Origin of the sequence: Chthonomonas sp. (assembly GCA_016788115.1) — a bacterium.
Taxonomy (GTDB): domain Bacteria; phylum Armatimonadota; class Fimbriimonadia; order Fimbriimonadales; family Fimbriimonadaceae; genus UBA2391.
On the sequence record JAEURR010000008.1, the window covers coordinates 173015 to 230685 of the forward strand.

The 57671-nt window shown below is 59.4% G+C and carries 54 protein-coding genes (2 of these 54 running past the window's edge); 19 read left to right on the plus strand and 35 right to left on the minus strand.

All coding sequences use genetic code 11. The features are described from left to right. Together JNM85_10240 and JNM85_10245 are read right to left on the minus strand one after the other, a co-directional pair. A protein-coding gene (locus JNM85_10240; GenBank protein MBL8088431.1) for an acyl-CoA dehydrogenase family protein crosses the window boundary here: on the minus strand, positions 1-131 show its 5' end (the start). The gene continues 1060 nt to the left of window position 1, outside the view; 131 of the gene's 1191 nt are visible here — the first part of the coding sequence; the start codon lies at positions 129-131; its stop codon lies off the left edge, out of view. Positions 132-192: 61 nt separating this feature from the next. Then, entirely contained in the window at positions 193-594 is a 402-nt protein-coding gene (locus JNM85_10245; GenBank protein MBL8088432.1) for a hypothetical protein, read from the minus strand. Between the two features lie 142 nt (positions 595-736). On the opposite strand from JNM85_10245, the gene JNM85_10250 reads away from it, so the two are divergent. Further along, the gene (locus JNM85_10250) at positions 737-1558 is read left to right on the plus strand and encodes a PEP-CTERM sorting domain-containing protein (GenBank protein ID MBL8088433.1); all 822 of its coding nucleotides are present in this window, start codon (positions 737-739) and stop codon (positions 1556-1558) included. Between the two features lie 58 nt (positions 1559-1616). Here the strand turns inward: JNM85_10250 and infB are convergent, their stop codons facing one another. From infB to nusA, 3 genes are read right to left on the minus strand one after another with little or no spacing between them, the layout of a single operon-like run. Beyond that, positions 1617-3545, minus strand: a complete 1929-nt coding sequence (infB, locus tag JNM85_10255) for a translation initiation factor IF-2 (GenBank protein MBL8088434.1) — start codon at positions 3543-3545, stop codon at positions 1617-1619. An 11-nt stretch (positions 3546-3556) separates the two neighbouring features. Then, positions 3557-3826: a YlxR family protein gene (locus JNM85_10260; protein MBL8088435.1), complete on the minus strand. Its 270-nt coding sequence runs from the start codon at positions 3824-3826 to the stop codon at positions 3557-3559. Next, the gene (nusA, locus tag JNM85_10265) at positions 3827-4894 is read right to left on the minus strand and encodes a transcription termination/antitermination protein NusA (GenBank protein ID MBL8088436.1); all 1068 of its coding nucleotides are present in this window, start codon (positions 4892-4894) and stop codon (positions 3827-3829) included. A gap of 143 nt (positions 4895-5037) precedes the next feature. On the opposite strand from nusA, the gene folB reads away from it, so the two are divergent. Continuing rightward, the gene (folB, locus tag JNM85_10270) at positions 5038-5400 is read left to right on the plus strand and encodes a dihydroneopterin aldolase (GenBank protein MBL8088437.1); all 363 of its coding nucleotides are present in this window, start codon (positions 5038-5040) and stop codon (positions 5398-5400) included. Here folB and ispH read toward each other — a convergent pair. Then, positions 5395-6342, minus strand: a complete 948-nt coding sequence (gene ispH, locus JNM85_10275; GenBank protein ID MBL8088438.1) for a 4-hydroxy-3-methylbut-2-enyl diphosphate reductase — start codon at positions 6340-6342, stop codon at positions 5395-5397. The two genes, folB and ispH, sit on opposite strands and share 6 nt — an antisense overlap. Positions 6343-6474: 132 nt before the next feature. Here ispH and JNM85_10280 point away from each other — a divergent pair, with 132 nt between their 5' ends. Then, positions 6475-6684 carry a hypothetical protein gene (locus JNM85_10280; protein ID MBL8088439.1) on the plus strand — a complete coding sequence of 70 codons (210 nt, stop codon included), beginning with the start codon at positions 6475-6477 and terminating at the stop codon, positions 6682-6684. Between the two features lie 23 nt (positions 6685-6707). Here the strand turns inward: JNM85_10280 and JNM85_10285 are convergent, their stop codons facing one another. Further along, positions 6708-8243, minus strand: a complete 1536-nt coding sequence (locus JNM85_10285) for an LPS-assembly protein LptD (GenBank protein ID MBL8088440.1) — start codon at positions 8241-8243, stop codon at positions 6708-6710. A gap of 115 nt (positions 8244-8358) precedes the next feature. Between JNM85_10285 and rpoZ the strand changes: the two genes are divergently transcribed. The 7 genes from rpoZ to leuB are packed head-to-tail and all read left to right on the plus strand — an operon-like array spanning position 8359 to position 13936. Next, entirely contained in the window at positions 8359-8871 is a 513-nt protein-coding gene (rpoZ, locus tag JNM85_10290) for a DNA-directed RNA polymerase subunit omega (GenBank protein MBL8088441.1), read from the plus strand. Between the two features lie 9 nt (positions 8872-8880). Further along, a complete protein-coding gene (gene dnaJ / locus JNM85_10295) occupies positions 8881-9996 on the plus strand; it encodes a molecular chaperone DnaJ (protein MBL8088442.1) in 1116 nt (371 codons plus the stop codon). Continuing rightward, the gene (gene prmA, locus JNM85_10300) at positions 9993-10826 is read left to right on the plus strand and encodes a 50S ribosomal protein L11 methyltransferase (protein ID MBL8088443.1); all 834 of its coding nucleotides are present in this window, start codon (positions 9993-9995) and stop codon (positions 10824-10826) included. The genes dnaJ and prmA overlap by 4 nt, the downstream gene beginning before the upstream one ends. Beyond that, positions 10799-11518, plus strand: coding sequence for a 16S rRNA (uracil(1498)-N(3))-methyltransferase (locus JNM85_10305; GenBank protein ID MBL8088444.1), 720 nt, complete (start codon positions 10799-10801; stop codon positions 11516-11518). Before prmA ends, JNM85_10305 begins: the two co-directional genes overlap by 28 nt. 9 nt (positions 11519-11527) lie before the next feature. After that, a complete protein-coding gene (gene rph, locus JNM85_10310) occupies positions 11528-12244 on the plus strand; it encodes a ribonuclease PH (protein MBL8088445.1) in 717 nt (238 codons plus the stop codon). Then, on the plus strand, positions 12241-12864 hold the full coding sequence (gene rdgB, locus JNM85_10315; GenBank protein MBL8088446.1) for an RdgB/HAM1 family non-canonical purine NTP pyrophosphatase: 624 nt from the start codon (positions 12241-12243) through the stop codon (positions 12862-12864). The genes rph and rdgB overlap by 4 nt, the downstream gene beginning before the upstream one ends. 7 nt (positions 12865-12871) lie before the next feature. After that, positions 12872-13936 carry a 3-isopropylmalate dehydrogenase gene (leuB, locus tag JNM85_10320; protein ID MBL8088447.1) on the plus strand — a complete coding sequence of 355 codons (1065 nt, stop codon included), beginning with the start codon at positions 12872-12874 and terminating at the stop codon, positions 13934-13936. Here the strand turns inward: leuB and JNM85_10325 are convergent. Next, positions 13929-15530: an NFACT family protein gene (locus tag JNM85_10325; GenBank protein MBL8088448.1), complete on the minus strand. Its 1602-nt coding sequence runs from the start codon at positions 15528-15530 to the stop codon at positions 13929-13931. The two genes, leuB and JNM85_10325, sit on opposite strands and share 8 nt — an antisense overlap. A gap of 38 nt (positions 15531-15568) precedes the next feature. Here JNM85_10325 and JNM85_10330 point away from each other — a divergent pair, with 38 nt between their 5' ends. After that, on the plus strand, positions 15569-15937 hold the full coding sequence (locus JNM85_10330; protein MBL8088449.1) for a hypothetical protein: 369 nt from the start codon (positions 15569-15571) through the stop codon (positions 15935-15937). On the opposite strand, the gene JNM85_10335 is transcribed toward JNM85_10330, so the two are convergent. From JNM85_10335 to purL, 6 genes are read right to left on the minus strand one after another with little or no spacing between them, the layout of a single operon-like run. Beyond that, positions 15907-16647: an ABC transporter ATP-binding protein gene (locus tag JNM85_10335; protein ID MBL8088450.1), complete on the minus strand. Its 741-nt coding sequence runs from the start codon at positions 16645-16647 to the stop codon at positions 15907-15909. The two genes, JNM85_10330 and JNM85_10335, sit on opposite strands and share 31 nt — an antisense overlap. After that, the gene (locus JNM85_10340; protein MBL8088451.1) at positions 16644-17504 is read right to left on the minus strand and encodes an ABC transporter permease; all 861 of its coding nucleotides are present in this window, start codon (positions 17502-17504) and stop codon (positions 16644-16646) included. Before JNM85_10340 ends, JNM85_10335 begins: the two co-directional genes overlap by 4 nt. An 18-nt stretch (positions 17505-17522) precedes the next feature. Continuing rightward, positions 17523-18263, minus strand: a complete 741-nt coding sequence (locus JNM85_10345; GenBank protein MBL8088452.1) for an ABC transporter ATP-binding protein — start codon at positions 18261-18263, stop codon at positions 17523-17525. Further along, on the minus strand, positions 18263-19123 hold the full coding sequence (locus tag JNM85_10350) for an NAD(+)/NADH kinase (protein MBL8088453.1): 861 nt from the start codon (positions 19121-19123) through the stop codon (positions 18263-18265). The genes JNM85_10345 and JNM85_10350 overlap by 1 nt, the downstream gene beginning before the upstream one ends. An 11-nt stretch (positions 19124-19134) precedes the next feature. Further along, on the minus strand, positions 19135-20580 hold the full coding sequence (locus JNM85_10355) for a tetratricopeptide repeat protein (GenBank protein MBL8088454.1): 1446 nt from the start codon (positions 20578-20580) through the stop codon (positions 19135-19137). Positions 20581-20616: 36 nt separating this feature from the next. Next, positions 20617-22881, minus strand: coding sequence for a phosphoribosylformylglycinamidine synthase subunit PurL (gene purL / locus JNM85_10360; GenBank protein MBL8088455.1), 2265 nt, complete (start codon positions 22879-22881; stop codon positions 20617-20619). On the opposite strand from purL, the gene JNM85_10365 reads away from it, so the two are divergent. Beyond that, a complete protein-coding gene (locus JNM85_10365; GenBank protein MBL8088456.1) occupies positions 22847-23269 on the plus strand; it encodes a hypothetical protein in 423 nt (140 codons plus the stop codon). The two genes, purL and JNM85_10365, sit on opposite strands and share 35 nt — an antisense overlap. 33 nt (positions 23270-23302) lie before the next feature. Here JNM85_10365 and JNM85_10370 read toward each other — a convergent pair whose 3' ends face one another. The 9 genes from JNM85_10370 to JNM85_10410 all read right to left on the minus strand — a co-directional run bounded on the left by JNM85_10370 (position 23303) and on the right by JNM85_10410 (position 31041). After that, positions 23303-23482, minus strand: a complete 180-nt coding sequence (locus JNM85_10370) for a hypothetical protein (protein MBL8088457.1) — start codon at positions 23480-23482, stop codon at positions 23303-23305. A 91-nt stretch (positions 23483-23573) separates the two neighbouring features. After that, positions 23574-24803, minus strand: coding sequence for a helix-turn-helix transcriptional regulator (locus JNM85_10375; GenBank protein ID MBL8088458.1), 1230 nt, complete (start codon positions 24801-24803; stop codon positions 23574-23576). Between the two features lie 3 nt (positions 24804-24806). After that, a complete protein-coding gene (locus JNM85_10380) occupies positions 24807-26414 on the minus strand; it encodes a peptide ABC transporter substrate-binding protein (protein ID MBL8088459.1) in 1608 nt (535 codons plus the stop codon). Between the two features lie 19 nt (positions 26415-26433). After that, positions 26434-27171, minus strand: coding sequence for a DNA repair protein RecO (recO, locus tag JNM85_10385; protein ID MBL8088460.1), 738 nt, complete (start codon positions 27169-27171; stop codon positions 26434-26436). Then, positions 27164-27919: a hypothetical protein gene (locus JNM85_10390; protein ID MBL8088461.1), complete on the minus strand. Its 756-nt coding sequence runs from the start codon at positions 27917-27919 to the stop codon at positions 27164-27166. Before JNM85_10390 ends, recO begins: the two co-directional genes overlap by 8 nt. After that, positions 27916-28887: a hypothetical protein gene (locus JNM85_10395; protein ID MBL8088462.1), complete on the minus strand. Its 972-nt coding sequence runs from the start codon at positions 28885-28887 to the stop codon at positions 27916-27918. Before JNM85_10395 ends, JNM85_10390 begins: the two co-directional genes overlap by 4 nt. A 2-nt stretch (positions 28888-28889) precedes the next feature. Beyond that, positions 28890-29795, minus strand: coding sequence for a hypothetical protein (locus tag JNM85_10400; protein MBL8088463.1), 906 nt, complete (start codon positions 29793-29795; stop codon positions 28890-28892). Continuing rightward, complete coding sequence (locus JNM85_10405; protein ID MBL8088464.1) at positions 29792-30736, minus strand: hypothetical protein; 945 nt, start codon at positions 30734-30736, stop codon at positions 29792-29794. The genes JNM85_10400 and JNM85_10405 overlap by 4 nt, the downstream gene beginning before the upstream one ends. Further along, positions 30736-31041, minus strand: coding sequence for a hypothetical protein (locus JNM85_10410; GenBank protein MBL8088465.1), 306 nt, complete (start codon positions 31039-31041; stop codon positions 30736-30738). The genes JNM85_10405 and JNM85_10410 overlap by 1 nt, the downstream gene beginning before the upstream one ends. A 278-nt stretch (positions 31042-31319) precedes the next feature. On the opposite strand from JNM85_10410, the gene JNM85_10415 reads away from it, so the two are divergent. Beyond that, complete coding sequence (locus JNM85_10415; GenBank protein MBL8088466.1) at positions 31320-31463, plus strand: hypothetical protein; 144 nt, start codon at positions 31320-31322, stop codon at positions 31461-31463. Here JNM85_10415 and JNM85_10420 read toward each other — a convergent pair. Both JNM85_10420 and glmU read right to left on the minus strand, forming a co-directional pair. Continuing rightward, complete coding sequence (locus JNM85_10420) at positions 31447-32397, minus strand: ribose-phosphate pyrophosphokinase (GenBank protein ID MBL8088467.1); 951 nt, start codon at positions 32395-32397, stop codon at positions 31447-31449. The two genes, JNM85_10415 and JNM85_10420, sit on opposite strands and share 17 nt — an antisense overlap. Positions 32398-32423: 26 nt before the next feature. Beyond that, positions 32424-33815 carry a bifunctional UDP-N-acetylglucosamine diphosphorylase/glucosamine-1-phosphate N-acetyltransferase GlmU gene (glmU, locus tag JNM85_10425; GenBank protein ID MBL8088468.1) on the minus strand — a complete coding sequence of 464 codons (1392 nt, stop codon included), beginning with the start codon at positions 33813-33815 and terminating at the stop codon, positions 32424-32426. Positions 33816-33869: 54 nt separating this feature from the next. Between glmU and upp the strand changes: the two genes are divergently transcribed. After that, positions 33870-34490, plus strand: coding sequence for a uracil phosphoribosyltransferase (upp, locus tag JNM85_10430; GenBank protein MBL8088469.1), 621 nt, complete (start codon positions 33870-33872; stop codon positions 34488-34490). A gap of 4 nt (positions 34491-34494) precedes the next feature. Here the strand turns inward: upp and smc are convergent, their stop codons facing one another. Continuing rightward, on the minus strand, positions 34495-37974 hold the full coding sequence (smc, locus tag JNM85_10435) for a chromosome segregation protein SMC (protein MBL8088470.1): 3480 nt from the start codon (positions 37972-37974) through the stop codon (positions 34495-34497). Between the two features lie 121 nt (positions 37975-38095). On the opposite strand from smc, the gene trmFO reads away from it, so the two are divergent. Further along, a complete protein-coding gene (gene trmFO / locus JNM85_10440) occupies positions 38096-39487 on the plus strand; it encodes a methylenetetrahydrofolate--tRNA-(uracil(54)-C(5))-methyltransferase (FADH(2)-oxidizing) TrmFO (GenBank protein ID MBL8088471.1) in 1392 nt (463 codons plus the stop codon). Here the strand turns inward: trmFO and JNM85_10445 are convergent. Beyond that, a complete protein-coding gene (locus JNM85_10445) occupies positions 39435-39977 on the minus strand; it encodes a hypothetical protein (GenBank protein MBL8088472.1) in 543 nt (180 codons plus the stop codon). The genes trmFO and JNM85_10445 overlap by 53 nt on opposite strands. A gap of 55 nt (positions 39978-40032) precedes the next feature. After that, positions 40033-42351: a hypothetical protein gene (locus tag JNM85_10450; GenBank protein MBL8088473.1), complete on the minus strand. Its 2319-nt coding sequence runs from the start codon at positions 42349-42351 to the stop codon at positions 40033-40035. Between the two features lie 90 nt (positions 42352-42441). On the opposite strand from JNM85_10450, the gene JNM85_10455 reads away from it, so the two are divergent. Then, positions 42442-43350, plus strand: a complete 909-nt coding sequence (locus tag JNM85_10455) for an RluA family pseudouridine synthase (protein ID MBL8088474.1) — start codon at positions 42442-42444, stop codon at positions 43348-43350. On the opposite strand, the gene JNM85_10460 is transcribed toward JNM85_10455, so the two are convergent. Beyond that, the gene (locus JNM85_10460) at positions 43336-44013 is read right to left on the minus strand and encodes a class I SAM-dependent methyltransferase (GenBank protein ID MBL8088475.1); all 678 of its coding nucleotides are present in this window, start codon (positions 44011-44013) and stop codon (positions 43336-43338) included. The genes JNM85_10455 and JNM85_10460 overlap by 15 nt on opposite strands. Here JNM85_10460 and JNM85_10465 point away from each other — a divergent pair. Further along, on the plus strand, positions 44012-44332 hold the full coding sequence (locus JNM85_10465) for a hypothetical protein (GenBank protein ID MBL8088476.1): 321 nt from the start codon (positions 44012-44014) through the stop codon (positions 44330-44332). The two genes, JNM85_10460 and JNM85_10465, sit on opposite strands and share 2 nt — an antisense overlap. Here the strand turns inward: JNM85_10465 and JNM85_10470 are convergent. The 4 genes from JNM85_10470 to JNM85_10485 all read right to left on the minus strand — a co-directional run bounded on the left by JNM85_10470 (position 44329) and on the right by JNM85_10485 (position 51308). After that, a complete protein-coding gene (locus JNM85_10470) occupies positions 44329-45216 on the minus strand; it encodes a tetratricopeptide repeat protein (GenBank protein MBL8088477.1) in 888 nt (295 codons plus the stop codon). The two genes, JNM85_10465 and JNM85_10470, sit on opposite strands and share 4 nt — an antisense overlap. A gap of 34 nt (positions 45217-45250) precedes the next feature. Beyond that, positions 45251-45979 carry a hypothetical protein gene (locus JNM85_10475; GenBank protein MBL8088478.1) on the minus strand — a complete coding sequence of 243 codons (729 nt, stop codon included), beginning with the start codon at positions 45977-45979 and terminating at the stop codon, positions 45251-45253. A 23-nt stretch (positions 45980-46002) separates the two neighbouring features. After that, a complete protein-coding gene (locus JNM85_10480; GenBank protein ID MBL8088479.1) occupies positions 46003-49089 on the minus strand; it encodes a hypothetical protein in 3087 nt (1028 codons plus the stop codon). Positions 49090-49187: 98 nt separating this feature from the next. Next, positions 49188-51308, minus strand: coding sequence for an enoyl-CoA hydratase/isomerase family protein (locus JNM85_10485; protein ID MBL8088480.1), 2121 nt, complete (start codon positions 51306-51308; stop codon positions 49188-49190). Between the two features lie 224 nt (positions 51309-51532). Between JNM85_10485 and JNM85_10490 the strand changes: the two genes are divergently transcribed. Next, the gene (locus JNM85_10490) at positions 51533-53425 is read left to right on the plus strand and encodes a hypothetical protein (protein ID MBL8088481.1); all 1893 of its coding nucleotides are present in this window, start codon (positions 51533-51535) and stop codon (positions 53423-53425) included. Positions 53426-53505: 80 nt separating this feature from the next. On the opposite strand, the gene JNM85_10495 is transcribed toward JNM85_10490, so the two are convergent. Further along, positions 53506-54231 carry an MBL fold metallo-hydrolase gene (locus tag JNM85_10495; GenBank protein ID MBL8088482.1) on the minus strand — a complete coding sequence of 242 codons (726 nt, stop codon included), beginning with the start codon at positions 54229-54231 and terminating at the stop codon, positions 53506-53508. Between the two features lie 117 nt (positions 54232-54348). Continuing rightward, on the minus strand, positions 54349-57024 hold the full coding sequence (locus JNM85_10500) for a hypothetical protein (GenBank protein MBL8088483.1): 2676 nt from the start codon (positions 57022-57024) through the stop codon (positions 54349-54351). Positions 57025-57097: 73 nt separating this feature from the next. Here JNM85_10500 and JNM85_10505 point away from each other — a divergent pair, with 73 nt between their 5' ends. Further along, positions 57098-57671: the start of a hypothetical protein gene (locus JNM85_10505; GenBank protein ID MBL8088484.1), read on the plus strand. Its footprint extends 1094 nt past the window's final position; only the first 574 of its 1668 coding nucleotides appear in the window; its start codon is at positions 57098-57100; its stop codon lies beyond the right edge, outside the window.

Consider the following 57671-nt stretch of genomic DNA (forward strand, 5'->3'; position numbering starts at 1 on the left):
TTCTTGAGCATGGAAGGGTCGCTTTCGTGCGCTCGGTCGCGCTCGGCGAGGCCGGGAAGGATCTCCTTCTGGCCAAACTCGTAGGCAGATTCTCTGATCAGCTCGTGCTCTTGCGTCAGGGCAAAGTCCATAAACTGGAGTTTACTCGTCGCGCCACGAGCCCCGCGAAACGGGATTAAAGGAGGGAAGTGGTCAATCCTCGATTTCGAGCATGCCTTCAGCGACCCAAGCGCGTGCGAGCTTCTTCAGGATGCGACCTTCGGGATCGGCTTGGATCCAGGTCGTGCCCCATAGATCACTGTGAAGCTGTACGGGAAAATGCTCCACCTCGACAACGGTGTACGCCTCGTCCATGGTGCGTCGGTGACGGAGCTCATGGGAACCTGGCCAGTCCAACAGCCATTCGCGCAACACGGGATATATGCTTCCGTTCGGATCTTCAAACTCCAACGTCTTCGAATAGCATGCGGCTTCAGACCAAGACGCCAACAAAGCGTCGTCAGACATCGGCGCATTCATCGGCGCGTACTCGTCCTCTTTACTGCTGGTCCCATTTAGTACTGTCCCCTCAATAGCGGACCAAACGGTCCTCACGCCAACATTCTATCGTTAGACGGCCGGATGAGCAAGAGCAGAGACGGGAAAATATGAAAAGACATAATATGTATTATCAGAAGTACGCAATTGTCACATTCCAGCCCTTCCCCCACGATACTTTTCCATGAGATGCAATTGTGTGAAGCTTAGTCTTGTCGCCGTCGCTGTGTCGATCGGATGGGTGGCGAATGCCTCGATTGTCACGTTGGGAACTGGTGACGTGCTCGTCGGCAATCGTCCGCTGAATCTTCTGGTCAACGGAAGTTTCGAAGCCGATGCGGGACTCTATCCAAACGGCTCGTACTGGGCGACTGGGACCAGCCTCACCCCGGGCATGTCGCTGACTGGCTGGAGCGCGAGTGGTCAGGTCGGATCGTACGCACGCTGGGGTAACGATGGCGGATCGACGCTAGCGGGGAGTGCACCGATTCCCCATGGCCAAAATGCGCTTTACTTCGGCGCAGGAATCATGGCGGGGGTCTCGCCCTATCCAAACATTGATGTGAACACCGGCTACGTGACCTTCTCTTCGGCTCCGTCCATCACTCCGAAGCCCACGAGCGGGCCGGTGACGCTCTCACAGACGCTTACTGGACTGGTGACCACGGACACCTATCTTCTGGACTTCTGGGCCTCCGGAGAGGACGCCAACACCCAGTCGTATCCAGAGCTGGGCTTCTTCGGCGTCGATCTGACAGGCGAATCGACGCTCTACTTCGCTGCGCCGAACGGTTCCGCTCCGCTTGGAAAGAAGCAACGCTACCAAGTCTACTTCAAGCCTAGCGCATCGACCGTCACACTGACGTTTACGAACTGGGGCCATTTCTTCAACGCTCAGGGGGCTTTCAGTACTGAATTGGTATTGGACGATGTGATTGTCAATCGTCAGCCCGTCCCCGAGCCAGCGACCCTGGCTGCTCTGGGGCTAGGGCTTGCCGTCCTCGTTTGCCGCCGAAAGTAACGGACAAAAACAAAGCCCCGCCCTCTCGATGAGAGGACGGGGCTTTCGCGTACCCAGATCAGTCGTTGATCCGAACCATTTCGTACGCCTCAATCATGTCTCCCTCAGCAAAGGCTGCCCACGTTTCGAACGTGATACCGCACTCCATTCCCATGGTGACTTCCTTGACGTCGTCCTTCAGGTGCTTGAGAGAACCGATGGTTCCCTCGTGGACAAGCTCCTTCCCTCGCGTTACGCGGCATTTTGCGTTTCGGACGACCTTGCCGTCCGTGACGTAGCAGCCAGCGATGATGCCTTTGCGACCGAACTGGAATCGGACGCGGATCTCAACCGTGCCGAGATAGTTCTCCTCGTACTTCGGTTCGAGCATGCCCTTGACTGCGCGCTCGATATCCTCAATGAGTTCGTAGATGATCCGGTACTGCCGGATTTCCACACCCTTCCTCTCGGCTTCGTTCTTGGCGTTCCCTTCCGGTTTGGAGTTGAATCCGATCACGATGGCATCGGCAGCCGAGGCGAGCAGGATGTCGCTTTCCGTGATCGAGCCGACGGCAGAGTGAATGACCTTCACTTGGACTTCATCGTTCTCGATCTTCTCGAGCATGCCACGGACAGCTTCAACACTTCCCTGCACGTCGGCCTTCACGACCAAGTTCAAGTCCTTGATTTCGCCGGTGACGAGCTGATTCTTGAGATCCTGGAACGTGCGGCGCTTGACTTGCCCGCTCAAACTCTTGCGACGTGCTTCGTCGGCTCGTTCAGTGGCGATTGCGCGCGCAGATCGCTCGTCCTCGGCGGGCTCAACTTTGTCACCCGCGGTGGGTACATCGTCGAGACCAAGGATCTCGGCGGGCATCGACGGACCGGCCTCTTTCAGCCGCTCGCCACGATGGTCTGTCATCGCCTTGATCTTTCCGTAGTTCTGGCCCACAACGACTGCATCGCCGATGCGCAAAGTCCCGTTCTTAACGAGTACGGTCGCAACCGGTCCTCGGCCACGGTCTACCTTCGCTTCGATGACGACCCCTTCGAGGTCCGCATGCGGGTCGGCCTTCAGCTCCATCACGTCCGCTTGGAGCAGGATCATTTCCAGGAGCTGGGGCACGCCTTCACCCGTAAGAGCGGAGACTGGGCAAACGATCGTTTGACCACCGTACGCTTCCGCAATCACCTGGTGCTCGGTGAGCTGTTGCAAAACCCGATCCGGATTCGCACCGGGCTTGTCAATTTTGTTCACGGCAACAATCATCGGCACGTCGGCGTTCTTGACGTGGCTGATCGCTTCGATGGTCTGCGGCATGATGCCGTCATCCGCCGCAACGACGAGGATGGCAATATCGGTGACCTGGGCACCCCGGGCGCGCATCGCGGTGAATGCGGCGTGGCCGGGAGTGTCAAGGAACGAAATCTTCCCTTCTGGCAGGCTGACCTGGTAGGCACCGATGTGTTGGGTGATGCCTCCGGCCTCCTTGGCGGCCACGTTTGCCTTGCGGATGTAATCCAAAAGCGAAGTCTTGCCATGGTCAACGTGCCCGAGGATCGTCACGACCGGCGGTCGCTTCTGGTCGCCCGCTGGCTTAGCTGGCTTCTTGACTGAGGGGACGTTTAGCTTGGGCTCTGGCTTGGCCACTTCCCCGCCCCACGACACGTTGAACCCGAATGCCTTGACCAGCTTCTCGACCACATCATCCTTGAGCGATGTCGTGAGCGTGGCCATGACCTTCAGGTCGCTGACAAGCTTCTTTTGAACCTCGCTTTGCGAGACGCCGAGCGCATGCGCCACATCGCGGAGGGTCGCCCCGGAAGTGAGATTGATTGTCTTGTTCGAGACCGCTTCGCGGACGGCCTCCGAAATCAGTTCAAGGGTCTCCTCGTCCGACTCGAACGCCCCGTCGGAAATCGCGACGCCCAGCTCGTCCAAGACGCGCTCGACTTGACCCGGCGTCGCCCCTAGGGTCTTGGCAAAACTCTCAATCTGTTGCTGCATTACCTGTACACTCACCTTAACTCGCTCCTTAACGCATCGACAATCCAGTCCTGATCCTCACGCGATACTTGCTTGCGCATAGCCCGGGCCAGTTGGCTGGACTTTGCCACCTTATCGATGCATTCGACGCTCGCACACACGTATGCCGAACGTCCGGACGACGCCTTACTAAACATAAGACGGGCCGCCCAGTCTGGACGCACCCGTATCAGAGCGGACTGTGATGCCCTGTTACGACATGCGATGCATGACCTTATCGGATCGGCTGCTGGCTCGGGCAATCATTGCTCCCCGCCTGCTGGCTTCTTCTCGCTGGCTTCCGCCGCCAGCTGGGACTCGCTGCGGATGTCAATTTTCCATTCGGTAAGTCGAGCGGCGAGTCGGACATTCTGCCCGCCCTTGCCAATGGCCAGCGAAAGCTGTCCATCGGGCACCACGACAAACGCACTGCGTGCTTCCTCATCCAGCTTGATATTGTTTACCTTTGCTGGACTGAGCGCGTTCATGATGTAGGTCTTCGGATCATCGCTGAACGGCACAATATCGATCTTCTCGTCGTAAAGTTCGTCCACGATCGACTGCACGCGACTGCCGCGCGGGCCCACACAGGCACCCACTGCGTCTACGCGCTCGTCGGTCGAGGCCACGGCCACCTTGCTGCGCTGACCGGCTTCGCGGGCCACGCCATGGATGACGACGATTCCGTCGGCGATCTCTGGCACTTCCAACTCGAAAAGCTTGCGGAGCAAGTTCGGGTGGGTGCGCGAAACGATCACCTTCAAACCGCGGCGGCTGTCGTCCACACGCAAGACGTACACGCGAATCCGGTCGTTCAGTCGGTATGGCTCGGTAGGGACCTGCTCCCACTTGGGCAGCTCAGCCTCAACGCGGTTGACTTGGATGAAAACAACGGTGTCCTCGCGGCGCATCACGGTACCGCTCACGACGTCATTCAGCTTCTCGCTGAACGTGTCGTGGATCTTGCGATTCTCGGCTTCCCGCAGCTTCTGAGTCAAAACTTGCTTGGCGGTCTGGGCTGCGATCCGTCCGAAGCGGTTCGGGTCCACTTCAACGTCGATAAAGTCGCCGATCTCTGCATCTGCTTTTCGCTTCCGCGCATCCAACAGGCTCATCTGGATCGATGGGTCGAGGACTTCACCCACGATTTCCTTCTGGATGTTGCATGTCCATCCCTTCTTCGCATCTAGGTGAACGGTGACGGAACCGTCACGTGCTGCCACGTACCGCTTGTACGAAGCTGCCAGCGCCTCTTCCAGTTCGTGTACAAGCTCTTCGACGGGAATGTCTCGCTCCTGCGCAATCTGATTGAGGTGTCCAAAGATATCCATGCCTAGTTTTACGTTCCTGCGTCGCGCTCCTGCGACAAAAAAAGCGGCCAATGCCGCCTAGCTCGGGCATCGCAAATTGTAGCGATAGTGTAGCATAGGAACCCGGCCGGAGTCTAGGCCCCACCGTATTGCTGGAACGACCTATGACAGTATTTATACGAGGAATTGAGGTTTACGCCCACCACGGCGTAACGGCCGAGGAGAGAGCGGTTGGTCATCGCTACATCGCTGATCTTGAGTTCGAAGTCAAGGACGGTGTAGCTGGAACGGACGACATCAGCGCGACCGTAGACTACGGCGACGCCGGGATCACCGCTGCTGAGACCATTCAGGAAACGCAGTTCAAGACCGTCGAGTATCTGGCGCACATCGTGGCGGGAAAGCTACTCGATCGATACCCTCAGGCCACGAGCGTGCAGATAAGCCTTGCCAAGCGATTACCACCCGCCCCGCTCATCGCCGAGACAGCTGGCGTCACCCTGCGCATGACGCGCGGCAGTTCATGAGCTTGCCAAGGCGAGCTGGATAAGGTCCCGCGGAGGAAGGAACTTGACGTCTTCCTTTACGGTTTCGAGAATCTCGATGGGCGTCTGCGGCTGATCCTGAATCAGCGCTCCAATGATGTCTTCGACGAGCGTCTCCGGAGTAGATGCCCCACTGGTGATCCCTACCGTCTTATAGTCTGTGCGCCAGTGCTGTTGGACCTGGTCCACGGACAGGATCAAGTGGGCCTCGGCCCCGAGCGACTCGGCCACTTCCCTCAGTCGATTTGAGTTGGAGGAAGTTTGGCTCCCGACGACAATGACAAGATCGCACTCTCCAGCCATGCGGCGAACGGCGGCTTGTCGGTTTGTCGTGGCGAAGCAAATGTCCTCTTTGGCCGGAGTATCCAGGTGCGGGAAACGACGCTTCAGAACCGCCATCGTGGCCTGCACCTCATCGACGCTCAAGGTCGTCTGAGTAAGCACTGCCAGCTTCTCATGGTCGGGAATCTGAAGCTCTTCTGCTTCCTCCGGAGTCTCGACCAGATACATCCGTCCCGGTGCCTCGCCCATCGTTCCCTCGGCTTCCACGTGTCCACGATGGCCGATGTAGATGAAGTGGTAGTCCTTGGAGGCGAACCGTTTCGCTTCGTTGTGAACCTTGGTCACGAGCGGGCAGGTGGCGTCGATCACGGTGAGGTTACGCTCCGCGGCGGCGGCTCGAACGGCGGGCGACACGCCGTGCGCGCTGAACACGACCACCGATCCCGCCGGAATGTCTTCGATGTTCTCAACAAAGATGACCCCTCGCGATTCAAAGCTGCGCACGACGTACTCGTTGTGCACGATCGCGTGCCGCACGTACACGGGTGCTCCGTGAATCTTGAGGGCCAGGTCCACAACTTCGATCGCAAAGGCGACTCCAGCGCAGAACCCTCGTGGCGCGGCGAGCAGGATCTTTTCCACGCTGAAGATTGTACCGGACCGACATCTGCCGCTCTGAAACTGCGCGCCTTACCTGGTTCCGGGCGGCCTGATCACGGAACTTGATCGGTACCGGCGGACACGCTGGACATACTTGAGAGGGAAACTCAGAAAATGCTGATCTCTGATGCAAAGACGTTTGTTGGGCTCGTTGTCGATCTAACCTACACGAATCGCCGAGGCGAGGAAGTCAACGAGATTGCCGAGGTGTTCGATGTCAACTTTGTGCCGATGTACGGCCCGTGCTTGATCACCGATATCGGCGACATTCGACTCGACCGCGTCTGTGCACTTAGCCGGCTGGCGGAGCAAAAAGCCGCTTAGCAGATTTCGCGCAAACCAGATCCCTACTCCCGCGACTTGGACTTTGCTCCATCGCGGGAGCTTGGTCGTTTCTGGGACCGACTTGTGAGCTTGCCCATCAGTAGATCGATGCGGAGGCGGAACCCGATTCGCGTCTCGCGTGGGAAAAGCCGTGTGGTGATGTACGGTTCAAAACTACCGGCGACAAAGCTGAAACCGAACTCGGTGTCATACCAGTGACTTCGCTTAACGTCGTACTTCATCAGACTCGAAACCCAGATGTTGCCGAGCAGCAGGTCACCCCGAACATGAAGCGCCTCACGTGAGTACAGCCGGTCCATCAAGAACAATGGCGAGCCATACTCCTTCCCGCGAACGTAGGCGGCACCGAGGCGTACATATCGTTGCGGCCTGAACGAGACCCCTGCCTCGCCGCGGATCCAGCCAAACCCGCCATCTCCGCCGCCCGCAGTCGCAAGCGCGTCGGCGCGCAGTCGCAACTCGGCCACTTTGCCAATCTTGACTACTGGCGTCTGGAGCGTGCCATTCACAATTGATCTCACTCGCCACGGAGTCTCGGAGCTCTCGCGAATCTGATGCACCCGGGCTTGCGCAAATGCACCGAAACCAGCGACTCCCCCGCCGTGCTCCGCGGATAGTTCCCACGCTTTGCTCACCGACGACTGATCGGACAGGCGAGCAGACGTCCCGAGGTTCCAACTGCTCAGCACCGTAAGGTTCTGGAGCTCCGAGCGAAGCCGGTTATCTTCATCGGCCGGATGCTGCACCACAATGTTGTTCATGTAACCGTTATTCGCGCGTTCCGCGAGTTCCGTGCGTGGCGTTATGAAACCAGTGGCTTTGGAGGGCGGGACTGAACTGCGGGTCAGTGCGACTTCGGCTGTTGGCAGGGTCGATGGAAATGCGCTGTAGGCCGCGCTCAACGCGAGGTTCTCCCCAAGCAAGAATCCGCTCGACCAGGTAACGCCGAGCCCGGACTTTCGCCGGAACGAAATCGCGGGAATTCGCAAGCCTCCCACACGTTTGTCCAGCGAGAATGTGCTGGTCGGCAGTTTTGGTAGCGGCTTACCGAAGAGAATGATTTGTGGACTTTGCATCACCCCACGCCGCCCCGGAGAAAGCACGATGCGGGCTGAACGTAAGGCGATATCGGGAGTTCGGCGTCCGCTTGGGCTCCCGTACACCCCGAACAGAGTCCACTTCTCTGGGGAGATTTCGACCCGGGCAACGCGGCCATTCATGCCCGCGCCCTTGATGACGACATCCTCGGCGGTCCCGGTCCCTTTCCCCCAATCAAACTTTAGGTTCTTCGTCCAAAGAGTTCCCTCAGGATCCTCCAAAACGACCTCGCCTGTTGCCTCGCCCTGCTTGGTTTGGTAGTTGAGAATCAAGGTCTCCGCGCGCAGCGTCGTGGGTCCGTAGTGCGCGACGACCCCGCCGCGGCATTCGACGATCTGAGTTTCTGCATCGTACGTCTGGGTTCCCGCAAACTCGATCATTAGGGTCGAGTCGGTAGGTAGCGCCGGACGCACCTCGGCGGACACTTGCCGTGCAGCCATCGTGAGGATCTCGGGCGATATCGGGGGCAACGTTGGATACACGTAGCATCGAGTCTACCGCCGCATGCATTTCGTTGCAATTAGGGTTCTCGGTTCGGTACACTATGAAGTTCCGATGACTTCCCAACAAGGCCCCGATCTGCCACTTGCAGACATCCTCAACGACTACGAGTACGGTCAGTTTGTTCTCTCGAACTTGGCTGCGCGCCGAGCAAAGCAGTTGAAGGATGGTGCCCCTCCCTTGGTGCGTTGCGAATCCAATCACCCGATCACGATTGCGCTGGCCGAAATCGCCCAGGGCAAGATTCGACCGATCCTGGGTGTGGAAGAGATCGACTCCGCCGCTGTGGAAGCCGATTTGAACGCCGCCATCAGCGACGAGACCGTGCCCGCAGAATTTGGAATCCTACTTCCTTCACTGGACGAAATCGGACATGACGAGCTCATGGACGAAGTTGACCACGAGGACGATCACGATCCATCTGAGGAACCTGCCGCGAGCCTTACGGACCTGCTCGAGGACGACGTGACCGTCGAGTCCGAGTCCTCCGAAGAGGGCGAATCGCTTTCGTTGGATGACCTCGCCGAGAAGGAGAACGACGAGGAAGATCCGGACGCGCACGACTAAGCACCGGCCATGGCGAAAGATCTCTACGAGGTCTTAGGCGTTCCACGCGATGCATCGGCAGCGGACATCAAGTCTGCTTTCCGCAAGCTGGCGCGTCAGTATCACCCGGATCTGAACCCGGGCAACGCCGAAGCCGAAGAGCGGTTCAAAGAGATCAACCAAGCGTACGAAGTCCTCTCCGACGAGCAAGCTCGTGCGCGCTATGACCAGTACGGTTCCGCCGATCCCCAGCAAGATCCATTCTTCCGAGGCGGAGGCGCTGGCGGCGGCATCAACATCGAGGACATCTTCGAGTCGTTCTTCGGTGGAGCCGGTGGGAGACGCCAACAGGGCCCGGGCCGAGACGGAGATGATCTCCGTGCCGATGCAGCCATCAACCTCGAAGACGTGCTAACCGCGACCGAGCAACGCGTCAAGTACCGCCGGATGGCAGCCTGCCCCGAGTGCAAAGGCACCGGAGCCGAGGGCGGCACCAAGCCAGACACGTGCTCGGAGTGCCGAGGGTCCGGCCAGGTGACTCGAGTTCAACAAACCTTCATCGGCCAAGTCCGCACTTCAACCACTTGCCCAACGTGTAACGGCGAAGGCGTGGTCGTGAAGAACCGCTGTAAGAAGTGTAATGGCCGAAGGCTCATCGCGCAAGACGAAGAGCTAACCGTCACCATTCCCGCTGGAGTGTCGGATGGCGCACAAATGCGGGTCCCTGGAAAGGGCTCCGACGGAGTTTTGGGTGGCCAAGCAGGCGATCTGTATGTCTTCATCACCATCCGACCCGACGAGCGATTCCGGCGCAACGGTACAAACCTGGAGACCGCGGTAGAGCTGAGCTATGCGCAGGCAGCCCTTGGGGATGAGTTTGAGATTGACGGCGTGGGCGAGCAGGTCAGCCTCACCGTCGGCCCTGGAACCCAACCAGGAGAGACGTTGCGGGTACGAGGCTCGGGCCTCCCGCCACTCCACGGGGGAACTCGCGGAGACCTCTACGTCCGCGTCACCGTTCGGATACCGAAGAAGGTGTCTGATGCTGAGGAGAAGCTCATCCGTGAGCTCGCCGCGCTGCAAGGCGAAGACGCTCCCGCCGGTTCTTCCGGTATCCTCGGCGGGCTTTTCAAGAAGAAGAAATGAAAGTCTGGACTCAGATCACCGCAACATTGGATCAAGCCCCCGAAGATTGGTCCCGAATCCACGACCTCTTTGAGCGACATGGCATCGGCGGCACGGTCCAGTCGGACACACCTCCGACCATGAGCGGTTACCTTTTTGAACCCACCGAAGACGAGCTTCAAGCGCTCACCACCTCTCTCCGGGAAGCCGCCGCTGATGTCACCATCTCCGAGGTACCCGAGGAGGATTGGTCCGAAAGCTGGAAGCAGTTCTTCGTACCACGCCGAATTGGCAAGCGCTTCGTCATCCGCCCAACGTGGGAGGAGTTCGCGAGCGGCCCAGATGACCTAGTAATCGTGCTCGATCCGGGTCAGAGCTTTGGCACGGGCGACCACCCGACGACGCGCATGTGCCTGGAGCTCCTAGAGACGCTTCCGGTTCAGGGGGTCAGCGTCGCCGACGTCGGCTGCGGCAGTGGCGTCCTGAGCATCGGCGCCGGCTTGCTTGGGGCTGCAAGCATCCACGCGGGCGACATCGAGGCGTCTTGCGTCATCTCCACCCTTGAAAATGCGGAGCGCAACGGGATTGCGCTGATGGCAGCTGAGAGCAAGGGTTTCGACGATTTCCCGCCCGGCGAGTACGATCTTGTACTCTCGAACATCATTAGCGCCGCCCTCATTCGGCTCGCCCCCGAGACCGCAACGCGCGTCAAATCCGGCGGATCTTGGATCGTGAGTGGCGTCATCGACGGCAACTGGCCCGATGTGCTCGAAGCTGCCGAGCGGGCAGGATTCATTCTAGTGGAGCGCAAACAGGAGAACGAATGGACAGCCGCTCACTTCCGCCGCTAAGGTCGCTGCCGAGGTTCTTCATCGATGGACTCGACCCCGAAGTCGACGACATCGAGATTCCTGAGCACGACCTGAACAAACTCCGTAAAGTGCTTCGTTTGGGCACCGGCGATTTCTTCGGAGCGCTTCCCAACGACGGCACCCTTTGGGTGTGCGAACTCCGCGGCCGTAGCGCCGTCGTTCGTTCGCGCCACCCGCTCGATACCGAGCCGAAGCGCTTTGTTCGCCTTGCCCAGGCCCTGCCCAAGGCGGACAAGCTTGAAGAGATCGTACGGATGGCCACCGAGATCGGAGTCTCCGAGTTCATCCTCTTTTCCGCCGATCGCTCGGTTGTGAAGTGGACGCCCGACAAGCTGGCCGACCGAATGCGACGCCTATCGACCATCGCCCGTGAGGCGGCAGAACTCTCGTACCGTGCCCGCGTTCCCGTCATACGACATGCGCCAAGCCTTGGCGCTGTGCTAGAAGAGTTTCCGGAAGCCTGCGTTCTGAGCGAACTTGCTTCCGTTGAGAAGCCAGCGATCTTGGACAGTGACGACGAAGTGACGCTGGTCATCGGACCGGAAGGCGGCTGGGCACCGCGCGAAGTGACCGCCATCGCCCATCGCTCCATGACATTCGGCCCACGTGTTCTGCGTACGGAGACCTCGGCGGTCGCCGCCGCGACGCTTGCCCTGCTCGTCGCAAAGTAAAATACGGCGATGCGACATGACGGCCGTGCTCCTGACGAACTTCGTCCTATAACTCTAACTCCCGGATTTGCAAAGTTCGCCGAGGGCTCGTGCCTCATCGAGATGGGGGACACCCACATGCTCGTGACCGCCACCGTCGAAGACCGCGTCCCGCCGTTCATGAAGAACCAAGGCAAGGGATGGGTCACTGCCGAGTATTCAATGCTCCCGCGCTCGGGTCGCCAGCGCAACCAGCGTGACACGAACCGTAGCCCGAACGGCCGCTCCATGGAGATTCAGCGCCTGATCGGCCGCTGCCTTCGCACGATGGTAGATCTGGATGCTATGGGCGAGCGGACGATCACTATCGACTGCGACGCGCTGCGCGCCGACGGAGGCACCCGCACCGCCGCCATCACCGCCGCCTACGTCGCGCTGTACCAAGCCATGGATTGGATGGTGAAGCAGCGGATGATTCCGCGTATCCTGATCCAAGAGCCGGTTGCGGCGATCAGCGTCGGCGTCGTCAAAGGCTTGGAAGTGCTCGATTTGGACTATGCCGAAGACTCGACGGCGCACACCGACATGAACGTCGTAATGACACAGAGTGGCAAGTTCATCGAAGTGCAAGGCACCGCCGAGGCCGCACCGTTTACGGCGGAGACGCTCGGCAAGATGCTGTCCCTCGCGAAGAAGGGGATCGGCCAGCTGATCGACTTACAGAAAGAGGCAATCGCCAAGATATGAATCCGGTCCTGGTCGTCGCAACGCATAACCTCAAGAAGGGCGGCGAGATGATCACCCTGCTGTCGGACCTGTTGCCCGGGGTGACGATCCAGACGCTCGCGGATTTCCCGCCCGCCGCTGAACCCGAGGAGACCGGGGCGACGTATGCCGAGAACGCGAAGATCAAAGCCGAGGCCGCCGCTGCGCATACCGGCGAGCTCTGCATCGCGGACGACGCAGGTCTGGAAGTAGACGCGATGGGTGGCGAGCCCGGGATCTACAGCAAGCGGTTTGCAGGCGAGGAGACCCCGTTCCCCCATAAGATGCAGGTCATCCTTGAGCGGCTCGCGGGCGTCGAAGGCGACGCCCGATCCGCGCGCTTCCGATGCTGCGTGGCCATTGCCGCCCATGGCTTGGAGACCCTTGTTTTCGAGCGGACGTGCGAAGGGATTATCGCTCATGAGTCGTCCGGCGCGGGCGGGTTTGGCTACGACCCGATCTTCTTCCTTCCCGAGCGTGGCTGCACCATGGCGGATCTCACAGCGGCCGAGAAGCACCAGATCAGCCACCGAGGCAAGGTGTTGCCCGTCGCTGCGGAAGCCATTCGCGGCATCCTCGCGCTCGCTCCTTCGGTGCCATAATCCGGTTATGTCTCTCACCGTTGCAGTGTTGCCCGGCGACGGGATTGGCGTCGAGGTAACTCAGGAGGCGGTCAAGGTTCTGGCTGCTGCTCGACCCGATCTCTCCTTCCAAGAAGCCGTAGTTGGGGGCGCGGCCTACGACCGCCACGGTACACCCCTTCCCGAAGAGACACTCCAACTTTGCAAGAACGCGAGCGCGGTGCTGCTTGGCGCGGTCGGCGGCCCGAAGTGGGACCACCTTGACCCTCAGGTTCGACCTGAAATCGGCGGACTTCTCAAGATTCGTGCGGAGCTAGGCGTCTTTGCAAACGTTCGACCTGCCAAGGTGTTGCGCACACTCCTGCAAGCAAGCCCGCTCAAGAGCACCGGAAGCACGCTCGATCTCGTCGTCGTGCGCGAACTTACCGGTGGGATCTACTTTGGCCATCGCGAACGATCCGCCGATGGCAACACGGCCCTCGACACGTGCATCTACACACGTGATGAAGTGAGCCGCATCGCTGATATGGCGATTCGCATTGCGCGCCAGCGCAAAGGCCAAGTCACGAGCGTGGATAAGCAAAACGTTCTGGAAACCAGTCGGCTTTGGCGCGAGGTCGTCAACGAACGAGCAGCCTTGAACCCGGATGTAAAGGTCACCCACATGTTGGTTGACAACTGCGCGATGCAGCTTATTCGGGATCCGTACCAGTTTGATGTGATCCTGACCGAGAACATGTTCGGAGATATCCTGAGCGACGAGGCCTCCATGCTCACCGGATCGCTGGGTTTGCTGCCGAGCGCATCACTCGGGGCGGAACACGGTGGCAATGTGTTCGGACTCTACGAGCCGGTCCACGGCAGCGCACCCGACATTGCTGGCCAAGGCAAGGCGAACCCGATTGCGGCGATTCTTAGCGGCGCAATGATGCTCAAATACTCCTTCGGTGACGACGAAGGCGCGGCCCGCATTGAGCGAGCGGTCGACAGCGCGCTGGAGGAGAATCTTCGGACTCCTGACATCTTCACCCCTGGAAATCGAATCGTGACAACGTCCGAGATGGGTGACGCGATCGTCGCCCGGCTCAGCTAATCGGTTGTGTCGGGTCCACGTGGATGGTTTTTTCGTGGGTGTAGGTTGCTAGGCCAGGGGCTGATCCCTTTGGTTTCCGTACGTACTTCTTGAGAGTGTAGTCCACGGCCACGACGCTGCTGTGCTTACTGGAACTGTGCTTCGCAACCACCCATGCCGCGTACCGAATGGCCGCCTGCGGCACCCGGTCTGGCTGATTCATGGTACGTATGATCGCATGCGCGGACGGCCCCCCTCGCACGTGTAGCCACCAGTCGTTCGTCTTGGCAACTCGGCTTGTCAGGTAATCGTTGGCTGCCGTGCTTTCTCCCACCAAGATGGCCCACCCGTCGGGCGTCGCGAGTTCGCGGATGGGATGACCTTCGAACGGCCGCTCGCTTGGCTTCTTGCTCGCTTGGGCGGCTGCCAAGCGGAGCCAGCCGCGTTCCTCTGCGGTTCTCCGGCAGAAAACAAGCCCCGCCAAGTCGGTCTCATCCTGCAAGATTATCAAGCAACTGCGAATCGAGACGAGCTCCTCTTGCTTGCGAGCAAGCTGTTCGGTCACCAAACCGATCGCAGACTTGGCCCGCTTCGCCTTCTGAAAGAGCGCATTGGCGTTCTCTTTGGGGGTCCAGTCGGCGCGGAGCGGAATGACCATCTCGCGACCCTCGTAGTCGAACGCTTGCAACTGGGTGTCGCCAGGCCTGATGCTCGCCATGTAGGCGAGAATCAGCTCCGCTTGCAGCTGCAGACTTCCTGCCCGTGCGGCCGTGTCGCTCGCTTGCTCCAAGTCTTGCACTGCCACCGACTTGGCAAGCTCCGCGCGCCGAAGCTGCGTCACCAGGAACCGCCGCTCTTGTCCACCGAGATCTTGCGTGGCGAGTTTCGAAAACACCGCCTCGGCCTCGTCTGAGAAGCCGGGTAAGGGACGCGCACCAGCAAGGAGCCGGGACAAATCCAGCGGGTACGCCGCCGCGCCGGTGCCGGATGGAGCAAATCGCGATGCTCCAAAAGCAGCCTGCACCGCAGGCAATCCTCCAGCCTCCATCCACTTGCGCAAGAACGGCGAAACTCCCTCACAGTCCGCGGCTTCATCCATCGAAGCCGCGCCTAGGATCGAGGGGCGCGGGCTCAGGGGCGGAGGCAGATACGAACGCCCTGGCAAGATAGGCCGCTTGGTCTTCCCTGCACCCAGCCACTTCGCCGCCGCCGCTAGGTGCCCGTTGCTCCTTACCAGCATGACGTTTGAGTGCTTACCCATGAGTTCGGCGATCAAGGTGAACGACTCCTCGGGCCCCTCAAACTCCAAGTGCGTGATCCGGTCCTGGCCAACTTGCGCCCAGCTGAGCAACGCACCCGGGATCAGGTGTCGCCGTAACTCTTGCCCGAAGGGTGACAGTTCTGTTCCACGCGGGGGCCGCTGCGTACTCCGCAGAACGCGCGCACGTTCGGGGTGCCAGCAGAGCGTCAGCCACGTAGAGGAGCCGGCGTAGAGCTCAATACCTACGGTCCATTCGTCAATCTGAACGACCTTCTGCACCTTTGCAGGCATGCCCATCGCCCGCCCTTCCCAGACGGCGCATGCCAGGCACAGACTATCGAATGGGACCCTCACATCACGATTGTGGACGACTGGGGGTAAGACTAGGCAGGATGTTTCGATCCGCCGCCCCAAAATCGGTCCGCCTGTACGGCTACTTTTGTATCGCCATGCTCATTCTCAATCTTGGGCTGACGTTCGCCGTGCTTGCGATTCCGTCCCAACTCGACTTGGGGGTTCTGGGACCGATCGAAATCGGCTGGACCAAGCAACTCCTGTTCCTCACCGGAATCGTGCTCACCATCTCATATGCGGTCTTACTGGTACTCCCCATCAATCGAACCGCCTACGTCTTGCATCTCACCAACCTGGCGGTGAGCGCGGGTTCTTGCATTTGGGTTCCGATCTGCGCGCCGATGATCCTCACCTTCCGGAGCGCGGAAGTGCAGAACTACTTCGGACTCGGACCCGAAGAAAGGTAAGCCTGGAGCACAGCGTCAGGTGCGCCTTCCATCTTGATCTGCCCTTCTTGAATCCACAGCACACGATTCGCGACGCGGCGAACGGCGTCGGGGTTATGGCTGACAAAGAAGATCGTCCCGCCCGCGACGCGAAACTCCTCAATGCGGGCGTAGCACTTCTGCTCGAAGTCCTTGTCGCCAACAGCAAGCACCTCATCGACGATCAGAATCTCGGCATCGACGTGCACCGCGATGCTGAACCCGAGCCGGGCCAGCATGCCGCTCGAATACGTCCTCACGGGGGCGTGGATCGCCTCGCGCACCCCCGCAAAGTCAATGATCGCGTCCATCCGCCCGTGCACTTCGGCTCGGGTTAAACCGAGGATCACACCGTTAAAGAGAATGTTCTCTGCTCCCGTCAGGTCGGGATGGAATCCGGCCCCAAGCTCAAGAAGCGGAGCGACACGTCCGTTGACATGAATCGTCCCCGACGTCGGCTTGTAGACCCGAGCAATGAGCGAAAGCGTAGTGCTCTTCCCTGCTCCGTTTGAGCCGATAACCGCCACGCACTCGCCGCGCTTGACTTCAAAGCTGATGTCTCGCAGCACGGTGTGCGACTCTAGTTTTCGGCGCTGCCACCAAAGGAATAGAGTCTTCAGCGAGTTCGATCCACTGTGGCTAACGCGGAAGATCTTCGTCAGGTTTTGAACCGAGATCGCTGCTTCGCTCATGGTCTCTCCACGAATCTCCACTTCATGCGGTTGAAAACGGCGTAACCACCGATCAGGACCAGGAAGGAGATCGCGGATGCGACCAGCAGCAGCGGCACGTCAAGCGGCAAGTATGGCAACACCCGATCGCCAATCTTCGGATCAACCGGGGCGACGAGCACCTTGCGGAATGCGGTGCAGATCATCGCCACCGGGTTCAGGTGGTACAGCGTGTAGACCAGATCGGAGTACTTTGCGGGGACCGCGTTTGCATAGCGGACTTGCTCACTGAAGTACATCACTGGGCAAAAGAAGAACATGATGTACAGCGTCACACCCACCATGTACTTCACGTCCTCGAAGAACGTGTTCATCGCCGAGATGAAGAGCGCCAAGCCGGTGGTCAAAGCGAGGTGAATGATCAGCAGGAACGGCAAGTAAACCAGCGAGGGCTGGAAGGGCGTCCGGTCAGGGTGCCGCATCCAAACGGCGAGCAAGAACGCAAAGAACACCGTCAACGCAAGCAAGAAGTGTATGAAGTTGCTCAGGACGCTCGCAAGCGGTAGCACCTCGCGGGGGAAGTAGACCTTCTTCACGACCGGCAAGGCTGCCAAAACGGATTGCGAACTGTCCATGAGCGCCAACTGGAAGAACATATACGGCAGGTACGCCGCGAAGACATACGCGCTGAAGCTCGGAGTCTGGTTGCCCAAAAAGTACCGAAAAACGACGTACATCGCTCCCATGGTCAGGAGTGGGTTCAGGAGCGACCACATGAACCCGAGAACCGAGTTCTTGTACCGGATGCGCAGTTCGCGCTCGACCAAGGTCAACAACAACTCACGAAAGCGCCAAAGCTCCCTGAGTTCATCCAGCATGGACGGCATGTTACCTGCTCACGCCAGTTCAAGCCGGGGCGCAGAGGTGAGCAGCTCCTGCGTATAGGGATGCTGCGGCCTCTCGAAGACGTCCTGCACGTCGCCCGACTCCACCACCACGCCTGCCTTCATCACGAAGACCCGCTGGGCCAAGTACCGAACGGTCACAAGGTCGTGCGAGATGTACAGATACGCGCACCCAAGCTCCTGCTGCTGGTCCTTGAGCAAGTTCAGAATTTGGGCTTGAACGCTCAAGTCAAGCGCCGCCGTGGGCTCGTCGCACAGAACGAGGGGTGGCTTGAGCGAAATAGCCCGTCCGATTGCCACGCGCTGACGCTGCCCGCCACTCAGTTGGTGTGGGTACCGATCTGCCATCTCGGCCGAGAGTCCGACGCTCGTGATCAGTGTATCAACATCAATCGGAGTGCCGGTGACGCTCGACGGCTCAAGCATTGAGCGCCTCACCGTCCAGCGCGGGTCGAGGCTGGCGTAAGGGTCTTGCCACACGACTCCGACGCGTGCGGCCTGCCTAGGCGAAACGCCCCGTACCTGCGCTCCCTGAATGTCGATCGTGCCGCTGGTGATCGGTTGGAGCCCCAAAATCGCCCGGATCAGCGTCGTCTTGCCGCTGCCCGACTCGCCCACGACCGCGACGCATTCGCCAGCCTCGACGGACAGGGATACGTCGTTCACCGCCCGCATGACTTGCGAACCGTTTACGTAGTCGACGCACAGGTTCTGAATGTCCAGGAGCGACATTAATCCCCCACCGGCGGCTGCCGCCGCTCAAAGAGCAATCGGTCAGTAAGCTTGGCGAGAAAGTCTTCGTCATCGAGCGCGATCAGCCGCGTCGTCCGCTCCGACCGGCTGACGCTGACGGCGTCTCCGCTAAGCATCTGCAACCTACTCTGACCGTCGCATGAAAGGACCGCGTCGCCGCGAGTTTCGATCTGAATATGGACGTTGGAAGTCGGCGCGAGCACAAGCGGACGGGTGCTCAGCGTGTGCGGCGTGACGGCCGTCAGAATCATGCACTGCAGGGTCGGCTCAACGATGGGTCCGCCCGCAGAGAGGTTGTAGCCCGTCGAGCCAGTCGGAGTGGCGACCAAGACGCCGTCCGCCGGATAAGAGTTCAGGAACCGGCCATTGACGGTTACCTCAAAATTCAGCATGCGAGCGGTTGCGGCGCGCTGGAGAACCGCTTCGTTGAGTGCATGCAACGTTGCGACCGATTTGCCGTGGCGCAAGAGCTCGACTTGGAGCATCATTCGCTCCTGAACCTTTGCTTGCCCATCGAAGAACAAGCTCAGCGCGGCACCAAGCTCGGAAGGTTGGCATTGGGTGACAAACCCAAAGCGCCCGAAGTAAACACCCAGGACTGGGGTGCCTCGGGCTGCGCACAGGTGCGAAGCACGAATGAGGGTGCCATCACCCCCGAAAGAAATCATCAGGTCGGCGTCGCCGAGTTCCTCAGTTGGCAGGGGTTGGGCATCGATCAACGCCGCCACATCGAGCTCAGAACCCACAAGAGCACGACGCCCCTTCAGGAAGTGCGTCGTGCTCCGTGCTGCCTCAACGGCATCGTTTCTATGAACGTTAACGAGGATACTGATTCGCAATCGCGAGAGCCCTACTTTTTCATTCGCTCAAGATTTCTCTTGGCGTCTTCAAAGTTTGGATCAATTGCGAGTGCTTTTTCTAGCAGAGCAATGGCCTGAGCCATTCTGTTCTGCCGCTCGTAGGTCACCGCGAGGTTATTGTAAGCGGGCAAGAAGCTCGAATCCAGGCTCAGAATGCGCTGGAACGTCTTCGAGGCGTCGTCCAGTTTGTCCATCTGGTACTGGTAAAGGCCCACGCCGTTGAGCGCGCGGACGTTGTTCGGCTGAGACTTCGTGACTTCGACGTAGTGGTACCGGGCTCCTTCATAGTCGCCCTTCTTCCACAGCGCCGAAGCGAAATCCAAGCGGATGTCGTCTCGCTTGGGGGTCTTGTGCAGGAACCCGCGCCAGATACCCATTGCCTTGTCCAAGTCTCCCGACTTGAGCGCGCAGGCGGCGACGTTCAGCTGATTTTGACCATTGGCAGGGTCCAGCGCCACGAGTCGCTCGAAAACTGGCAGGGCTGCTGCGTACTCACCATTGCGATAGAGCAACAACGCATAGTTATTCAGCGAGTCGGCATCGGCATCGTTCATCGCGATGGCCTTCTCGTACGCGACCTTTGCGCCGTCGATATCGCCAGTGCGCGTGCGCAGGACGCCCACGTTGTACCAGTAGGTCGAAGAGTCTCCGAGGGCTGCTTCAACCGCCTCCAGGGTTCGCTTTGCGTCGTCGGCGCGGCCCTCGGCAGCGTAAGCCTGCGAGAGCGCGAGCGAAGTTGCCGCATCCGTTTCGCCGGCACTTGCCTTCTCAAGGTACGTAATGGCCGACTTCGGCCGGTTCAATCGCATGTTCGCGAAGCCAGCGTTTCGGTTGAAAAGCACCGAATCGGGTCGCAGGTCGACCGCCTTGCCGTAGCAGTTTGCCGCCTCGGCATAGTCACCCACGCCTTCGTACGCCAACCCCAAATTGTTGTAGACGAATCCGTCGTTTTTGTTGAGCTCTAGCGCCTTCTTATAGGCATCAACGGCTTGTGCATAGTTCTGCTTTCGCAGGTGGATACCGCCGATATTGTAGTGCGGCTCGTAAAGTCGAGTGTTGAGCTTCGCGATCTCGCTGTACTGCTCAAGAGCTTTGTCATCCTGGCCGGTGGCGACATAGGCGTTACCCAGGTTGTTTCGAATTTCGAGATCGTTTCCTCGGATCGCCAGTGCCTTCTCAAGCACCGGGACGGCATCGCCAGCCATATCCTTTCGCAGGTAGATGAAGCCGAGCCACGAGAGCACATCTGCGTTCTCCGGGGCATCCTTTTGTAAGTCCTGGAATCGCGCCAGCGCTTCATCAACTTTGCCTTCTTTGTAGATGGCCGTCGCTTCGATGACTCGCTTCGTGATTTCAGGAGATGACTGGGCGAGCGCAGGCGCCATCAGCACCATCGCCATCAACCCACCGAGTACCCACTTAGAAATTGTTCTCATTCTATTTTCCCCATCACAAACATTCAGCCCGTGACGCTATGACTCCATTATTCCCATAGTTTGCGGAATGGATCGCTGAAATACCAATCGCAAATCTTCCAGGTTCAGCTTCACTTCATCCAACTCGAACCGAGGTTCTTCGGGTCTCGCTTTACCTAGGTGACTCAAGCGCACGCCGACCAAGCCTGCGAGGTCAGCAACTGCACTCGCGTTCTCAGCGCGGACTGCAATCACGGCTCGCCCTGGCGTTTCGCCGAACCACCTAGCATCTTTTCGGTTCGAAAACTCGAATGGCTCACCTTTTAGACTCGCGATGATGCCAACTGTGTTCGGAATTGCCATCTCTGCAAGCGCCACCGCCACGCCGCCCTCGCTGACATCGTGCGCCGCCTCCAGAAGCGATCCTTCGGCCGCACGGACTAGGAAATCGATGAGCGACAATTCTCCCGCAAGATTGGGTGCGACCGGAAGTCCGTCCTCAATCCCATGGACAGTGGCTAAGTACTCGCTCGCCCCCAGGGCGTCGTGTCGCATCTCATCGAGCGGTGTAGAGACTAGCATCAAGTCGGCCCTGCGCGTCGGCAAGGCCGATCCTATTCGGCGATTGGCGTCTTCGAGCACGCCCAGCATGCCGATCAGCGGAGTCGGAAGGACCTCCCCAAGATTGCTCTCGTTGTAGAAGCTGACATTTCCACTCAACACAGGGGTACCGAGCGCTTCGCAAGCATCGGCGATCCCACGCACCGCGCGCTCAAACTGCCAGTACACATGCCCGAGCTGGGGGTTACCGAAGTTCAGGCCATCGGTCGCCGCGCGTGGCCGCGCCCCCGTACAAGCAACGTTCCGGGCAGCCTCGCACACCGCAAGCAACCCGCCCACGTACGGATCGAAGTATGTCTGGCGCGCGTTGCCGTCGATCTTGAGACTAATGCCCCGCTTGGATCCACGAAGCGCCAGTACCGCCGCATCGGCCGTTCCCGGCGGGAGTGCCGTCTGGGTTTGGACTTGCGTATCGTACTGCTGGTACACCCAGCGCTTGCTCGCCAGGTTGGGCGAGCCCATTAGCTTTAAGAGCGAATCGCTAAGTGGCAGTTCCGCCAACCCGGTTGCGTCGAACTCTTGCGCGCTTCGGTGATACTCCGGAACCTCGATGGCGGTCGAATAGGTGGGGCACTCGTCGGTCAGATGCTTCGGGTTCACCTGCGCCACAAGCTCTCCGTGGTAGAAGATCTCGACGAACGGTCCCTCGGTGACCGTGCCAATAACCTCGGCTTTCAGACCCCACTTCCGGAAAATGGCAAGGACTTCATCTTGACGTCCCTTCTTTGCGACGGCAAGCATCCGCTCCTGACTCTCGCTGAGCATGAGTTCGTAGGCAGACATGCCCGCCTCCCGCGCTGGCACCCGGGCCAGCTCGATGTGCATCCCCACTCCGCCCTTGCTCGCCATCTCCGTCGTGCTGCACGTGATGCCTGCTGCGCCCATGTCTTGGATTGCGATCACTGCTCCGGTCTCGAGTGCCTCCAAGGTCGCCTCGATGAGCTGCTTCTCCGCAAACGGATCGCCAATCTGCACGTTCGGTCGCTTGTCCGCGCCGTCTTCATCGAGCGCATCGCTTGCGAAGGTCGCACCGTGGATACCGTCCTTGCCCGTCGCAGACCCGAGGTAGATCACTGGGTTGCCGATCCCCGCCGCTTTGGCTGTGGCGATCTGGTTCACTGGGACCACCCCTACACTCATTGCATTGACGAGCGGATTGCCACTGTAGCGAGGGTGGAAGAAGACCTCGCCTGCAACGGTTGGCACTCCCACGCAGTTCCCGTAGCCGCCTATTCCAGCCACGACTCTTTTGAAAAGATACTGATTGCGCTTCACAACCTCATCGGGAGCCGAGCCGGGAGTGATCGGTCCGAAGCGAAGCGAGTTCAGTGAGGCGATGGGGCGCGCGCCCATCGTGAAAATGTCTCGTATGATGCCCCCGACACCCGTTGCCGCTCCTTGGTAAGGTTCTACCGCGCTCGGATGATTATGGGACTCCACCTTCATCGTGATGCCGATGCCGTCCCCAATGTCGACGATCCCGGCATTCTCAAGGCCATCCCCTTCCAGCGCCTTCTTGTAACCGCTGAAGTACGACAAAATCGGTCGACTGTACTTGTAGCCACAATGCTCGCTCCACATCACCGCGAACATTCCAAGCTCGGTGAGGGTGGGTGAACGCCCTAGCAGATTGCAGATGAGTGCATGCTCGGTATCATTCAAACCCATGGAACGGTGTGCATCGGGAGCAACGGCGGCCATCCTCGTGATTATAGCTGGAGCAGCCTGCGGGGGGGGCGAGTCGCGGTTCGTCGGCAGTTGGGTTGGGATACGCAAGCTCGCCAACGAAGCCAACATGCCCACTCACATTCAGAACACGCTCAAGCCGGTCAACCTCGAAATCAAATCCGACGGCACTTTCAAGCTTGAGGAGTACGGTATTCCGAGTACAGGCGATGTCGCCTATCAGGCCAACAAAGCTCTTCTCACGGTAAAGACACAGATGAACCGAGCGTTGCCCCCGGAGAGCGAGCCCAAGCCTCTAGAGTTAGAGATCGGGACCGACGGAACTGCGAAATTCCGGGATCCCGCTGGATTCGATACATCGTGGGTGATCATGAAGCGCAAAGAAAAACAGCCCGGACCCTAGGGTTCCGGACTGTCGATTCGCGCCTACTCTGACTTAGGCTGCTTGCTCGGCCGAAGCGCTCGCTCCGCCCTCAACAACCTTGAACAGCTTTCCGCCAGGCACCCAAGTGATCGTTGGGGCTGCCGGATGCGTGAGTTGGGTGTCTTCGTGATCAACTGCCGACTTCGACATGACCACGTAGAAAGTTGCTGCACCAATTAGATAGAGAGCCATCATGCTTTCGTACACCACCGCCGGACAGGAAGTCCGATGCTTCCGTTATTCCCTTGGCTCTACGAAGTCTCCAAGGTGATAATGCCGGATGTCATGGCTTCGTGCGCGCAGTAGCTCGAACGAGGGATGGCGCAGCGCTAAACCGCTCGGCAAATGCTCGGCTAAAGTGGGCGGGGCTGGAGAATCCAACCATGCGCGCGACTTCCGTGACCGACAAGTCGAGGTCCACCAACAGTTTCTTGGACTTCTCCAGCCGAACAGACATGAGATAGCGCTGGAACGGTTTGCCGGTGTACTTCTTGAAAAGGAATCGGAAGTGTGAAGTGCTCAGGCCCAGCGATCGCGCAATGGTCTCGTCGCTCAGGTCCTTGCCGAAATTTCTATCAATGATGGCGAGCGCGCGCGCGATGGCCGCATCGGTCGGTGCATCCGGAACTTTCATCAAGTCGTTGGTCAGTTCTTCAGCCATGCTGCTCATCGCTTCGCAAATCTGACGCGGAGTCGTAAGCGCGTCGAGTTCGCGGGCCGCACGGAGAACGAACCGGTGCATTTGCCGTTCGGCATGCACCTCTAGCATCGCCGCGCAGATCACCGAAAGGAACGTGAGCGCAAGCCCTTTCGCCTCTTCCAATTCGGACATCGCTTCGATCCCACGGACCGCCTGTTGCAGCGCCATCCCAAACCGCACGCGGTCGCCGACGCGGACGACGGCCGCGAGCTCATCCAGCGTCACACCGCGACTGGCGGCATGAAACGGACACCCGGGTGCGGGAACGGCCTCTACGAAGACATCGAAGATGCAGAAACTCGTATCGGTGCCACAGTCCACGAACCTGAGCTGGGGATTCTCGGTCGGCTCCGGGAGGTCAATCGACAGGACATCGACCCGGGCCGCCTTCCCTTCGACTTTGCAGGAGCCGATGGTCTGCAAAACGATTCCGTCGCCTGAGGAAAGGTGTACATGCCCCACGGTGTGCGCATCCAAGTAGTGCGTCCCGCAGACGAGCGGCAAACTCTGAGCCGAGTTTTCGCCTTGGATGATCAGGCTGGCACCAACGGTTCCAGGTGCCTCATCTTCCGTCGTTGCGTAGAGCCCAAAGATCCCCACGAAGTGGATTCGGTTAACAATGCCGGTCGAGACCGGGATTTCGATCATCAACTCGTTGGGCAGCTGCTTCGCGGCGTGGACGGGTCCGCGCCCGCCCTGACTCTGCCACGCATGCTTCGTAGAAAGTGGTTCTCCGTTCCACTCCATACCCGCCGCGAGGCTCGGACCGGAGCGCGGTCTCTCGAAGCGTCCAACCAGCATCAGGGGTCTCATAAGCTACTCCAGAGTGACGGTGGTGTGCGGAAGGTGGCCGAACAGCGAATGGCGCATCCCCTTGACTCGCGGTGCAATAAGTTCTGCATCGCGCTGGAAGTAGATCGGCATCCACGGCGCATCTTGAAGGATCAGGTCCTCCGCCCGGGCGTATTTGGCATCCCGTTCCGGCCCCAGCGGCATGACGTCAGCTTCCGCGCAGAGCTTGTCCACTTCCGGGTTGCTGTAGCCCATCTTGTTCTCCGGGCCGTTCGTTGTGAGCAAGAGGGTCAAGAAGTTTTCGGGATCGAGATAGTCTGCGCCCCACCGCATATGATAGAGCTGGAGTTCGCCACGATCCTTCTTCTGCAAGTACGCACCCCACTCCATGCTGCGCAGATTCGTTTTCATACCCAAGTTCTTCTGAAGCTGGGCAGCCAAGTTCTCTGCGACCAGCCGGACATCGGGTCGCGAGTCCCGATAGTTGAACTCGATCGGGGGTATCTTCGCGGGGTCGGGGTATCCGGCCTTGGCCAGGAGCGCCTTTGCCGCGGTCGGATCGAATGGTAAGACCGCAGCTTGGGCGCGCGCACCAGTAACGGCTGGCGGCAGGATCCCGTTTGCAAGTTGGTTGATGCCGCCCAGCGTCTCCTTCACAATCTGCTCGCGATCAACCGCCATTGCGAAGGCGCGCCGGACGTCTCGGTTCTTGAACGGCGGATAGGCGTTGCCAGCCATGCCCATGTACCAGATCGCGGCTCGGTCGAAGAACTGCAGCTGATCTTTGAACTTCGCGTCCGACTGCAGACCACTGACGTCGCCACGCTCCAACTGGACAAGGTCGAGCTCACCGTTTTTGTATTTGAGCAGGCGTGTCGCGGCGTCCTTGATAATCGGTCGCTCAATTCGCGCGATCTTCGGGGCACCTAGGTAGTAGTCAGGGTTAGCTTCCAGGACGAAAAGCTGGTCAGTGGAGTACGACTTCGCCTTGTAAGGGCCAGTCCCGACCATGTCCGTGGTGCTCTTCATCACCGTGTTTGCGGGCACAGATTCCTTTGGCAAGACGGCCGCGGTGAGGTAAGTCAGCTTCGCAGGAAAGAATGGAATCGGGCGGAGGAGCGAGATAGCAACGGTCGCTGGGTCACGCACAACCACGCCGCTGATGGTGTCGCTCTTGCCTGCGAGGCGGTCTGCGACCCCGACGATGTCGCTCAAGTAGGTACCCGCGACCGGAGAAGCCAGCGCTGGATTGCAGGCGCGCTCGAGACTCCACTTCACGTCTTCGGCGGTCACGCTGCGTCCGTTATGGAATTTGGCGTTCGCTCGGAGCTTAAACACGTACGTGCTGCCGTTGTTCTCGATCGTCCAGCTCTCCGCGAGACCAGGCTTGACTTGGTTGTCTTCTCCCCAAACGGTCAAACTCTCAAAGACCTGCTGCAGGAGGTCGATCGTATCACCATCTTCGACCGCATGGGGATCAAGCGTCGATGGGCTGGTGACGATGGGATACCGCAGCACCTGCTCCTTGCCCGCGGCAGTGCGCTTCGAAAATCCCTGCCCTCCGGAACCACCCGAGCAGCCTGCCAAGAGAAGCGCGCTTACCGCCAGAAGCCAAACAATCTTTCGCACCATGTGACGGATTCTACTTGACTCAGCTGATGTTTGATACGATTGCGGCCTGAAGCGCGGGCAAGTCTCCATGCGCGTGGTGTCGAAGGAACGGCACCAGCACCCTCAGAGACTCTTCGCGACGTCTCATGCGACTGGGTGGCTCGGGTTGCTCTGCCAAGCGTTCTAAACCGACCAGGACAAGATCGTCGGCGGTGAAAGCGTCCCGGTAACTTGGCGCAGAGGTGGCTGGGATGATCCCACCTGCCGTGGGACTCACCCATGCCGGAGTCAGGGTGTTGGGGGTTCCCGTCTCGGTGCACACTCGGAACGAAGGCAACACGCCTTCGATTTCGAGCGCCTGGAGGAACGACCAGAGGGCCGCCACGAGCGGGTCCTCGTGGGTCTCAATCCGATTGAGCGATTCAATCAGCAGATCAAACTCGCTCTCGTGGGAGTGGCCGCCCAGGGTGAAGGCGGCGTAGAGTTCGGCAAGAGCGAGGGCGAGTACAAGTCGGTCGTAGTCCGTGCGCAGTCCGCGAAACGCGGAACGAGGTTGCGCCTGAGTGACATAGGTCACCCGAGGTCCGGCAGCCAGATGAAATTCTGCAAGGACGAGCGGCTCTGAGACTCCTGCGAGCCGCGAACCGGGCTTGCGTGCCCCGCGCGCCACGACATCTTGTCTTCCCTGCTCCCGGGTCAAAAGTGAAAGGCGCCGGTCCGATTCGCCGCTATCGCCACGACGTAGGACCAGCGCCAGAGCGTTGCTTTCTTTAGCCACCGAAGAGCTTGCTCACACCATCCTTGGCAAACTCAATGAAGATAAAGAACATGCGGTCGATGACCAGCGCGAAACGGGCCATGACGGTTGAGCCGAAGATCGCTCCGAGACCCACCATTAGTAGCCATCGGCCAGCGGTGTTGGCGTTCTTCATGAGCTTGTTCTTCACGTCGAAGCTGAAGAAGAAGTAGCTGAGGACGCACAAGATCGTGACGACGAAGATCGCGTTGTTGATCGCTTGGCTGACGAAGATCTGCTGCGACGCTGCCGTCGCCTCCTCCGGGCTCATCTTCAACTTGTCCGGCACGAAGAACGTGCCCTGAGTCGGGAACACTGGCCGCATCGAGTCGTGGATCTGCTTGCCCCACGTATTCCAGAAGGTCTGAATCTGCTGACCTGCCCAGAGACCTAGAATGATGCCGATGGGAATGCGGCTCATCCAGTTATGCTTCTTGCTAAAGACCATGTAGGCCATGAGCCCAAACGGCAGCATCAGCATGTACAGGAAGTAGCCGGGCGTCCCTTGGGAACCAGTGGTTGCGTCAGGTACCGATCCCACCATGCGAAGCCACCACGGCTCGTACAACGTCTCTTTCCACACCGCGACAATGGTGAACCCAGCCGCGAGCCCAAGGAAGACGTGCTCCACGAACCGATAGAATTTGTTCTCTCGGTAGAGAACGCTATAGAGTCCGACCGTCGCGATGACGCCAGCGAGCAGTTTCCATGCGAGGAATTTTTCGTTCACTTGCCACGCCCCTTAAACTTGGATGCAATGATGCTGGCGTTCCCCGCAAGCACTGCGAGAATCATCAGGGTCAAAGCCGCATGAAGCGCCAAGTAGTACTTGGCACCGCGGTCGTAGTTCGTCAATCCCGTGAAGGGTTCCACTTGGACATCGCGGAAGTTAGTGCTTTCTATCCGCTTGTCATCGGGGCCACTCTTCGGAACGGACGTTCCTCGCACTCCTGACTCCATCATCCGCTCAATATCGTAGACGCCCTTGAGCCCGATGCTCAATCCGACGAGCTGTCCCGATGCGTAATACTGTTGCATCTGGGGGCCGATGACGCCGGTGCACATGAGTGCGAGCGGAACCGAACCGCCCACACGGGCGATCAAGAAGTCCATCGTTCCCGAGGCGGTGATGTTCACTAGCAGCTGAAAGTCACCGATCCTCTTCACCTTGGCGAGCACCGGAGATCCCCAGATGTCCGCCGACTGTCCGTCGGGCCGACGATTTTGTTTGTCCTTGAACGCGGCGCGGATGTTGCCCTTCATGCTCGTAGCGAACGCCCCCGATGGGTCCGCGTAGTACCCCGCGTCAACCCAGTCCTCGAACAACTTGTACCGTTCGGCTTCGGGCTGTTCCAAATTGATTCGGTTGATGACGTTGCGAGCCACCTGCGGTGCCTGAGCGTCGCCCACTGCGTACAGTAGGAACTTCACCTTGCGTCGCATGATGATTCGCATCAGAGCTTCAAACTGCCCCATACTCTCGCCGCGTGAAGAGTTCGTCCAGTCAGACTGAATCAGGATCGGCTTGGACGGATCCAGCTGGCTCAAAGCCAGGAACATGTCAACGGACTGGTCCTCGGGCTTGCTTGGCACGTCCGCCTTGAAGAACAAGGTCACGGTGCAGACCAGGATCAGGAGCAGGTACAGCGTCTGCGAGCTTAATTTTGAGATTCTATCGACAAAGGAACGTTCTGCCATTGTTAAGCCACCCCGCTCTTTTCAAGTCCAAGCCACAGGCGAATGCCCATCGCAAGTGCGCCGATCGCAATCCCGAACTCCATGGCACGCAGTGACGGAACCTGGAGCGTGTTCTTGATCCAGCTCGAGACCTCCTCCAATTTGAAGTTCGCAGCGAAGCTGCTCGAATGAGAGATCTGATCGATCAAGCTGCTGCTTTGGTATTGCAGCGCTCCCATCATGTTCAGCATCATGATCAGCGCCACCGATAGCATGATCGTAGCCTCGACCGACCGGATTCTGAAGGCCCTGTACGCCGCTGACAGGATGTAGAACGCGATGATCGAGAACATTGCTGCGTCCATCTGCTGAAGCAGCCCGTCGAAGAGGAAGTCAAATCCATACTGTGCGGTGCGCCAGTTTTCCGGGTTGGTGAAGTCCACGTCCTTCATCAGGAACTTTTGTTGCCTCCAGTCCCAATAGCCGAAGAATGCCATCAGCACCATCGATGCAAGAAGCGTGATGCTGAACACACTGTCCTTGTGCTTCTTGATGATCCGCCCGAGGTGCACGCGCAGCAGCGAGTACACGCCCAGGCCCAAAAGGAATGCGGGAACGATCGTCCCCAGGTCCTTGAAGAAGGGCGTCGCGTCCTCTAGGAAGAAGCTGACCTTCTCAACACCGTTTCTTGGAAGCTCGAATGGTTGTCGGGCCTGGTGGTTGGGCCAAACCAGCAGCATCACATAGAACACTCCAGAGATAAACGTACACACGCCGATCACGAACTTCCGACCGCGGGTCGGGACGTTCATCGTGGCGACGAAGATCAGAATCGCCAGCACGGCGGAGACGATTAGCGCGGTGATGAGCTCGCGCGAGCCGCTCGGACGATAGAAGAAGTCAGGGCTCAATTGAGCTAGCAAGTTCATTCACCACCTCCGCCGTATGTCGGCTCAGGCTCATCCGGCAGTTGCTCCCGCTTTTCACGCGGTGCTGCAGGTTTCTCCGGCTCAGGGGGCGACGGGTTTGTGAAGAGTCGTTTCATGGCGAGCATATCTCCTCGCCGAGGACCCATCTTTTCCGCCGGGACCTCTTTACCTTTCTCCCATTTCATGTCCGTCTGCGTGGTGTACTGGTACGAGTTTGTCGCGAAGCCAATGAGGATGAACGAGGCGATCATGATCTTGCACCAGTCCTGCCCGATCAGGCTTCCGACCAAGATTGGCTCGCGACTCAGGTAAGCGGACGCCGCGTAATACTCGTCGCCGATGAGCACGTAGTCGCACGCAGCGACGAAGAACGGCGTCTGGGTCGTCTGCGTCGAGCCCGCCACCTGGATTGCTCCCTCGGCGTTGGCCGATTCGGCGAAGATCAACGACTCGGCGTAGAACTCACCCAGAAAGAACGTCGCCGCTGCCTTCTCACGGCGGATGATGCCGGCCACACCGGCCGCAAAAGCGAACTGGCGATCGCTGACGAACTGGACCGAGTCCACGTCGTACCGATCAATGATCCCTTCCTTTTGGTAGACGTCCCGGATCGTTTCCTGCGCGACCGTATAGACCGCGGCGTCCGCCACACACAGCTTGATGGGGGTCGCGAACTTCGCAGCCGTCTGTGTGACCTTGGCGAAAATGTTGATCGCTTGGACGGAGATGGCGTTCAACGTACCGATTCCAGGGACCATCAAGACGGGGCGACCCATTTCGGTCGCGCGTCCGATCGCCTCGTCAATGGCGTTGAGGCCGGGGATACGACGAATGAAGAGATTGCCAGAGGAGGCCTTGGCACGCTGGATGTTATAGACGATGAATGCCACCATCGACAGCGTGACCAATATGCCGAACCAGCCGGTTCCGTAATATTGCATTAGGCAGATTGCTCCTGATTGGAGGAAGAACGACGAGCATCCAAAAGATCGATCAACCGGTTCCAGTTCTCACGATTGGACATAAGCCGGGAAACGTCATTGACGTTATCGAAGCCGACAAACGGGATGATGAACGGTGAGAGAGCGATCATGGCGTGTGCGCCAACGTTTCCGAGAGGCTTGTGCATCTCAAGGAACAGGATCGCCGGAGTCTCCATCCGCTTGGCGGCGATCTTCGACGCCAACTTCTGCAGAAGCTCCTCGCTCGCCTCCTCGCTGAGGCTCTCGCTCCAAAATTCGTTCATCTTCCCTCCAGAGTGAGCGGATTTTAGCCAATACTTCCGCTTCGTTGCTTGCATACCTCAGGTACACCCCTCGAAACGCACCTAAAGCACTCGCCTTGGGAAGCGGCGAAAGCCGCACTCCGTCCGCATCTTGAATCATCCTCTTAACGCTGGGCCACTCCACCTGTGTCACGGATAGACCGCAGCGAGCAGAGGCACCCTTGTCATCAAGACGGTAGTGAGTCGCAAAAAAGAGTTCGGCAACAGCGAGAATCAGCATAATTGGACCGATCACGGCCATGATCACCGAGCTGAGAAACACGAGTGCAAACGCGCCGCAGACCGCCGCGAGCACAGCCACCAGCGTACGCTTGCCTGGCATCGTGTTGCCGAGACTTATCGACCAAGCCAGCGGCGCGGGTTCGCCTAGCGCCATTCTTTGAACAACGTGCTGACCGACTCATTGAGATGGATCCGCCGAATGGCCTCCCCGATGAGTGGTGCACACGGTAGAACCGTGAGTTTGGGAAACTGTTTCGCGGCCGGGATCGGAATCGTGTCAGTGCAAACCACCTGGCTGATCACACTATCCTGGAGTCGCTGCGAGGCATTGCCACTGAGCACGGCATGTGTGCAACTCACCACGACGTCCGTTGCTCCTCGCTTCAGCAGCGCCTCTGCGCCTTGGACGACCGAGCCACCGGTGTCGATCATGTCATCGATCATCACGCACTTCTTGCCCGCGACGTCACCAATGACTTCGACGATATCGACCTTATTCGGCTCCGGGCGGCGCTTGGCGATGATGCCGATGGGGCACTTAAGCATTTCTGCCAACGACCGAGCACGGCTGACACCCGCGACATCGGGCGAAACAACCATCACATTGTCCTGGCCCGCAAGCTCATTCACGAAGTACTGTCCAAGCAACGGCCCCGCGTAAAGGTGATCGACGGGGACATCGAAGAAACCCTGGATCTGCTCAGCATGGAGGTCGATGCAGACAACTCGGTTTGCGCCCGCGACCGTGATCAGGTCCGCCACAAGCCGAGCTGTCACGGGCTCACGGGGCTTGATCTTCTTGTCTTGCCGCGCGTAGCCGTAGTAAGGCACCACCACCGTAATATTGCGCGCGCTCGCACGCCGGAACGCATCGAGCATGATGAGCAGCTCCATGAGCGAATCGTTCACTGGCTCGCAGGTGGGCTGGATGATGAACACATCGTTGCCACGCGCACTCTCTTCAACCTGGATGCGGATCTCCCCATCACTGAACTTGGTACTGGTGATTCGCCCAATCTCAATGTTTAGGTAATCGGCGACCCGGCGGCCTAGCTCACGATGGGCGTTACCAGAGAAAAGTTTCATCCCCTCCATCTCGCCGTTGCCCGCTTTGCCGTTCCTCACTTGCCCTGTTTCGATCTCCGTTCTTGTGCCCATCCCGCTTTATCTACCTGCCTTGCTCGCCCGATGGCCAGTGCGTCGGACTCTACGTCGTGGGTCACCACACTCCCGGCTGCGACGTAAGAGCCGCTGCCCAGGGTGAGTGGTGCCACCAATGTCGAATTTGAACCCACAAAGACGTTAGATCCGATAGCGGTCACGCTCTTGTTAACTCCATCGTAGTTGCACGTGATGGTCCCCGCGCCGATGTTCGTGCCTGCGCCTACGGTGGCATCGCCGAGGTACGTGAGGTGCGAGACCGCGACATCGCGTTCAAGCGAGGCATTCTTGAGTTCGACGAAGTTGCCGACCTTGCTTCGCTCGCCGATCGTCGCGCGCGGCCGAAGGTGCGCGTACGGGCCGCAGCGGCTCTCATCTTTCATTTCAGCCCGATTGACGTGGCTCATCAGGACGGTGCACTCATCGCCGATCGTGCTCTCAACGACCACGGACAAGGGTCCGATATGACAGCCCTCTCCGATCCTCGTGCGTCCTTCGACAGTGGTCATCGGATGGATAACCGTATCAACCCCAATCGTTGCGTCTGCCGAAATGTATGTGGTTGCGGGATCAACGATGGTCACGCCGCTCAGGGCATGTCGTCGCAGAATCCGCTTGCGCATCTCCGTCGCCGCTTCTGCGAGCTGCCACCGATCATTCACACCTTGGAACACAAAGAAGTCGTCGTACACCAGCGTCTCGACTTTGCCGCCGTCAGCGGCGATCCGTGCGATGACGTCGGTCAGGTAGTACTCGCCCTGGGCATTCTTGTTATCCAGCGTGGGCAGGATCTTGTAAAGGGTCTGGCAATCGAAGCAGTAAACCGCGGAGTTGATCTCCTTGACTTGGCGCTGAGCGATGCTGGCGTCCTTCTCCTCGACGATCCCAGTCACCTTTCCTTCACCATCTCGCACGATCCGACCGTAACCGGAAGGGTCCGCTAGCATGCACGTGCCGATGGTCGCGTCCGCACCCGCTTTTGAATGTCGATCTACCAGCTGCCGCAGCGCCTCTGCATCGAGCAGGGGAACGTCCCCCGGTGACACGATGATGGGACCCTCGTGATCCTTGAGGAGCGGGGCGGCCATGATCGCAGCGTGCGCGGTTCCAAGTTGATCGGCCTGTTCGGCGTACTCGTAACGGTCTGCCCCGAGGGCATTGCTCAGCGTTTGTGCGCCAAAGCCTACAACGACTACGGGCTTGGCGATCCCGATCTCGCGCATCGCATGACCTATATGCTCGGCCATCGGTAGGCCACAGACGGAGTGTGCGCATTTGGGCAGATCGGACTTCATCCGGGTGCCCTTTCCTGCGGCGAGAATCAACCCTGCGAGCTTCGAAGATTTGGCCATCGGGAGCGGTCAGAATACCAGAAAGATCGTCCTTGGTCGTGCCATAGTCAGGGCATGGCGGTCCACGTTGTCGATCATCCTCTCGCGAAACATCTGGTGAACTCATTGCGTGATCGAACGACGCGCCCTGAAGCGTTTCGGCAGATGAGTCGCACGCTCTCAACGATGCTCGTCTTTGAGGCCACTCGCGGAATTCGATGTGATTCCCGGGTCGTCGAAACGCCCCTGGCCGAAACCGTTGGGGATTTCTTGGGCCAAGGACTGGCTGTGGTCCCCGTGCTCCGGGCGGGTCTCGCGATGCTGGAGAGCGCGCTCATCCTCTTCCCTGATGTTGCCGTGGGCTACATCGGCCTAGAGCGCGACCATAACACCGCCGTCGCTCATAGCTACTACTGCAAGCTGCCCAACTTGGCCGACCGGTTTACGCTTTGCGTTGATCCGATGCTTGCCACGGGGGGTTCCGCTTCTCAGGCGGTGGCATTGCTCAAGGCTAACGGCGCAAAGCCTGTGGTCTTTGTTAGCGTCATCAGTGCGCCCGAAGGAATCGAGCGACTGCAGCGGGATCACCCGGACGTTGAGATCTACACCGCTGCGGTGGATGACCGCCTGAACGAACTGAAATACATCGTTCCTGGCCTCGGCGATTTCGGCGATCGGCTCTACGGCACGATGTAGCGCTTCACGCCAGCGCAGGGAGGCGCTGCTCGTTCCTGAATGGCACCACCGTCGAGACCCCCGGTTCTTGCATCGTCACCCCGAACCAGATCGGAGCAGACTCAATGGTAAGCGGGTTGTGCGTGATACACAAGAACTGAGTCGTGCCGCGAAAATCGGCCATGGCATCGAGGAACCGCTCGACGTTTCGGCCATCCAGCGGCGCATCCACCTCGTCGAGCACCACGAACGGGCTTGGCTTGACCCGGAGCAAGGCGAACAAAAATGCACTCGCCGCGAGGGCTCTCTCGCCACCGCTGAGCAGCTCCAGGCGCTGTCGTCGTTTGCCCGGTACCGTCACTTCGACTTCGACGCCGGTCTCCAGCAAGTTCTCGGGATCGGTCAGGCTCAGTGTCCCTTCTCCGCCCCCGAATAGCTTCACGATCGTCTTTTGGAACTCATCGCGCACTGCCGCGAAGGTCTTGCTGAACCGCTCACGGGTTAGCTGGTCGAGCTCGCGGATGCCAGCTTCGATCTCCTGCTTGCCCGCAAGCACGTCTTCGCGCTGGAAGTTCAACTCGTCAAATCGGTCCGTGAGTCGGGCAAACGCATCGATTGCTCCCAGATTTACTGCCCCGAGTGACTTGAGCTCCCGGCGAAGACGCACGACCAACTCACTCGCGCCCTCCGGCAGCTCCACGTCCTGGCCTTGCTCCAGCGCGGTCTCTTCATCGATGCCGTACTCCTCTAGCAGGCGTTGCATGCTGCTCGCACGTCTTGCCTCGGCGCGAACACGGTCGACTTCGGCCCGACGTACCCCGTCCATGTAGTTCGCCGCTGCCTTCTGGGCTTCCTTGATCTGCTCTTGCAGCGCGAAGTTTCGTTGCAGCAGAGTTGCCTTCAGCTGCACGACTTCTGCAAGCTCCTGTCCGTGCCGCTCGTACCGCTCGGCTGCCTCATCTCGCTCTGTGATGCTCCGTGCGCGCTTCGATTCGGCTTCGATCCGCCCATGTTCCAGAGACTTCATTCGCGCGGAACGATTCGTACCGTGAGTCTTCTCTGCTTCCAGGCGACGATTGCACTCCTTCATGCGCGATTCCGCGCTCTCCATCACCTGCTCGGCCACGCGGAGTCGATCGAGCATCGATACGGAATCCGCTGAACTCCTGGCCGCTGCTTCGAGGATCGCGTTGCGCTGAGCCTCTAACCCCACTGGATCCAGCTTCATCTCCCCGGGCCCGGAATTCTCTGTCAGGCTCGCAAGCTCAGCCTCCAGCTTCTCTTGGGATCGCTCGGTTTGGGTGAGTTCAAGCTTGAGGTTGCCGTGCCAGCGGTGCGCGTCCTGGAAGTCTGGGTCCAAGAGTCGAATCTGAAGCTCGGTCGCTTCGATCTCCTCCACGACGCTGCTCTCAGACGTTCGATGCTGCGCCCCCTGGGTCTCCAACTTCTCCAGTTGGGCCGCAACCTTTGCGATCTCCTCAGCGACTCCTTCTAACTCTGCCTTCCGCGCCAAGATTCCAGTGCCCTGGCGAGCGGCGTGACCTCCGGTGACCGCGCCGCTGGAGTGGACAACTTCGCCATCGAGCGTGACGAGTCGGGACCAGCCTTGAGTCTTGGCGATTCGGAGGGCATCCTCGATCGTCTCGCACACCAAGACACGACCCAAGATGGAATCCACGACAGGGCGGTGAGCGGGGTCGCAGTCTACGAGTTCGTGCGCCAGCCCGACGATGCCGCGCTCCCTTTTCAGGGTGTGCAACTCGCTGCGGACCACGAGCGGTCGCATGAGCGTCACCGGTTGGAACGTCGCGCGGCCCATGCGTCGTTCCTTCAGCCAGGCGATGGCATCTTTCGCCATTCGCTCGTCCCTGCAGATCAGATCGTTGGCCGCACCGCCCAGGGCGACTTCGATGGCGGTCGTCAGGTCAGCGTCGGCCCGGATCGCCTCGCCAACGGGCGCGAACTCTCCCTTCAGAAATCCTTCAGCCACGGCCGCCAGAACTGCACGCGAACCCTGGGCGAGCCCCTCGTGCGCCTCAATGGTGGACTCGATTCCACGCTTTCGGCCCTCCAGCGTAGCGAGCATCTGCGAGAGGTGCCGCACTCGTGCTGAGTGATCTTGCTCGGTGGTAATGTGAGCGCTCTTCTTAGCAACGAGCTCGTCACGATGTGCGCGCAGAGCATCCTGCTCACTCTTCAGCCTATGGACCGCCTCCGCGGCCTCAGCAACGGCACTCTGTAGGTTGGGGATCGAACCACGGATCCCTTCAAGTTCTGCCTTGACCGCTCGCAGGCGATCCTTCCGAAGTCGAGACTCGGTTTGCCATTGCAGCACGCGGGCCTGATGTTCTCGCGCCTCGGCAAGCTGAGTGTTGAGTTCGTGGAGTTCGGTTGCCAGCTTGTGAGCTTCGTCCGAGGTGCCCGCTTGAGCCGTGGTCAACTCCTCAATCTGCGACTTGGCCAGCTCATACTCTCGGGTGCACGATTCCAACTCGGTCTTCATCGAGACTTGCCGTTCCTCAGTACTGTTGGTTTCGTGCTGGAGGCTGTGCTCTAGCTCGTCCAAGCTGGCCAGGGTCTGTTCGGCCAATCGGAGGTTCGACTCTGCCTTGTCACGCGCGCTGATCGAGCTCTGTTGCAGCTCTCGAAGGGCGTCGAGTTTTCGTTCAGATTCCGCGATGTCGCTGCCCACGGACCCCATCTCCGCCTCCAGCTTCTCTCCGCGGGTCGTCTCGTTGTGCGACGACTTGGTGCAGTTCTTGATGCGCGTTTCGATCTCCTCAAGGGCGGCGACCGTCTCGCAAACCTCGCGCATCATCAGGCCCGTCTCCACCTCCTGGAGAGCCCCTTGCGCGGCTTTGTACTTCTGGGCTGCTTCGGCCTCTGCGCGAAGCGGCTCGCGCTGCGATTCGATTTCGTTCAAGAGGTCGTCCACCCGGGCGATGTGTTCGGCTGCATGGCCCAAGCGACGGAGCGATTCGATCCGTTTGAACCGATACTTTTGGACTCCCGCGGCTTCATCGATCCAAGCGCGTCGATCTTCAGCACTTGCCGCGAGTGCCGCGTCGATCTCCTTCTGCCCGACAATGGCATAGCCCGAACGGCCCAGCCCTGAATCCGCCAAAACGTCGTAAATGTCCTTGAGTCGGCAACGCTGCCGGTTGATCTCGAATTCGCTGTCCCCCTGCCGGTTCACGCGACGAGTAATGACAACCTCGGGCGCATCCAGCGGAAGCGATCCGTCTTCGTTGTCAAAGTGGAGTGAAACCTCAGCGTATCCAAGCGGCTTTCGGTTCGCGCTCCCGTTGAAAATGATCTCTTGGCTGTTCGATGCCCGCAGGGAACGCGCGTTGGGTTCGCCCAGGCCCCAAAGGATTGCGTCGACGATATTGCTCTTGCCGCAACCGTTCGGGCCGACAATCGCGATGAGATCGCCATCCAGATCAAACTCCGTCCGCTCTGCGAACGTTTTGAACCCAAAAATCTTGACGCGTTTGAGTTTCACGCTTCTAGTCCTAATTCAGTGCAATGGTCCGGCCCGGTTCGTTGCCGCGCTCTCGTTTTGAATCCAGACGAATCGCACCGGGCATTTCGATTCGAGTTCCTGCACAAGTACACTCCGGGAGATGATCACTGTGGTTGGTGCCGGGTTCGCGGGAGTCGAGGCGGCCTGGGCCATCGCCACCCGTGGCGGTCGCGTCCGGCTCATCGAAATGCGCCCGACGCAAATGACTCCAGCCCACACTACGGGCCACTTCGCGGAGCTCGTCTGCTCGAATAGCCTCAAGTCCAAGTCGCCGACCTCTCCCGCGGGCCAGCTCAAAAGCGAAATGCAGTCCCTGGGCTCGGTTGTACTGTCGACCGCGCTCGAACACGAGGTCCCGGGCGGCGAAGCACTGTGCGTGGATCGCAACGCATTTGGATTGGCGCTGACGGAGAGAGTTCGGAGCCATCCGAATATCAATGTCGAGGAACGCGAGTGGACCCCGGACGACTTCACCCATGACTCCCAGGACGGCCCGGTCATCATCGCCTCGGGTCCCCTGAGCACCGATCCGATCTCTCGCTGGCTCGCCAATATCAGCGGGCGTAAGCACCTCTACTTTTACGATGCCGTCTCGCCGACCGTGGAAGCGAGCAGCCTCGACCGATCAATCGTCTTTGCTGAGAGCCGGTACGGCAAAGGCGGCGGTGACGACTACTTGAACTGCCCCTTCAACAAGGAGAGCTACGAGACCTTCGTCCGCGAACTCGTGGGAGCAGAGCGGGTCCCGCTGCACGCTTTCGAGGCGGGCGGAAACCGAACCGCCAGCGGCGAGCTCGATCCTACCGAGTTCCTAGAGAAGATCAAGTACTTCGCCGGCTGTACACCGATCGAGGCAATTGCCGAGGCGGGTCCGCGGAGCTTAGCGTTCGGCAACTTCAAACCGATCGGTCTCACTGACCCCCGAACGGGACGACGACCTTGGGCCGCGCTCCAGTTGCGACCGGAGAACCGCGAGAAGACTCTATACTCGCTGGTGGCGTGCCAGAACCGGCTGCGATTTGGCGAACAGAAGCGTGTCTTCCGCCTCGTGCCGGGCCTCCAGAACGCCGAGTTCGTCCGCTACGGAGTCATCCACCGTAACACCTATGTCGATGCGCCTCAGGTGCTCGACCACCGGCTGCAGATTGCCGAAGGTCTGTTGCTAGCTGGGCAGCTCACTGGGGTGGAGGGGTACGTCGAAAGCGCGGCCATGGGCATCTACGCCGGCCTCCAAGCTCTCGCGATCCAAGGTGGATTTGATATGCCCACCCCTGGGCGAGCTTGCGCCTACGGATCGCTACTCAGCCATTTGCAGGATGCGACTCCACGCGAGTTTGCGCCAATGAATGTGAACTGGGGTCTGTTTCCCACAATCGAACCAGAGCCACGCGACAAGTCCGTGCGTCGCGCAGCTAAGATTGAGGCAGCGCAGGCCGCGTTTACGGATTGGAAAGACGCACTTCTTCGGTGTTCTTCTTTGCTACCGGCTTAGGGATCCACAGATCGCGCGTCGCGTAAACATCATCGCGAAGGTCCTCGATCGCCTTGCGAAGATCGGCAGCAGCAAGGTTCTCGTTCTCGACGGGGATTCCGAGCCGCAAGTTGTTTTTCGCCGTGACAAAGAAGTGGGTCGGCTGAAGTTCGGTGTTCCGCTTGAGCAGGCTCAGCAGTTTCGCTGGGTCCTTCTGGTCAGCCTCGGTTAACTCACCCAAGTTCACCGTCAACCAGATGCTCCGCCCACTCTTGCTCACATTCGCTACGACGTACACAAGCATGTTCGTCGAAGAGGTCTTGAGCTCGTAGTAGCCCGGTGTGACCTCGGTGACCTCGTAGCCCATCTGCTTGAGCGTCCGCTCCAGAGTTACAGGGGTCAGGCTTGTGCTCTTTGTCTGAGGGGCGGCGAGAAGCGTCGCTCCACCAACAAGCCCGATTGCGCCTAGGGCATAGCCCGCGGCAAATGTTCGAATCTGAGTTCCAGTCATGGTTTTGGGTCCACCATCCAAGAAGACGGAGGACCCAACCCATTCGGCGCAAGAATTAGGGCGCGCTGTTTCCCGGACCTCGTGGCCCGCCGCCGATGCCGGCGCCGCGACCGTTCCCCTCGCGAATGGCGTCAGCCTGCTCCTTGCGGCGAGCGTAGTCCTCGTCAACCGCCTTGCGAAACGCCTCGGGTAAGCGATCGTAACTGCCAAACGAAAGTGACTTGGCAAGCGGGATTGACTGGAGTTCACGCACCATCTGGTAACCATCGCCGACCACAAACGTGAATTGCATGTTGGTCACCTCGGCTGGTGCGTAGTCACGGATTGCCTGAGGGGCTGCGTTGAATCCCGGGAAAGACGGTCCGCCCCCATCCTGCCGTAGACGCGCCATGGCAACCTCACCCGGGTCCATCACGCTCACGCGCCCGTTCTCAAATCGCACCATGGCTCCCTGCTCCGTTTCCATCTTGAGCTGGACCACCGCCTGCGAGGGAACGCCTTGCGCTAACCGAACCGTCCGCTCGTCGCCGAATCGGAACTGGCCGCGCATCATCTGGATGCCGCGGCGAGCAAGCTGACGATCCATCTGATCGTTGGGATCGTTGCTCTGAGCCTTTGGCCCGTCTTCGCTGTGGAAGATCAGCGCATTCAGCTGGTCGCGTTGTGGACCAGTGAGTCCGCCCAGAGCGAGAGCCCCCGTCTGCTTCAGCGTCGTTTGCTGGCTTGAGCTCAGCGAGCCGTAGAACGCGAGGATGTCCAGGTTTGCGAAGAGACCATCACCGGACAAGGCGAGCGGACAGATCGCGCCGATCGTCCCGAAATCGAAATTCGTCTGCCCCATCGCTTTAGGGCAACTCGCGATGTACGCTGCCTTCTGCTCCAAGGACCAGTTGCCGTTGGCATTGAGCGTGCTCAAAGCGGTGCCCAAGGCCGATCGGTCGACGCGACGAGTGGTCTGCGCCACTATGTCTGTCGGTTCTAGAGTCAACCATCCGCTGTTCTCGCCGAATGACATGCGCCCGACGGTGGTCAGCGCAGACTTGACCTGAGCGACCGTGACCGTTCCGCTGATGGCCATGGCGGCGACCTGGTTCACCAGCCGATCCGGTACGAGGGCAATGAACGGTTTGCCTTCTACCGCGGCGAGCGCGTCGAGTGCTTCGGCCACGAAGTAGCTCAGCGGGTCGCGCTTCTCTGGGTTGAGTACCGCATCTTTAACCTCATCGGCTACTCGCACGAGGTTCGCTTCCGGAGCATTGGTGATCACCGAAGTCACCGGGCGCGAGCCATTGCCCGTGTCAGTCACGACGACAGCTCGCCCGGCGAAGCCACCGGCGGGAACCTGAGAGTTTACAATCTGTGCATAGGCGAGCGCCTCGGACGTGAACTTGACCTGCGTGTCGTCCGCTTTCGGATTGTTCACGGTGATTGTCTGGCTCGCCGGGTTGACGCCGTCCGTCTGGACCACCATCGATTCGCCTTTCTGGTTGACGACGATGAATGAGGCGCGAATCTGGGGCCCGAAACCGCCCCGCTGCAAGATCACGAGCACGTTTCCGATCTGACCCGTTGCCGGGTCTTGATCCCAGCCCATGTTCGGGCCGCCGCCGAACATCATCACCCGATCTTGTCCGGCGAGGCTCCGCATGGTATCGCGGTAAATCGCACCCTCGCTGATCGCCCGCTCGGCGATTGGCAGTACCGACGTCGAGAGGGAGCGCTGCATGCCCGTCGGGCGAGTCGAGAACACAACTCGCCCACCGATCGGGAGCGAGGCGATGTCGTTCGGGTTCATCGTGGCGAGCGCACGCATAAGAGCTCGAACACCCGGGTTTTGGTTGTTGAGCTCGTTCATCATGTTTTGGATCTGCGGGTTGCCGCTAACCCGCTGGGGTCCGCCTCCCCCCCGCGCGCCGCCACGACCTACTCCAGCCTGCGACGACATGTCTTGCATGATTTCCCAGGCCCGATTCGCATTCTCGGCGGTGTACTCACCTTGGATCTCGTCCAATCGTTTGTCCAGCGCGGCCTTGATCTGCAAACCCGCTGCGCTGATTTCAGATCGATCCTGAGTGCTCCACGCAGCATCGTCCTTTACCAAGATTGCGCCCTCTTTGGTGTCTCGCCAAGTGCCCATCACGGCCTTGCTGATCTGCTTTAGGACTTCATCCGAATCGACGTGCTCGGCTCGGAGGTATATCACTTCATTGGCCAGCGCAGCTTGCACCGTAAGCGTCTTGCCGATTTGAGTGCCCAGCAACTCCACGACACGCGCCAGACGCTCGCCCCTGGCCGCGATGCTTACTTCGCCCGCCTGCGCAAATGCGGCACCCGCCGCGATGACTGCCAACGCCAGAACCCGAATGTTTGTCATGATGGTGTTAACCCGTTCCAATGTACGGCCTTGAATCTGTAGGTAGTTCCCCGGGGTGCATGGACGTACACAAACGCTGTCAAGTTTAGTATGAAGACCCTCGTTGCACAGAAAAAGGAGCGGCTGGACGTACTCATCGTCGGCAACGAACCGGGGCTCAGCCGCACCAAGGTTGCGGCGGCAATACCGAATGGGTTTGTGACCGTTGACGGCCTGGTCGTTCTCAAGCCGGGTCACCCGGTGCATCCAGGTCAGACGGTCGCTTATCCCGAGTTCGAAGACACCCCCGCCCACGACCTCACACCGGCGTCCCGCGAGCTCGAGTTTGTCTTTGAAGATGCGCACATGCTCGTCGTCAACAAACCGCGCGGATTGGCAAGCCACCCCGCAACGAGCCTGAAAGAGCCTAGCTTGGTGAACGTACTTCTCGCATATGGCAAGGAGCTGAGCTCCGAGGCGGGAAGTTTCCGTCCGGGGATAGTGCACCGGTTGGACAAGGACACCACGGGTCTTATGCTGATCGCGAAGACTGATAGCGCGCATCGATCTCTTGCCAGCCAGATCCAGAACAAGACGGCGGAGCGCCGGTACGTAGCTCTGTGCACCGGGCATATGGATCAGACCCGATTCCGCGTCGAAGCCCCGATCGCCCGGGACCCCGCCTACCGCGTTCGCATGAAGGTCGATAACAACGGCAAGCCCGCGGCGACAGAGTGCAAGGTCATCGAGCGCGGTGGACCTGGAATGCTGATCGGCTGCCGACTGGAGTCCGGACGCACCCACCAGATCCGTGTCCATCTCCAGGCGGTTGGTTGCCCAGTGCTCGGAGATCCGATTTACGGCTCTTCCACCCCAACCGATGCACCCCTGCAACTGCATGCAGCCTACATCGCTTTCGATCATCCGGTGAGCGGTGAGCGGATCGTGCGCTATTGCCCGACGCCAGACGACTTCCTCTTCGTTAGTTCGAACCTGGAAGAAGCCCTAATGCAGTGGTGAGCGGCGGATTTCCGCCCAACTACGTGGGTACTGTCGCGGCGTTGGCTTGACCTTTCGGAACACCGGCAGTAGCCGCACCACGTCGGTCGTCGGCACCTCGATCGAGTGGATGTCCTCAAGCTCCAGGCCCAACACGTCGGCTGGAAACGACTTCACACCTTCCAGATCGGCCGGAGTCCGCATGGGTAGCACAAACCCTCCGACCTTCAGCGGCCGCGCAGAGAGCTCGATCTGGATGCCCAACGGGGCGACTGCTCGGCCTGTCGTGACGTCCATCGCACCATCGAAGGGCCGATCCTCAGCGCGCGCTTGAAGGGTTGCCAGGTTCCGGCAGCGATTCTTCTCCAGAAAACCCAGCATCTTGCCGCTGCTGTCCATGGCCGTCACCGTGAGGTCGGGGCGTGCGCACGCCAGGGGCCATGCCGGAAACCCGGGGCCGCACCCAATATCAAGAACTCTCAGACCGTGCGAAATGAATGGCGACACTGTGAGTGAGTCGGCGATGTGCCGAACGATGCACTCGTCTTTTGGCACCCGCGTCAGGTTCATCACCTCGTTCGCGATGTACAAAGCGTCTTCAAATGCTTCAAAGGCAGCCGCCTGCTGATCGCTGAGCTGTAGTTGCAGCGCTTGAAAAATACCGACAAGATGGCGATGATCCATGGGGCAGTTCGAGTATAACGCTCGGGCGGGTACCCTGCTGGCCGTGCGAGTGCGACGCGCCCCTGTGTGGGTCGGCAAACTGGGAATGGGATTGGGAGCTTCGGGGATAGCGATTGCCTGGGGCGGCGTCTTACTGAGCGACTTCTTTGCTCAACTGATCGCGATGCTGATCGGAAGCACGCTCTACCTAGCGGGAGCGTTTATGACCGTCCTCGCATTCGACTACCGAGCGAAATCTCCTTCCTACTGGCTCGTCCGGGCTGGCCGCTTGGCGATCGCCGGTGCTGTGATCACGATGATCGTTCGCTCTTCAGCCTAAGCGAGGTGGTTGCTTTCCCCGATCCCCGCCTCTGCCAAGAACCGATTGACCCGGTCTCGGTCATAGTCATCCATCTTCTCGGCTCGCTTCCTTTCCTCTTCGGTCTCAGCTGAATTACCGAGTGCTCGCTGATAGGCATACATTAGCCCGAAGTACATCGTCGAATCTGGAGCCAAGTCACTTGCCAGCCGGACGGCTTTGATCGCCTCAGCGGGCTTCCCAGCACCCCAAAAAGCGACACTCGCTTTGCTGTAGAGAAAATCGTCACCGGGTGAGAGTTCGATCGCAGCCCGCAACGAGATGAGCGCTGCCTCGTAGTCTTTCAGTTGAACCTGCAGATCGCCCATCCAATAGTGGAAGAACCCGCTATCAGGCGCGAGGAGCACCGCCTGCTGAATCGCCCGTAGCGCCTTCTTTGGGTAGCCGCATTCGCGCAAAGTCTCTGCAAGCTTGAAGTGCGTATGAGGATTTGCCGGATCGACCTTGACTGCCTCTTCGAGTCGCTGGATCGCCTCCTTGGCGTGCCCATACCCCTTGTAGATCTCGCTGAGACCGATGTAGGGGTCCGGATTGTCCTGCTGGAGTTTAAGCACCCGCGCGTATTGCCGAACCGCGGCAGGGCTCTGCTCCAAGATCTCGAATGCGGTGGCCAGTCCTAGATGGGCTTCCGCCGGGTCGCCCTCCGACTGGTGGAGCGCCCGCTGATAGTGCTTGATCGCGCGCTGGTACTCGCCCTCTCTCAAGCTCTGGTTTCCCAGCTGCTGGCTTTCCTGACCGTCCCTGCCCTGCTGCTCGGACTCTTCCAGTTCCAAGTCCACGTCGATTTCCGGCACAACGAGGCCGAACAGTTCGACGATCTGCTGGTAGTCGGGGGACATGCTCATAGCCCTAAGATACTCGGAATGAGCTCAAACCAACTCAGTCCAGCGTGGGCCAGCCGTTGAATTCCGCGCTCAGTTGCACCACGCTCAGCGCGCCGTACTTGGCGGGGAGGTTCCCGACGGTGCCGTCTATCCGCCAGCCATTGGTTTCGCTCAGATAGGCGACCTCATAGCCGGTCATCACGAGTCCAGTCTCTATGGCGCGGTAACGACCGAGCTGCGTCAACTCAAACTTGTACGGTTCGGGCGAAGCAACGGGTTCACCTAGGAGTAAGTTGATCTTCTTAATCAAGACCATCGGATCTGCTGGCGCGCCGATCCATACGAAGTCGGCGGTGCCCAGTTTCCCTGCGACTCCCATGATCCCTCGTGCCCTCTGCGGATCGGTGGGCAGGGACAGAAACTGCACGAAGTCGACGCGAGCGAAAATGCCGCCCTTTACTTGAAAGCTCTCGCGGACTACACCGGTCGAGACAACCTCGGAAAACGGTCCCTCCAGCCGACACCCGGGCGGGAGCTTTTGCAGGACATCGTTCCGCCTGTCGGTCGAAGCCAGCTTGATCGCAAACCGCAAGAGCTCGTCCAGCGTGAACTGTGACTTGTCCACCATCTCCCCGGCGGTTCCGATCCGGGGGCCAGCTATCTCCGCACGAACGTACTCTTCCCGCTTGCGCTTGCCGGGGCCAAAGTCCGAGGGCAAAAGCGCTTCACGCCCACAACCCCAAAGGGCTGTGAGCGCGAAGATTGCCGCGGCCGCGCTGCGCATAGCAGCATGGTACCGGGTCGCCGTTACGGCAGGTACGGGTCCTTGGTGCCGCCCTCCGTCTTACCACCGCCCACCGGAGTCAGGATCACGTCCACGACCGTCAGAGCTCCGACGCCAGTGTTGAGACTCGTCTGAATGTTGACGCGGTTTGTGCTGGCTTCGTAGGTGAAAGTTTTGAGCGTCTGCCCGTTGCGGCGTATGCGCAGTGGCTTGTAGCCGGTCGGCAGTCGGAGCCACGTGCCTAGGTTGCACGCCAGCCCGCTCTTGTTCGTAATGAACTGCGCAACACGCGTCGTTCCCTCGTTTCGCGCCTCGATGTCGAATGAGTGCGGACCAAACTGGACGTTCTTCCAACGCAGGCTGTTCCAAGTGCTTGGCAGCTTAGGCGAAATGCGCAATGTGTTGAGTCGTGCATCCGGCACGAAGTCGAGGAAGCCCATCATCGAGTCTACGTAGAAGCTCATCGACTCCCAAGCATTGGGCCAAGCGGCCTGGTGCCGGTAGTCGGGCTGCCCTGCGTAAAGCAGACTGTAGCTTGGCGAGTATTGCTCGGCACCAAAGTTGACCGACGTGTTGAACTGCTTCGCTTTGTCGATCCGCAACTTCATGTTGTCGATGTCGCCCGTGCCCGCCGTGTAGTCCGCGCGCATGCCGTAGTACATGCCGTACCACAGGGTGCTGAGCGTCCACGGACCGCCGCCCCAGTAGCTGTCGCCCCAGTAGCGGTTGACCATCCCTTCGAACTCGCCGCTGAAGTTCATGATCGGGTGCTTGTTACCGAATCGGTCGTTGGCAACGCCGTTCATGCGATCAACCACCAGCTTCATGCGGTTGTCCGTCGGTGACAGGACGCGGAACGGGTACACCACGCCGAGCTGACTGATGTCGGTGTTCTCACCGTTCCAGTCCATGCGAGCGACCATGCCGTCGTAGATGTTCGAAGCGCGACTGTTGAAGAGCGAGACGTCGCTCGGCTTGTTCAGGACGTTCGCGATCCACGCGGCATCCCACAACCCGCGAATAACGTTCGCATTGGAATAGACGAAGACGTCGAACGCGTCTTCCCACAGGCTCATGCTGTACATGAGCTTCACGCTGTCGGCATAGTACATTCGCGAATCGATCGATGAGTCTTCGCTACTGGCACGGGCCGAGTCGTAGACCATAGAATCGTACTGCGCGCTCAGCCATGGCAAGTCGCCCGTTGAGTCGTAGTGGTATTTCACACCCCAGGGAACGACTGCGGTCTCGTCGACCTGCGGTGCACTCCAAATGGTGTATCCGTCGGTGGTGTACTTCTGATAGAAGAACCCCTTGCCGCCCCAAGACTCATTCGATCGGAACGCCACGTCCTTGAGGAATCGGTAAATTTCGCGAGCAGACTCGTTCTGACCGACTCGATCGAGAGTTACGGCCGCCCAGACGGCGTCGCGTGGCCAGCAGTACATGTATGCACCGTTGTGCATGCCTGCCACGAGCGCACCGCTCTTGCCATCCTGATGCAGTGCAGTACCCAGCAGACCCCGCTTAAACAGGGCGTCGTACGAGTCGTCTGGATAGTCAATCGTAGTTCCCTGGGCGAGCCAGTTCAGCCAGTAGTTGTCGGTATCCACTTGGAGGTTCGAGACGTTGACTGTCTGGAACCAGTCCAGCACCGGTTGAATCTGGGAGGTGTAGGTTCCAGTTGCACCAGCGAAGTTGTCAAACCCGCCCACCGTGGCGATATTCACTTCCCGAGTCTCGCCCGGATTCAGCGTGATGCGGCTACCGATCCAGCCCTGGCCGTTGTCGCTGCTCGAATCGCGCCACGAGTCGGAAGCAAACGTCCCGCTGGCACCGCCAACGGTGTTCACCACCTTCATCGAGGAGGCCAGGTATAGCGACACGTTTTTGGAGTAGTCGCTGAAAGAAGACGGGTTGTACTCGCTGACCGAGCTGGCGAGGCGGAACGTGTTGTCGTAGGCGACCATCGCGCCTCGGCTCGAATCCGCGAACATGCCGTCGTGGTTGTCGCCTCCATTCAGCGCCGGATCCATGTAGTAGAACACATCGATCGTCTGCGCGCTTGCGCCGTTGTTCTTCAGCAACATGCGCTTGAAATAGATTCCACGATTCGGTTGGCTCGTGGCGTCGAGCGGGAAAGTGATCCCCTTCGGCGCAAAATCGTACTGCTCAACCTGAATGTTGCGACCACCCGCGACAAATCGGGACTTCGTGTAGACCGTCTGACTGTCCTCGATGTACCGGTGCTCCCAGTCAACGTAGTCGGTGCCAGCGGAGTTGGTAAGCCAGTAAGTCTTTCCACCCGCTCGCAGACCCGCGAATGCCTGGTTGAGATTCAACTGGCCGCGCGAAGTGGGCGGCAGACCAGCCGGGAAGGTGTCCACCCCATCGCTGTACCCCTCGTTCTTACTCGCCACACCCTGTACCGCGCCCGCGCTCGGGTAGTAAATATCGTAGACCGAGCCGTTTCGGTCCAGCATCACATTCATGTAGTTATTGCCTGCGACAGCTTCTTCCTTCCATGAGTGGTACGGCGGGTAGCCGACGGTGTGATTGACAAATGCAGAGCCTTGCCCGGGCCAAGCGATACCCACGCGGTAGCTTGAAACCTTTGCCGTGTTCGACGGGTCATTGCACGTGTTGTCCGAGCAACCAAAGTTGTCGCTGAAGACTTCGATGCCTCCCGAAGAGTGCCACGCGCCGATCTTGTACTTGACTTGGCGGCCGTAGACTTGGATCGCTGCGGGCAGCGTCCCCTTCCACCAGTCGACCTGGCCACCCCCGGTGGACTCGTTTCGGACAAATGTGATCTGCCCGGAGCTGCTCTTAAGGACTGTCGTGGTGCCTGAGCCGACACCCTTTGTGCCCAAGGGAGTACTGCCGTCGGTCGTGTAGTAAATGGCCACGTCCGTGTAGAAGAACGAGTAACCGATCCGAACCCACAGGTCAGCAGCATCGCCTTCGCGCAGTCCCGCGGGATTGCGCATGGTCACGCCGCTTTCGCCAAACACCGCATTGGTCGCGCTGTGCTCAACGAACTCGGGCGTCGCCAACGCGCCTTGCACAAGCAAGAAGAGGCCGCAAAGAAGTGCCGTCGCTTTCGTCATTGAAATCTCCCATCGCCGTCGAACGGCGAATACGTATTCTTGGGGATATTGTACAGGATTATGCGTATGAAACCCAACCAGTATTCTTGCGGGGAGCCCTAGTTTCGCAGGGGCTTGCCGGTCTCGATCATATGACGAATCCGCGCCACGGACTGACCGAGTTGCATGAGTTCAATGAACTCCTTTCGTTCCCAGTCCAGCGCTTCCTGCCAGTTCGTCGGCTTGACGAACACCGCTTTGATGTGTTCGCCGATCCGCTTGTCGTACTCCGATATCTTCCCTGCTGCCAGCAGTTCGGCCAGCATGTGATCAATCATCCCACCAAGCGGGCCAACTGGCATCTCGAAACTCTGCTCGCCAAGCGGCTTCACGGTCTTGGCGATCTCTCTCGCGTCCGCCATCAGCCGGTCCGGGTGTAGACCCACAACGTCGTGGGGTCGCAACAGTCCCAGGCGCTGCGCTTCGTACGCTCCAGACACCGTCACCCCCTGCACCACCCTGCTAGCGAAATCGACCATGGTCTTGGCCGAATCTCCGCTTCGGGCGCGCAGGAGTGCCGTGCCGTGGCCGCCAGGGATGAGACCGACCTTGGCCTCTGGGAATCCGATCGTTGCCTCGGGACTAGCAAGAATGACCGCGCTACCGAGCGCGAGCTCAAATCCTCCACCCAGGCAATAGCCGTGGACCGCCGCCACACAGGCCCGTGAGCGCAGGGCAATCGCCGTTTGCTGAAGCGCAACCAGTCCCTCGTCCACGAGGCCCCAATCGCCCGCATCGATACAATCGCGGAAGAATGTCAGGTCAAACCCGACCGAGAACGAGCGCTGCTCATTCGCAATCACGAACGGACCCTTGTGCGCCCCAATCCAGTGAGTGAGCTCTTCTAGCAGCTTCGGTCCGACAGTTCCGAGCTTAGTCGTCAAACTGACCGCGGCGATGCCATCTCCAAGGTCGCGGACTTGAAACGTCTCAAGCTTCTCTTTAAGCGGATACTCAGCGAGAGATCGAAACTCGGGTTCATGTTTCTGATTGACCCAGCCGCCGTGGTGACCGCGCATCTCGTTCTGCCGGTAGAAGTGGCCACCTTCGATGCCGACCTTCTCAGGGCCGATCGCATCGATCATGGCAAACGGGCCCATCTCCCATCCAAATCCCCACATCATCACACGGTCGAAGTCCTGAACGTTGTGGCTGATCTCCTCGCGAATGGCATGCGCGTACTTCAGGGTGGGAATCAAGTAGCGGCGCATGAACTCACCCGCGTCGTCGCCAAGTTCCAGCGTCTTTGCGAGACGTTCACCCAGAGGCAGCTTTTGCAGCGGTTTGATCGAAGGCAAGTCCGCCTCAACCGAGTCGCGGTACAGCAGCGTCTCAAGGTCCAAGGTCGAGATGCTGTTGGCCTCTTTCATGAAGTAACCGCGCCCGGCCTTCTGGCCAAGGTGGCCGTTGGCGAGCAGGTGCTCGACGGACTTCGGTAGGGACAGCGAAGGGGTGAAGTCGTCGGTCGCGCAGCGGTCGCGCAGGTTCGCAGCGATGTCGGCCATGATGTCGATCCCAACGAGGTCATTCAGGCGGAAGCTTGCAGTTCGCGGGCGGCCCAAGAATGGACCGGTGAGCAGGTCCACCGTCTCCACGCTCAGCCGCAGCTTCTCTGCCACATGAACCGCGTGGAGCATCGCCCACATGCCGAATCGGTTCGCAATGAACCCCGGGGTGTCTTTGGCCGGGACGACCCGACGTCCCATGCGTGCCTCAAGGAGTTCGGTTGCCCTGCGTAGCTCGCCGGTATCTGTTTCATCGGTCGGGATGAGTTCGAGCAGCTTCAGATGTCGGGGCGGATTGAAGAAGTGGGTTCCGAAGAATCGGCGACGGAAGGTCTCTGACCTTCCATCTTTCAGCAGCGCGATTTCCAGGCCGCTCGTATTGGTGCTGACCATCGCGGTCTCGGGCAAGTAGGGCTCGATCCTCTCATAGAGGCTGCGCTTGGCATCGAGCTTCTCGATGATCGCCTCGCAGACCCAGTCCGCCGACCGCAAAATCTCAAGGTCCTGGTCTACTCCCGCGATCTCGACCCGCGCCGCAGATTCGGGCGTCGCGAAATGCGGTGGTTTCAGAGATTTTGCTCTGTCCAGTCCCGCCCTGGCCGCGTCGCGCGTCATATCAAAGAGCGTGACGCGGAACCCGCAATTGGCCAAGTGAGCTGCAATTCCGGAACCCATGGTCCCGGCTCCCAGAATGCAGGCGTGAAAATGTTGATTATCTTCTGAAGTCAGCATGAGTGGCGAACAAACTGCTCTTGAACGTGATCTGAACCTTTGTCCAGGATAATGCGTCTCTTTGCGCACTTTTCTGGAAAGTTTTCGACCAATCTGCCCTATACTACCGTAGCGACTCCCATTGGAGCCGTGCCCGGATTGGGCTTGGTCTTTTTGAACCTTTCGCTATGGCTAAATCTACCGTTGATCAACAAAAGGGCGGGTATCGAACTCGGCTGACGATGTCTGCGACCACCAATCCAACCGGTGGGACGTTCACCATCTCGACGATTTTTGGTACCACTGCACCGCTACCTTGGAACGCGTATGCCGACAAGATTCAGTCAGAGCTTGCCAAGGTCACCCCGGCGAATCTTCTCTCGGTGACTGGTGGTCCCTTCCCGCAGTGCCCGGTCACGATCATCAGCCAAGTGTTCAGCACCGTCCGAAGCGACCGAACCTACACCGTGAACACAGCGGGTCTGACTGGCGGGTCAGGGATCTCCGTGAAGCAGGAGTACCTGTCGGACTACGAGACGAGTCCGTCGCAACTACCGACGACCCCGGTCCTCGGCAATAACACAGTTTTGATCTCCGGGACCGAATTCCCCGAGGTCATTTCCACTTCTGCGATCGCCTCTCCGGCGTGTATGGAATACACCTTCGACGGAAACGGCTCCGTCCGGGTGACCAGCTTGGTCAAGGATAAGTCGATCACGATTATCGATCGCATTGTCCCGTCCGTTAATTTGGTCGGCAAGTCGGTTTCATTCGCGGTGTACAACCCGCAGTCGTTCCCCATCTCGTCCTCGTTCCAGTTCTATGGGACGTGGCCCGCAACCGGGACGGCCTGGACGCTCAATCTGCAGTTGCAGCCAGGTTGGAACCACACGTGGTGCAACCAAACAAACCTCCCGAACGGCAATGTTCCCAATCTCAAGCAGGTGCAAGGGCTCTATGTGTCGTTGAATAGTCTGAACACCCAGTCCTCGGACGACCCTTCAAACACCATCGAGATGTACTTCGACAGCCTGCAAGTCTGTAATCCCGAGAAGTCATCGGTGTGTATCGGCTGGGACGACGGATTTGTCCGGATTCACCAGATCGCCAATCCGATCATCCAGAAGTACCCGGGGATCAAGCACTGCCTATTCGTGGTCCGCGATTGGACACTCGCGGGCAAGCGATGGGACAACGTCCCGACGCTCACGGTTTCCCTATTGAATCAGCTATATGCGACCGGCCAGTACCTGATCTGCAATCACTCCGCAACCCACGGCAGATTCGAATCCGGCATCAACCCGGCGTTCACCGGCACCTTGTCCCGTGACCAAGCCGTGCGCTGGGATCCATCCACGCTGCCGACGGGCGGAACTTTCCGACTCACGATGCCCGGCTATGGGACCACCGGTGCCATCCCTTACAACGCGACGATTCGCCAACTGCGCGATGCTGTCGCGAGCCTGGTGGGTGAGGACCGCGTGCAGATTACAAGCTGGACCACAACGTCCCTCAGCGCGAGCTACGGTTTGCGAATCGCTTTCTCCGAGCCGTTCCCGATCCTTACCTTGTCGGATCCCGATGGAAACGTCAACCAGAACCGCATTCGGGCCGGTGCCGCTTACGCAGTGGCCGATATCGTCACCGACTACGAGAACAATCGCCAATTCCTGCTGCAGAACGGATGGGTAGGCGGAGAAGACATCGTTGCTTACCCCGAGGGGTCGTTTGGCCCGGCGGTTGACGCCGCCATGAATATCCTTGGGATGCGCGGCGCGCGGATCATGACCTCCAAATACGGAAACTACGCGACGCGGAACCGCGGCGCCTTCCTGGACCGATTCGCACTCCCCGCACTAAATTTTGGCGGCAACTTGCCGAAGCTCATTCAGCAGTGCGAAATGATCGCTGAAGAGGGTGGCCACCTTGGCATCATGCTCCACGACATTTCGTATATGCCGGGACAGACGAACCGCGTCAATGCCGCCGAGTTCGAGATGTTCCTGCAGTATCTCTATCGAAACCAGCACCGAGTCAAGACGCAAACCTATGCGGAGTACTTCTCGATGATCGGTATCTAGGGCAAGCGCTCAGTAACGTCAGCATGAAGGGGAGGAGCCGGTATCGACTCGTCCCCTTCTCAAATGCTTTGGAGTTGATCTCAGGCGAATGCGCTGAGACGAGATCCGTAGTAGGGCGCATTGATGCCACCACACGTGTTGCGGCACTTGACCCGAGACAGAAGCGTGCGTCCCGCAGAAGTGTACAGGTCAGGAGACATTCGGCTGATACGCGCGATCGCGTTGTCATCGAATAGCGCACCACACCACATGATGGAGCCATTCGCGATGGCCACGAGTACTCCAAAACTTCCTGGCGACACCCCGACAAACTGCGTCGCGAGCAGTCCCGGTTCAATGGTGTCATCGATATCGATCAAACGCAGCTTGGGCTGAATCTTCACCAGGTTGCGCTGAACGTTGCCCGCACGCTGCATGTTCTCAGGATCGACGAGGCGTCGGTCGGGGATGTTGTTCATCCAGAAGTTGTATTCGTCCGCCGACATGATGTGGGTCGCGTTCGGGAAGAGTAGCTGCCCGCCGTAGAGTGCGCCACCCGTGTTGCCGAGTGTGGCGTGGGTGAAGATGACATCGGTGACATCGTTCGGGTTGATGCCGCGGTCGAGAAGCTTCATGCGGGTGAGGTCGCCGTTGTAGCCCGGGTCAAACACCACCGTCTTCGAAGCGCTCCGGCCAACGCCAAACGTGAGCGAGCCGGTAGGGACCAACTCGTTGATTGGAACGCGCTGGAACACGTACGTTCCGTCGTCGCCGCCGACAACGTCGCCGCCATCGGCACGGGCAATGGCGGGCACTGCAAGTGCCATAGCACTTGCACCGGAAGCAATCAGAAACTCGCGACGGGACAGACTCATAAGCAAATCAACAAGATAACTCTAGTATTGTAGTGCAGTTTCCGGGCCAAGTGTGACTTCTTTGATTCGCTAATGCGAGGTTTTTGGTTTCAGCAAAGGCAGGACCTCAAACGTGCCCTCGCACTTTTGCTTGCCCATCTCCAGTGTCACCGTATACTTGCCGGGCCGCACATAGAACTTCTGAATCCAAGGCTCCTCGCCTTTATCTGACACTCTCAACCACTCTTCAGGTTCCAAATCCCAGACAACTCTGTTGAAACCGGGGGCATTCGAGCCCGCCAGTTTCTTCTGAATCACTCCCTTCTCATCCTTAATCGTTAGCTTCACTTCCTCATTGGCGTACGCCGAGATCCAGTAGCTGATCTTCAACCCCTGCGGTGGGTTCGCCGCACGGAACATCTTGTGTGTCCACGATCCAACAATCTCGAACGTGTACTTCGGTCTTGCAGGTGAGATGTTGAATAGGTGGATCGGCTTTGCCATCACTTCGGCGGCCAATTCGCTGATCCACCGGGCATCGTCTAGGACGTAGATCGACCGCCCGTGCGTGCCCAAGACCAGATCGGACTCCCGCGCGTGCTGCTGGATGTCGTAGACGGGGACTGTGGGCAACGCCTTGCCGTTGAACTTGGTCCAGGTTGCTCCGGCATCTAGACTCAGGAACAAGGCACCCTCAGTCCCCACGTACAGGACATCCGGGTTGAACAAGTCCTCGCGAACGACCATCGCGCAGCGATTCTTTGGCAAATTGGCTGTGATGTCTTTCCAACTCTTCCCGAAATCGTGGCTCACGAGGACGCACGGCTCAAAGTCGTCCGTCCGGTGCCCATCGATGGACGCATAACAACGTCCACTCGTGTGCTTGCTCGCATGCAAGCGCGAGACGTACCGCCCGGACACCTGGTCGGGCGTCACATTCTCCCAAGACTTGCCGTCATCCCGAGTCAGCTGAATCAACCCGTCGTCGCTCCCCGCCCACAGCTCGCCCCGGCTCAACGGCGACTCTGTGAGCGAGACGACCGTGCAGAATGTTTCGGCGTTTGAGCCCTGGGTATCCATCCGCTCCGGATCGCGGGTCGTGAGGTCGGGGCTGATCCGCTCCCAGTCGTCCCCCCGCTTGGTGAGCTTGAAGACGTAGTTGCCCGCGTGATATACCACCGACGGGTCGTGAGTACTCACGAAGAACGGGGAGTTCCAGTTGTAGCGAATTCTCGATTCTCCCTCGCGTGCCTCGGGAGCACACAGCTTCGTTTCGCCGGTGAAGAGGTCAAGTCGGGAGATGTTGCCGCCTTGCCATTCGGCGTAGACGCTGTTGCTGTCGGTCGGATCAAAAGCGCAATGGAACCCGTCGCCCCAGAACACGTCGAGCCAATCGGCGTTGGTGATGCCCGTGTCGGGAATGCTGCGGGCATCGTTCTTCTTCTCGTTTCGGTTCGTCGCGCTTGGACCCAAGCACGTTCCGTTATCCTGAAGGCCGCCCATGACGCGATACGGCTCGGAATTATCGAGCGCGATGTTGTAGAACTGTCCGACTGCGATGGTGTTCAGGAAGTCCCAAGTCTTCCCTTTGTCCATACTCTGGTATGCGCCGCCGTCAGTACCGATGATGAGATGATCTGGATCTGATGGATTCACCAAGATCGCGTGGTGGTCGGCGTGGAGGATGTCCGCGACTCCGCCACGGAAGGTGTCGCCGCCGTCATCGCTGACTTCGGTGGTCCACCCAAGCAGGTAAACCCGCTGGTCCGATTTCGGGTCGAACTTGATCTTGCTGAAGTAGAACGCGCGCGGAGACCGGACGCTGAGCTTGCGCCACGTCTCGCCGCCATCGTCGCTGCGAAAAACTCCGCCTCCGCGCATCCGATCGTCCCGAATGCTATTCGCCCCGCGCTCCGTGCTCTCGACCACGGCGATCAGCTTCTTGGTATCGTCGGGGAAAATGTCCAGACCAATGCGTCCGGTCTGCGTGGGCAAACCACCTGAAAGTTTCTTCCAGGTCTTCCCCGCATCGGTACTGCGGTAGATGCCGCCCTCCGGTCCGCCGCTCAGCATGCTCCAGGGCTTACGCAGGCGCATGTACATGGCTGCGTACACAACCTTCGGGTCGCTCGGGTCGAGGATGATGTCGCAGCATCCAGTCTTCTCGTCGATGTAGAGGACCCTTTCCCAGGTTGCACCGCCGTCGGTCGTCTTATAGACCCCTCGCTCGGGGTTGTACCCCCACAGATGCCCGAGCGCGGCCACGTAGCAGGTATCGGGGTCCTTCGGGTCGACCGCTATCCGCGGGATGTCGTGGGTCTGCTCCAGCCCTAAGTGCTTCCAAGTCTTCCCTTCGTCGGTGCTCCGGTAGACGCCGTTGCCCCAGCTGCTGCTATTCCGGCCATTCCCTTCACCGGTCCCCAGCCAGATGATCTTCCCTTTGCCCTGCTTCGCGCGGTCTGCCTTGGAGACCGACTTTTCCCATCCTGCCCAACCATCGGGAGCATCGCAACAAACCACGCTGCCGATGCTGCTGGTCTCCTGATCGTCGAACAGTGGCTCGAAGGTCGTACCCATATTGGCCGTACGCCACAGCCCACCGCTTGCGTACCCCACATAGAACGTCTTATGATCACCCGGCTTGAAGCACATGTCGGCAATGCGCCCGCCCATGAACGCGGGGCCAATACTTCGCCAGGGGACGCGCTTGAGGTCGTCAGCGGTGAGAGCGCGAACGGGAGCGTCCGCCGGTTTCTTTGAGGCCATTTGGCGAGTATAGCCAGGAAAATCCCGCCCGCATCAGCCTTTGACTCCAGGAATGTGGGCAAAATGGAGGTCTATGTCTGCTGCGGTCGAGTCGTCAACCCCCAAAGAAGAGGTGTTCATCAAGCACCCGTGGGCGATTTTCCCTTTGCTCTACCTGATGCAAGCGATGCCCGTGCACATTGTCCAGGACGTCTCGACTCTGGTGTACAAGGACATGGGCCTCCCGAATGCGGAGATCGTCCGCTGGACGTCGCTCATCGCGCTGCCGTGGTCCATGCAGTTCTTGCTCGGGCCACTCGTTGACTTCAACGCGACCAAGCGCCGCTGGATCCTCGGCGCGCAAGCGATCATCTGTGGCTGTCTCATCTTGGCTGCGTTCATGCTCGGCATGAAGGAAGCGTTCCAATTCTCGCTGGCCGTCCTCGGCATCGCCGCAATCACCTCCGCGCTCTGCAACATCGCCACCGATGGCTTTTTCATCATCTCTCAGACCAAGACCCAGCAAACCGCCATGGCTGCGGTCCAGACAACCTTCTATCGGTTTGGCAGACTCCTAGTGACTTGGCTGATGGTCAAGACGGCTGGTGGCATGATAGAGAACGGAGCGCTTCCCGCGACCGCCTGGAAAAATGTCCTGATCGCCGCCG

Coding starts and splice junctions, on each gene's coding strand:
- infB (MBL8088434.1), bottom strand. CDS start 3,545: ATGCAGCAACAGATTGAGAGTTTTGCCAAGACCCTAGGGGCGACGCCG.
- nusA (MBL8088436.1), bottom strand. CDS start 4,894: ATGGATATCTTTGGACACCTCAATCAGATTGCGCAGGAGCGAGACATT.
- folB (MBL8088437.1), top strand. CDS start 5,038: ATGACAGTATTTATACGAGGAATTGAGGTTTACGCCCACCACGGCGTA.
- JNM85_10280 (MBL8088439.1), top strand. CDS start 6,475: ATGCTGATCTCTGATGCAAAGACGTTTGTTGGGCTCGTTGTCGATCTA.
- JNM85_10285 (MBL8088440.1), bottom strand. CDS start 8,243: ATGGCTGCACGGCAAGTGTCCGCCGAGGTGCGTCCGGCGCTACCTACC.
- rpoZ (MBL8088441.1), top strand. CDS start 8,359: ATGACTTCCCAACAAGGCCCCGATCTGCCACTTGCAGACATCCTCAAC.
- dnaJ (MBL8088442.1), top strand. CDS start 8,881: ATGGCGAAAGATCTCTACGAGGTCTTAGGCGTTCCACGCGATGCATCG.
- prmA (MBL8088443.1), top strand. CDS start 9,993: ATGAAAGTCTGGACTCAGATCACCGCAACATTGGATCAAGCCCCCGAA.
- JNM85_10305 (MBL8088444.1), top strand. CDS start 10,799: ATGGACAGCCGCTCACTTCCGCCGCTAAGGTCGCTGCCGAGGTTCTTC.
- rph (MBL8088445.1), top strand. CDS start 11,528: ATGCGACATGACGGCCGTGCTCCTGACGAACTTCGTCCTATAACTCTA.
- rdgB (MBL8088446.1), top strand. CDS start 12,241: ATGAATCCGGTCCTGGTCGTCGCAACGCATAACCTCAAGAAGGGCGGC.
- leuB (MBL8088447.1), top strand. CDS start 12,872: ATGTCTCTCACCGTTGCAGTGTTGCCCGGCGACGGGATTGGCGTCGAG.
- JNM85_10330 (MBL8088449.1), top strand. CDS start 15,569: ATGTTTCGATCCGCCGCCCCAAAATCGGTCCGCCTGTACGGCTACTTT.
- JNM85_10335 (MBL8088450.1), bottom strand. CDS start 16,647: ATGAGCGAAGCAGCGATCTCGGTTCAAAACCTGACGAAGATCTTCCGC.
- JNM85_10340 (MBL8088451.1), bottom strand. CDS start 17,504: ATGCTGGATGAACTCAGGGAGCTTTGGCGCTTTCGTGAGTTGTTGTTG.
- JNM85_10345 (MBL8088452.1), bottom strand. CDS start 18,263: ATGTCGCTCCTGGACATTCAGAACCTGTGCGTCGACTACGTAAACGGT.
- JNM85_10355 (MBL8088454.1), bottom strand. CDS start 20,580: ATGAGAACAATTTCTAAGTGGGTACTCGGTGGGTTGATGGCGATGGTG.
- JNM85_10365 (MBL8088456.1), top strand. CDS start 22,847: ATGGAACGGTGTGCATCGGGAGCAACGGCGGCCATCCTCGTGATTATA.
- purL (MBL8088455.1), bottom strand. CDS start 22,881: ATGGCCGCCGTTGCTCCCGATGCACACCGTTCCATGGGTTTGAATGAT.
- JNM85_10370 (MBL8088457.1), bottom strand. CDS start 23,482: ATGGCTCTCTATCTAATTGGTGCAGCAACTTTCTACGTGGTCATGTCG.
- JNM85_10375 (MBL8088458.1), bottom strand. CDS start 24,803: ATGAGACCCCTGATGCTGGTTGGACGCTTCGAGAGACCGCGCTCCGGT.
- JNM85_10380 (MBL8088459.1), bottom strand. CDS start 26,414: ATGGTGCGAAAGATTGTTTGGCTTCTGGCGGTAAGCGCGCTTCTCTTG.
- JNM85_10395 (MBL8088462.1), bottom strand. CDS start 28,887: ATGGCAGAACGTTCCTTTGTCGATAGAATCTCAAAATTAAGCTCGCAG.
- JNM85_10400 (MBL8088463.1), bottom strand. CDS start 29,795: ATGAACTTGCTAGCTCAATTGAGCCCTGACTTCTTCTATCGTCCGAGC.
- JNM85_10405 (MBL8088464.1), bottom strand. CDS start 30,736: ATGCAATATTACGGAACCGGCTGGTTCGGCATATTGGTCACGCTGTCG.
- JNM85_10410 (MBL8088465.1), bottom strand. CDS start 31,041: ATGAACGAATTTTGGAGCGAGAGCCTCAGCGAGGAGGCGAGCGAGGAG.
- JNM85_10415 (MBL8088466.1), top strand. CDS start 31,320: ATGATCACCGAGCTGAGAAACACGAGTGCAAACGCGCCGCAGACCGCC.
- JNM85_10420 (MBL8088467.1), bottom strand. CDS start 32,397: ATGGAGGGGATGAAACTTTTCTCTGGTAACGCCCATCGTGAGCTAGGC.
- glmU (MBL8088468.1), bottom strand. CDS start 33,815: ATGGCCAAATCTTCGAAGCTCGCAGGGTTGATTCTCGCCGCAGGAAAG.
- upp (MBL8088469.1), top strand. CDS start 33,870: ATGGCGGTCCACGTTGTCGATCATCCTCTCGCGAAACATCTGGTGAAC.
- trmFO (MBL8088471.1), top strand. CDS start 38,096: ATGATCACTGTGGTTGGTGCCGGGTTCGCGGGAGTCGAGGCGGCCTGG.
- JNM85_10445 (MBL8088472.1), bottom strand. CDS start 39,977: ATGACTGGAACTCAGATTCGAACATTTGCCGCGGGCTATGCCCTAGGC.
- JNM85_10450 (MBL8088473.1), bottom strand. CDS start 42,351: ATGACAAACATTCGGGTTCTGGCGTTGGCAGTCATCGCGGCGGGTGCC.
- JNM85_10455 (MBL8088474.1), top strand. CDS start 42,442: ATGAAGACCCTCGTTGCACAGAAAAAGGAGCGGCTGGACGTACTCATC.
- JNM85_10465 (MBL8088476.1), top strand. CDS start 44,012: ATGGGGCAGTTCGAGTATAACGCTCGGGCGGGTACCCTGCTGGCCGTG.
- JNM85_10460 (MBL8088475.1), bottom strand. CDS start 44,013: ATGGATCATCGCCATCTTGTCGGTATTTTTCAAGCGCTGCAACTACAG.
- JNM85_10470 (MBL8088477.1), bottom strand. CDS start 45,216: ATGAGCATGTCCCCCGACTACCAGCAGATCGTCGAACTGTTCGGCCTC.
- JNM85_10475 (MBL8088478.1), bottom strand. CDS start 45,979: ATGCGCAGCGCGGCCGCGGCAATCTTCGCGCTCACAGCCCTTTGGGGT.
- JNM85_10480 (MBL8088479.1), bottom strand. CDS start 49,089: ATGACGAAAGCGACGGCACTTCTTTGCGGCCTCTTCTTGCTTGTGCAA.
- JNM85_10485 (MBL8088480.1), bottom strand. CDS start 51,308: ATGGGTTCCGGAATTGCAGCTCACTTGGCCAATTGCGGGTTCCGCGTC.
- JNM85_10490 (MBL8088481.1), top strand. CDS start 51,533: ATGGCTAAATCTACCGTTGATCAACAAAAGGGCGGGTATCGAACTCGG.
- JNM85_10495 (MBL8088482.1), bottom strand. CDS start 54,231: ATGGCACTTGCAGTGCCCGCCATTGCCCGTGCCGATGGCGGCGACGTT.
- JNM85_10500 (MBL8088483.1), bottom strand. CDS start 57,024: ATGGCCTCAAAGAAACCGGCGGACGCTCCCGTTCGCGCTCTCACCGCT.